49 protein-coding genes and 1 tRNA gene are annotated in these 54,126 nt (G+C 73.9%); 32 read left to right on the top strand and 18 right to left on the bottom strand.

Features of this window, described 5'->3' with window-relative positions; all coding sequences use genetic code 11:
* The 9 genes from AB5970_RS14770 to AB5970_RS14730 form a co-directional block, all read left to right on the top strand.
* The coding region (locus AB5970_RS14770; RefSeq protein WP_370504700.1) for a lanthionine synthetase LanC family protein at positions 1–775 on the top strand (775 nt) is incomplete at its 5' end.
* A gap of 135 nt (positions 776–910) precedes the next feature.
* Positions 911–1,660, top strand: a complete 750-nt coding sequence (locus tag AB5970_RS14765; protein WP_370504699.1) for a helix-turn-helix transcriptional regulator — start codon at positions 911–913, stop codon at positions 1,658–1,660.
* Entirely contained in the window at positions 1,657–3,102 is a 1,446-nt protein-coding gene (gene sufB / locus AB5970_RS14760; protein WP_370504698.1) for a Fe-S cluster assembly protein SufB, read from the top strand. The genes AB5970_RS14765 and sufB overlap by 4 nt, the downstream gene beginning before the upstream one ends.
* Complete coding sequence (gene sufD / locus AB5970_RS14755; RefSeq protein ID WP_370504697.1) at positions 3,102–4,412, top strand: Fe-S cluster assembly protein SufD; 1,311 nt, start codon at positions 3,102–3,104, stop codon at positions 4,410–4,412. The genes sufB and sufD overlap by 1 nt, the downstream gene beginning before the upstream one ends.
* Positions 4,409–4,741, top strand: coding sequence for a non-heme iron oxygenase ferredoxin subunit (locus AB5970_RS14750; RefSeq protein WP_370504696.1), 333 nt, complete (start codon positions 4,409–4,411; stop codon positions 4,739–4,741). The genes sufD and AB5970_RS14750 overlap by 4 nt, the downstream gene beginning before the upstream one ends.
* 17 nt (positions 4,742–4,758) lie before the next feature.
* Positions 4,759–5,523 carry a Fe-S cluster assembly ATPase SufC gene (gene sufC, locus AB5970_RS14745; protein ID WP_370504695.1) on the top strand — a complete coding sequence of 255 codons (765 nt, stop codon included), beginning with the start codon at positions 4,759–4,761 and terminating at the stop codon, positions 5,521–5,523.
* Positions 5,524–5,540: 17 nt separating this feature from the next.
* Complete coding sequence (locus AB5970_RS14740; RefSeq protein ID WP_370504694.1) at positions 5,541–6,851, top strand: cysteine desulfurase; 1,311 nt, start codon at positions 5,541–5,543, stop codon at positions 6,849–6,851.
* Positions 6,848–7,327, top strand: a complete 480-nt coding sequence (sufU, locus tag AB5970_RS14735) for a Fe-S cluster assembly sulfur transfer protein SufU (RefSeq protein WP_370504693.1) — start codon at positions 6,848–6,850, stop codon at positions 7,325–7,327. The genes AB5970_RS14740 and sufU overlap by 4 nt, the downstream gene beginning before the upstream one ends.
* Positions 7,324–7,659, top strand: a complete 336-nt coding sequence (locus AB5970_RS14730; protein WP_370504692.1) for a metal-sulfur cluster assembly factor — start codon at positions 7,324–7,326, stop codon at positions 7,657–7,659. Before sufU ends, AB5970_RS14730 begins: the two co-directional genes overlap by 4 nt.
* 51 nt (positions 7,660–7,710) lie before the next feature.
* Here AB5970_RS14730 and ypfJ read toward each other — a convergent pair whose 3' ends face one another.
* From ypfJ to AB5970_RS14710, 4 genes are read right to left on the bottom strand one after another with little or no spacing between them, the layout of a single operon-like run.
* Positions 7,711–8,583 (bottom strand): KPN_02809 family neutral zinc metallopeptidase, encoded by an 873-nt coding sequence (gene ypfJ, locus AB5970_RS14725; protein ID WP_370504691.1) that lies wholly within the window; start codon positions 8,581–8,583, stop codon positions 7,711–7,713.
* 37 nt (positions 8,584–8,620) lie between these two features.
* Positions 8,621–9,253, bottom strand: coding sequence for an energy-coupling factor transporter transmembrane component T family protein (locus AB5970_RS14720; protein WP_370504690.1), 633 nt, complete (start codon positions 9,251–9,253; stop codon positions 8,621–8,623).
* Positions 9,250–9,963, bottom strand: coding sequence for an energy-coupling factor ABC transporter ATP-binding protein (locus AB5970_RS14715; RefSeq protein WP_370504689.1), 714 nt, complete (start codon positions 9,961–9,963; stop codon positions 9,250–9,252). Before AB5970_RS14715 ends, AB5970_RS14720 begins: the two co-directional genes overlap by 4 nt.
* A 4-nt stretch (positions 9,964–9,967) precedes the next feature.
* The gene (locus tag AB5970_RS14710; RefSeq protein ID WP_370504688.1) at positions 9,968–10,594 is read right to left on the bottom strand and encodes a biotin transporter BioY; all 627 of its coding nucleotides are present in this window, start codon (positions 10,592–10,594) and stop codon (positions 9,968–9,970) included.
* A 171-nt stretch (positions 10,595–10,765) separates the two neighbouring features.
* On the opposite strand from AB5970_RS14710, the gene abc-f reads away from it, so the two are divergent.
* Positions 10,766–12,364 (top strand): ribosomal protection-like ABC-F family protein, encoded by a 1,599-nt coding sequence (gene abc-f, locus AB5970_RS14705; protein ID WP_370504687.1) that lies wholly within the window; start codon positions 10,766–10,768, stop codon positions 12,362–12,364.
* A 131-nt stretch (positions 12,365–12,495) separates the two neighbouring features.
* Here abc-f and AB5970_RS14700 read toward each other — a convergent pair whose 3' ends face one another.
* From AB5970_RS14700 to AB5970_RS14690, 3 genes are read right to left on the bottom strand one after another with little or no spacing between them, the layout of a single operon-like run.
* Positions 12,496–13,464: an SURF1 family cytochrome oxidase biogenesis protein gene (locus AB5970_RS14700; RefSeq protein ID WP_370504686.1), complete on the bottom strand. Its 969-nt coding sequence runs from the start codon at positions 13,462–13,464 to the stop codon at positions 12,496–12,498.
* Positions 13,461–13,703: a hypothetical protein gene (locus AB5970_RS14695; RefSeq protein ID WP_370504685.1), complete on the bottom strand. Its 243-nt coding sequence runs from the start codon at positions 13,701–13,703 to the stop codon at positions 13,461–13,463. Before AB5970_RS14695 ends, AB5970_RS14700 begins: the two co-directional genes overlap by 4 nt.
* Positions 13,700–14,062: a DUF3099 domain-containing protein gene (locus AB5970_RS14690; protein WP_370504684.1), complete on the bottom strand. Its 363-nt coding sequence runs from the start codon at positions 14,060–14,062 to the stop codon at positions 13,700–13,702. Before AB5970_RS14690 ends, AB5970_RS14695 begins: the two co-directional genes overlap by 4 nt.
* A 133-nt stretch (positions 14,063–14,195) precedes the next feature.
* Between AB5970_RS14690 and fabG the strand changes: the two genes are divergently transcribed.
* Genes fabG through AB5970_RS14675 form a run of 3 tightly spaced genes read left to right on the top strand, consistent with a single transcriptional unit; the run spans position 14,196 to position 16,304 of the window.
* A complete protein-coding gene (gene fabG / locus AB5970_RS14685; RefSeq protein ID WP_370504683.1) occupies positions 14,196–14,936 on the top strand; it encodes a 3-oxoacyl-ACP reductase FabG in 741 nt (246 codons plus the stop codon).
* Between the two features lie 40 nt (positions 14,937–14,976).
* Complete coding sequence (gene fabI / locus AB5970_RS14680) at positions 14,977–15,747, top strand: enoyl-ACP reductase FabI (RefSeq protein WP_370504682.1); 771 nt, start codon at positions 14,977–14,979, stop codon at positions 15,745–15,747.
* A gap of 38 nt (positions 15,748–15,785) precedes the next feature.
* Positions 15,786–16,304 carry a SixA phosphatase family protein gene (locus AB5970_RS14675; protein ID WP_370504681.1) on the top strand — a complete coding sequence of 173 codons (519 nt, stop codon included), beginning with the start codon at positions 15,786–15,788 and terminating at the stop codon, positions 16,302–16,304.
* A gap of 41 nt (positions 16,305–16,345) precedes the next feature.
* Here AB5970_RS14675 and AB5970_RS14670 read toward each other — a convergent pair whose 3' ends face one another.
* From AB5970_RS14670 to glgC, 3 genes are read right to left on the bottom strand one after another with little or no spacing between them, the layout of a single operon-like run.
* Entirely contained in the window at positions 16,346–17,431 is a 1,086-nt protein-coding gene (locus AB5970_RS14670) for a DUF4037 domain-containing protein (RefSeq protein ID WP_370504680.1), read from the bottom strand.
* Positions 17,428–18,072 carry a phosphoserine phosphatase SerB gene (serB, locus tag AB5970_RS14665; RefSeq protein ID WP_370504679.1) on the bottom strand — a complete coding sequence of 215 codons (645 nt, stop codon included), beginning with the start codon at positions 18,070–18,072 and terminating at the stop codon, positions 17,428–17,430. Before serB ends, AB5970_RS14670 begins: the two co-directional genes overlap by 4 nt.
* A gap of 45 nt (positions 18,073–18,117) precedes the next feature.
* Positions 18,118–19,359, bottom strand: coding sequence for a glucose-1-phosphate adenylyltransferase (gene glgC, locus AB5970_RS14660; RefSeq protein WP_370504678.1), 1,242 nt, complete (start codon positions 19,357–19,359; stop codon positions 18,118–18,120).
* 112 nt (positions 19,360–19,471) lie between these two features.
* Here glgC and glgA point away from each other — a divergent pair, with 112 nt between their 5' ends.
* Positions 19,472–20,698, top strand: a complete 1,227-nt coding sequence (glgA, locus tag AB5970_RS14655) for a glycogen synthase (RefSeq protein ID WP_370504677.1) — start codon at positions 19,472–19,474, stop codon at positions 20,696–20,698.
* Positions 20,699–20,723: 25 nt separating this feature from the next.
* Here the strand turns inward: glgA and AB5970_RS14650 are convergent, their stop codons facing one another.
* On the bottom strand, positions 20,724–21,512 hold the full coding sequence (locus AB5970_RS14650) for a hypothetical protein (protein ID WP_370504676.1): 789 nt from the start codon (positions 21,510–21,512) through the stop codon (positions 20,724–20,726).
* Between the two features lie 86 nt (positions 21,513–21,598).
* On the opposite strand from AB5970_RS14650, the gene AB5970_RS14645 reads away from it, so the two are divergent.
* The 10 genes from AB5970_RS14645 to AB5970_RS14600 all read left to right on the top strand — a co-directional run bounded on the left by AB5970_RS14645 (position 21,599) and on the right by AB5970_RS14600 (position 35,066).
* Positions 21,599–22,393, top strand: coding sequence for an ABC transporter ATP-binding protein (locus AB5970_RS14645; RefSeq protein ID WP_370504675.1), 795 nt, complete (start codon positions 21,599–21,601; stop codon positions 22,391–22,393).
* Between the two features lie 95 nt (positions 22,394–22,488).
* The gene (locus AB5970_RS14640; RefSeq protein ID WP_370504674.1) at positions 22,489–22,923 is read left to right on the top strand and encodes an NfeD family protein; all 435 of its coding nucleotides are present in this window, start codon (positions 22,489–22,491) and stop codon (positions 22,921–22,923) included.
* A 54-nt stretch (positions 22,924–22,977) separates the two neighbouring features.
* A complete protein-coding gene (locus AB5970_RS14635; protein ID WP_370504673.1) occupies positions 22,978–24,150 on the top strand; it encodes an SPFH domain-containing protein in 1,173 nt (390 codons plus the stop codon).
* 109 nt (positions 24,151–24,259) lie between these two features.
* The gene (locus tag AB5970_RS14630) at positions 24,260–24,934 is read left to right on the top strand and encodes a TetR/AcrR family transcriptional regulator (protein ID WP_370504672.1); all 675 of its coding nucleotides are present in this window, start codon (positions 24,260–24,262) and stop codon (positions 24,932–24,934) included.
* On the top strand, positions 24,934–26,670 hold the full coding sequence (locus AB5970_RS14625) for an ABC transporter ATP-binding protein (protein ID WP_370504671.1): 1,737 nt from the start codon (positions 24,934–24,936) through the stop codon (positions 26,668–26,670). Before AB5970_RS14630 ends, AB5970_RS14625 begins: the two co-directional genes overlap by 1 nt.
* Entirely contained in the window at positions 26,667–28,649 is a 1,983-nt protein-coding gene (locus tag AB5970_RS14620; protein ID WP_370504670.1) for an ABC transporter ATP-binding protein, read from the top strand. Before AB5970_RS14625 ends, AB5970_RS14620 begins: the two co-directional genes overlap by 4 nt.
* 67 nt (positions 28,650–28,716) lie before the next feature.
* Positions 28,717–31,704, top strand: a complete 2,988-nt coding sequence (locus AB5970_RS14615; RefSeq protein ID WP_370504669.1) for a hypothetical protein — start codon at positions 28,717–28,719, stop codon at positions 31,702–31,704.
* 21 nt (positions 31,705–31,725) lie between these two features.
* Positions 31,726–32,967: an MFS transporter gene (locus AB5970_RS14610; protein ID WP_370504668.1), complete on the top strand. Its 1,242-nt coding sequence runs from the start codon at positions 31,726–31,728 to the stop codon at positions 32,965–32,967.
* Positions 32,968–32,995: 28 nt separating this feature from the next.
* Positions 32,996–34,231 carry an endo-1,4-beta-xylanase gene (locus AB5970_RS14605; RefSeq protein ID WP_370504667.1) on the top strand — a complete coding sequence of 412 codons (1,236 nt, stop codon included), beginning with the start codon at positions 32,996–32,998 and terminating at the stop codon, positions 34,229–34,231.
* 4 nt (positions 34,232–34,235) lie between these two features.
* The gene (locus tag AB5970_RS14600; RefSeq protein ID WP_370504666.1) at positions 34,236–35,066 is read left to right on the top strand and encodes a TrmH family RNA methyltransferase; all 831 of its coding nucleotides are present in this window, start codon (positions 34,236–34,238) and stop codon (positions 35,064–35,066) included.
* Between the two features lie 16 nt (positions 35,067–35,082).
* Here the strand turns inward: AB5970_RS14600 and AB5970_RS14595 are convergent, their stop codons facing one another.
* The 3 genes from AB5970_RS14595 to AB5970_RS14585 are packed head-to-tail and all read right to left on the bottom strand — an operon-like array spanning position 35,083 to position 36,846.
* On the bottom strand, positions 35,083–35,649 hold the full coding sequence (locus tag AB5970_RS14595) for a YbaK/EbsC family protein (RefSeq protein ID WP_370504665.1): 567 nt from the start codon (positions 35,647–35,649) through the stop codon (positions 35,083–35,085).
* Positions 35,646–36,170, bottom strand: a complete 525-nt coding sequence (locus tag AB5970_RS14590; RefSeq protein ID WP_370504664.1) for a YbhB/YbcL family Raf kinase inhibitor-like protein — start codon at positions 36,168–36,170, stop codon at positions 35,646–35,648. The genes AB5970_RS14595 and AB5970_RS14590 overlap by 4 nt, the downstream gene beginning before the upstream one ends.
* Before the next feature lie 7 nt (positions 36,171–36,177).
* On the bottom strand, positions 36,178–36,846 hold the full coding sequence (locus AB5970_RS14585) for a Pr6Pr family membrane protein (RefSeq protein ID WP_370504663.1): 669 nt from the start codon (positions 36,844–36,846) through the stop codon (positions 36,178–36,180).
* Positions 36,847–37,046: 200 nt separating this feature from the next.
* Here AB5970_RS14585 and AB5970_RS14580 point away from each other — a divergent pair, with 200 nt between their 5' ends.
* Genes AB5970_RS14580 through AB5970_RS14570 form a run of 3 tightly spaced genes read left to right on the top strand, consistent with a single transcriptional unit; the run spans position 37,047 to position 43,136 of the window.
* The gene (locus AB5970_RS14580; RefSeq protein ID WP_370504662.1) at positions 37,047–37,856 is read left to right on the top strand and encodes a hypothetical protein; all 810 of its coding nucleotides are present in this window, start codon (positions 37,047–37,049) and stop codon (positions 37,854–37,856) included.
* On the top strand, positions 37,853–39,571 hold the full coding sequence (locus tag AB5970_RS14575; RefSeq protein ID WP_370504661.1) for a DNA polymerase Y family protein: 1,719 nt from the start codon (positions 37,853–37,855) through the stop codon (positions 39,569–39,571). The genes AB5970_RS14580 and AB5970_RS14575 overlap by 4 nt, the downstream gene beginning before the upstream one ends.
* Positions 39,564–43,136, top strand: coding sequence for an error-prone DNA polymerase (locus tag AB5970_RS14570; RefSeq protein WP_370504660.1), 3,573 nt, complete (start codon positions 39,564–39,566; stop codon positions 43,134–43,136). The genes AB5970_RS14575 and AB5970_RS14570 overlap by 8 nt, the downstream gene beginning before the upstream one ends.
* A 3-nt stretch (positions 43,137–43,139) precedes the next feature.
* Here the strand turns inward: AB5970_RS14570 and AB5970_RS14565 are convergent, their stop codons facing one another.
* Positions 43,140–44,366: an AI-2E family transporter gene (locus AB5970_RS14565; RefSeq protein ID WP_370504659.1), complete on the bottom strand. Its 1,227-nt coding sequence runs from the start codon at positions 44,364–44,366 to the stop codon at positions 43,140–43,142.
* A gap of 145 nt (positions 44,367–44,511) precedes the next feature.
* On the opposite strand from AB5970_RS14565, the gene AB5970_RS14560 reads away from it, so the two are divergent.
* Together AB5970_RS14560 and AB5970_RS14555 are read left to right on the top strand one after the other, a co-directional pair.
* A tRNA-Leu gene (locus AB5970_RS14560) sits at positions 44,512–44,594 on the top strand.
* Positions 44,595–44,953: 359 nt separating this feature from the next.
* On the top strand, positions 44,954–46,600 hold the full coding sequence (locus AB5970_RS14555) for a hypothetical protein (protein ID WP_370504658.1): 1,647 nt from the start codon (positions 44,954–44,956) through the stop codon (positions 46,598–46,600).
* Between the two features lie 46 nt (positions 46,601–46,646).
* On the opposite strand, the gene AB5970_RS14550 is transcribed toward AB5970_RS14555, so the two are convergent.
* The 3 genes from AB5970_RS14550 to AB5970_RS14540 form a co-directional block, all read right to left on the bottom strand.
* Positions 46,647–46,847 (bottom strand): hypothetical protein, encoded by a 201-nt coding sequence (locus AB5970_RS14550; protein ID WP_370504657.1) that lies wholly within the window; start codon positions 46,845–46,847, stop codon positions 46,647–46,649.
* A 74-nt stretch (positions 46,848–46,921) separates the two neighbouring features.
* Positions 46,922–48,016 carry a winged helix DNA-binding domain-containing protein gene (locus AB5970_RS14545; protein WP_370504656.1) on the bottom strand — a complete coding sequence of 365 codons (1,095 nt, stop codon included), beginning with the start codon at positions 48,014–48,016 and terminating at the stop codon, positions 46,922–46,924.
* Positions 48,013–48,630 carry a dihydrofolate reductase family protein gene (locus AB5970_RS14540; RefSeq protein WP_370504655.1) on the bottom strand — a complete coding sequence of 206 codons (618 nt, stop codon included), beginning with the start codon at positions 48,628–48,630 and terminating at the stop codon, positions 48,013–48,015. Before AB5970_RS14540 ends, AB5970_RS14545 begins: the two co-directional genes overlap by 4 nt.
* 245 nt (positions 48,631–48,875) lie before the next feature.
* Here AB5970_RS14540 and AB5970_RS14535 point away from each other — a divergent pair, with 245 nt between their 5' ends.
* The 3 genes from AB5970_RS14535 (at position 48,876) to AB5970_RS14525 (ending at position 54,043) form a co-directional block, all read left to right on the top strand.
* Positions 48,876–51,605, top strand: a complete 2,730-nt coding sequence (locus tag AB5970_RS14535) for an MMPL family transporter (protein ID WP_370504654.1) — start codon at positions 48,876–48,878, stop codon at positions 51,603–51,605.
* Between the two features lies 1 nt (position 51,606).
* Positions 51,607–53,424 carry a YhgE/Pip domain-containing protein gene (locus tag AB5970_RS14530; protein WP_370504653.1) on the top strand — a complete coding sequence of 606 codons (1,818 nt, stop codon included), beginning with the start codon at positions 51,607–51,609 and terminating at the stop codon, positions 53,422–53,424.
* Between the two features lie 67 nt (positions 53,425–53,491).
* Entirely contained in the window at positions 53,492–54,043 is a 552-nt protein-coding gene (locus AB5970_RS14525) for a DUF1269 domain-containing protein (RefSeq protein ID WP_370504652.1), read from the top strand.
* Positions 54,044–54,126: the final 83 nt, after the last annotated feature.

Genomic DNA, 54,126 nt, shown 5'->3' with positions numbered 1-54,126 from the left:
CGAGCGGAGCTGGTTCTCGGCGCGCGAGGGGTCGTGGGCGGACCTGCGGGGTGTCGACGAGGCGTCCGTGCGCGCCGGCACGGCACCCGGGTACCCGCACCTGTGGTGCCACGGCTCGCTCGGGATCGGCGTCGCGCGCCTGCGGATGTACGAGGTCACCGGCGACGAGGTGTACGCGGCCGAGGCCGGCGTCGCCGTCGACGCCGCCGTCGGGGTGCTCGAGGAGCTCGGGACGGGCGGAGCAACGGACCTGTCGGTCTGCCACGGCATGGCGGGTGCGGTCGAGCTGCTCCTCGACGCGTCGCGGACCTTCGGCCAGCCCGTGCTGGCCGAGCTGGCGCGGGAGGGTGCGGGCGCCGCGGTCGAGCTGGTGGGCGACGGGCCCTGGCCCTGCGGGATCCCGGACGGCGGCGAGAACGCGGGCCTCTTCGTCGGCCTGGCGGGCATCGGGACGATGCTGCAGCGGGTCGACGACGCCGCGGTGCCGTCCACGGTGCGTGCCTATGCTGGCTGGACGATGTCGGACCGGGTGGTGGTCAAGCTGGCCGGCCCGCTGGACCCCGCGGAGGTGGCCCGGCGGGTCGCGGACGTGAGCGCCGCGGTGCCGGGCGCCCGCGTCGACAGGGTCTCGCCCAGCGGGCGCGTGCTGCTGCGCCTCCCGGTCGAGGCCGACCCCGCCGCCGCCGTCGCGACGCTGGGTGCGCTGGCCGGCGTGGAGTACGCGGAGCAGGACGTGGTCGACTCGACCCAGGGCGGCGAGACCTCCGCCGTGTGACGCATCCCATGCCGCCGCGGGGCGGGGCGAAGGGTCGCCTTGCTTGCAGGGATGGATATTGACAACAAGGATGTTGCCAATATCGCGGGGTGTGTCGTCGTCCCCCGGAGCCCGACCGGACCGCTGGAGGTGTGCATGAGCGCGACGCTGCCCGTCGTCGACCACACCCTCGCCGACACGACCAGCCCCGAGTCCGACGCCGGCACCCGCCAGCGCGTGCTCCAGCTCGTCGCCGGCTCCGGACCCGTGTCCGCGGCCGAGCTCGCGGCCCAGCTCGACCTCGCGCCCGCCGGCATCCGTCGGCACCTCGGGGTGCTCGAGGCCACCGACCAGATCGCGGTGCACGACGGCGCCCGGAGCCACCAGGGTCGCGGCCGCCCGGCGCGCCGCTACGTGGTGACCAGCCGCGGTCAGGCCGCGCTGTCCCACCGGTATTCCGAGCTCGCCGCGCAGGCCCTGCGGTTCCTGGCCGAGACGGCCGGTCCCGAGGCCGTCGAGGGCTTCGCCGAGCAGCGCGTGCGCGACCTCGAGCAGCGGCACACCGCCGCGGTCGAGGCGGCCGGTGACGACCTCGCGGCGCGCGCCCGCATCCTGGCCGACGGGCTCACCGCCGACGGCTACGCCGCGTCCGTCCGGCCCGTGCCGGGTGCCTCGGCCATCCAGCTCTGCCAGGGCCACTGCCCCGTGCAGGACGTCGCGCACGAGTTCCCCCAGCTGTGCGAGGCCGAGGCGCGGGCGTTCTCCCGGCTCCTCGGCGTGCACGTGCAGCGCCTCGCGACGCTGGCCGGCGGCGGCCACGTCTGCACGACCAACATCCCGATGACCGTCTCGATCGACCACGCCCCTGCCCACCCCGTGCTCTCCGTGGAAGGACATTCAGCATGAGTGCACAGACCGACAGCGCTGCGGCTTCGCCGCAGATGACCCAGGACGAGGCCATCGCCTCCATCGGGAACTACAACTACGGCTGGCACGATGCCGACACCGCCGGGTCCGTGGCGACCCGCGGGCTGTCCGAGGCCAAGGTCCGCGAGATCTCGGCGCTCAAGAACGAGCCCGAGTGGATGCTCAAGACGCGCCTGAAGTCGCTGCGCCTGTTCGACAAGAAGCCCATGCCGTGGTGGGGCTCGGACCTGTCGGGCATCGACTTCGACAACATCAAGTACTTCGTGCGCTCGACCGAGAAGCAGGCCACCAGCTGGGAGGACCTGCCCGAGGACATCAAGAGCACGTACGACCGGCTCGGCATCCCGGAGGCGGAGAAGCAGCGCCTCGTGGCCGGTGTCGCCGCGCAGTACGAGTCCGAGGTGGTCTACCACCAGATCCAGGAGTCGCTCGAGGAGCAGGGGGTCATCTTCCTCGACACCGACACCGCGCTCAAGGAGCACCCGGAGATCTTCGAGCAGTACTTCGGCTCGGTCATCCCGCCCGGGGACAACAAGTTCGCCTCGCTCAACACCGCGGTCTGGTCGGGCGGCTCGTTCGTCTACGTCCCGCCGGGCGTGCACGTCGAGATCCCGCTGCAGGCCTACTTCCGGATCAACACCGAGAACATGGGCCAGTTCGAGCGGACGCTGATCATCGCCGACGAGGGCTCGTACGTGCACTACGTCGAGGGCTGCACCGCGCCGGTGTACTCGAGCGACTCGCTGCACTCCGCGGTCGTCGAGATCATCGTCAAGAAGAACGCCCGCGTGCGGTACACGACCATCCAGAACTGGTCGAACAACGTGTACAACCTGGTGACCAAGCGGGCGACCGCGGCCGAGGGCGCCACCATGGAGTGGGTCGACGGCAACATCGGCTCCAAGGTGACCATGAAGTACCCGGCCATCTACCTCATGGGCGAGCACGCGCGCGGCGAGACGCTGTCGATCGCGTTCGCCGGTGCCGGCCAGCACCAGGACGCGGGCGCCAAGATGGTGCACGCCGCGCCGCACACCTCCAGCTCGATCGTCTCCAAGTCGGTCGCGCGCGGCGGTGGCCGCACGTCCTACCGCGGCCTGGTGCAGGTGCTCGAGGGCGCCCACCACTCCGCGTCGAACGTGCTGTGCGACGCGCTGCTGGTCGACCAGATCTCCCGCTCCGACACGTACCCGTACGTCGACGTCCGCGAGGACGACGTGTCGATGGGCCACGAGGCGACCGTGTCGCGCGTGAGCGAGGACCAGCTGTTCTACCTGATGTCCCGAGGCATGCCCGAGACCGAGGCCATGGCCATGATCGTGCGCGGGTTCGTCGAGCCCATCGCGCGCGAGCTGCCCATGGAGTACGCCCTCGAGCTGAACCGCCTCATCGAGCTGCAGATGGAAGGGGCCGTCGGCTGATGACGACCACCACGGAGCCCACCGGCTCTCTGTCCACCGACCACTCGCGGGCCACCGCCGACGGGAGCCACAGCCACGGCGTCGGGCCGCTGCCCGAGGCGTCCCGTGCGTCGCGCCCGACGTCGTTCGACGTGGGCGACTTCCCGGTGCCCCACGGGCGCGAGGAGGAGTGGCGCTTCGCCCCGGTGGACCGGCTCGCGCCGCTGTTCGCGGCCGGGTCCGAGGGTGTCCTGTCCGGCCACGGCGTGCTGACCACCGTGGTCGAGGCGCCCGAGGTCGAGGTCGAGATCGTCGAGCGCGACGACGCACGGCTCGGGAAGGCCGGCAAGCCCGGCGACCGGACCGCCGCGGTGGCCTGGGCCTCGTTCCCGCGCGCCACGATCGTCACCATCCCGCAGGAGGCCGTGGCCTCCGACGTGACGTCCATCCGCATCGAGGGCGTCGAGGGTGCGGGCACGCACGAGGCCGCCCTCGAGCCCAGCGCGACGCACGTGCTGGTGCACGCCAAGCCGCTGTCGCAGGCCGTCGTCGTCATCGACCACATCGGCCACGCGGCCCTGACGGAGACGGTCGAGATCGTCGCCGAGGAGGGGGCGCACCTCACCGTCGTCACCGTGCACGACTGGGCCGAGGGCTCCGTGCACGCGTCGTCGCACCGGCTGCGCATCGGCCGCGACGCGACCGTCAAGCACATCGCGGTGACGCTCGGCGGCGACGTCGTGCGGATCACCCCCGACGCCGAGTTCGTCGGCGAGGGCGCGAACGTGAAGATGATCGGCCTGTACTTCGCGGACGCAGGCCAGCACCAGGAGCAGCGCCTCTTCGTCGACCACGCGGTGCCCAACTGCATCTCGCGCGTCACGTACAAGGGCGCGCTGCAGGGTGAGGGTGCCCACACGGTCTGGGTGGGCGACGTGCTCATCCGCGCCGCGGCCGAGGGCACCGACACGTACGAGCTCAACCGCAACCTCGTGCTCTCCGACGGCGCGCGCGCCGACTCCGTGCCGAACCTCGAGATCGAGACCGGCCTCATCGAGGGCGCCGGCCACGCGAGCGCGACCGGCCGGTTCGACGACGAGCAGCTCTTCTACCTGCGGGCCCGCGGCATCCCCGAGACGGACGCGCGTCGCCTCGTGGTGCGCGGCTTCTTCGCGGAGCTCATCCACGAGATCGGCGTGCCGTCGGTCGAGCAGCGCCTCATCGACGCGATCGAGCGCGAGCTCGAGAAGTCGATGAGCGTGCTCGACGCCCTCTCGGAGGGTGGACATGTCGAGGGTTCCGAGGTGTCCCTCACGACGGAGCGTGCATGAGCGCACAGCTGGCCTGCTTCGACGAGGACGTCCCGGTCGAGGGCACGTTCCGCGTCGAGCTCGAGGCCGAGCACGGCACGGTCGAGGTCGCGCTGGTGCGCGACTCCGACGGTGAGCTGCACGCCATCAGCGACATCTGCTCGCACGGCGCGGTCTCGCTGTCCGACGGCGAGGTGGAGGGCTGCACGATCGAGTGCTGGCTCCACGGCTCCCGCTTCGACCTGCGCACCGGCAAGCCCACCGGCCCGCCCGCCGTCCAGCCCGTCCCCGTTTACCCCGTGACTGTCGACGGCCAGCGCGTGCTGGTCGACGTCGACTCCCCGATCTGAAGTCTGGAAGGAACAGCATGTCCACCCTGGAGATCCGCGACCTGCACGTCAGCGTCGAGACGAAGGAGGGCGCCAAGCCCATCCTGCGCGGCGTCGACCTGACCGTCGCCAGCGGCGAGACCCACGCCATCATGGGGCCCAACGGCTCCGGCAAGTCGACCCTGGCGTACTCGCTGGCCGGCCACCCGAAGTACCAGGTCACCTCCGGCACCGTGACGCTCGACGGCGTCGACGTCCTCGCGATGTCGGTCGACGAGCGCGCCCGCGCCGGCCTGTTCCTCGCCATGCAGTACCCGGTCGAGGTCCCCGGCGTGAGCGTGTCGAACTTCCTGCGCACCGCCAAGACCGCGATCGACGGCTCCGCGCCGCCGCTGCGCACCTGGGTCAAGGACGTCCGCACGGCGATGGACAACCTGCGCATGGACCCCGCGTTCGCCGAGCGCTCGGTCAACGAGGGGTTCTCCGGCGGCGAGAAGAAGCGCCACGAGATCCTCCAGATGGAGCTGCTCAAGCCGGCGTTCGCGATCCTCGACGAGACCGACTCCGGCCTGGACGTCGACGCCCTGCGCGTCGTGTCCGAGGGCGTGAACCGCGTCAAGGCCGGCGGCGACGTGGGCGTCCTGCTCATCACGCACTACACGCGCATCCTGCGCTACATCACGCCCGACTTCGTGCACGTCTTCGTCGACGGCAAGATCGCCGAGGAGGGCGGGCCCGAGCTGGCCGAGCGCCTCGAGAACGAGGGCTACGACCGGTTCCTGACGAGCGCTCCGGCTCTCTGAGGACCTCGGAGGCCACGGTGACCAGCATCCTCGAGGGCGCAGCCCGGACGCTCGACGCGTCCGAGCTCGCCGCCGTGCGCGCGGACTTCCCGCTGCTCGCGCGGACCCTGCGCGGCGGGCGCCCGCTGGTGTACCTCGACTCGGGGGCCACCTCGCAGAAGCCCGAGGTCGTCCTCGACGCGGAGCAGGACTTCTACGTCCAGCGCAACGCGGCGGTGCACCGGGGCGCCCACCAGCTCGCCGAGGAGGCCACCGAGGCGTTCGAGGACGCGCGCGACCGGGTCGCGTCGTTCGTCGGGGTGTCGCCGGGGTCGCTGGTCTGGACGTCGAACGCCACGGCGGGGATCAACCTGGTCGCGTACGCGATGTCGAACGCGTCGCTCGGGCGCGGGGGAGCGGCGGCCCAGCGGTTCGCACTCCGGCCCGGCGACGAGATCGTGGTCACCGAGGCCGAGCACCACGCCAACCTCGTGCCGTGGCAGGAGCTCGCGCTGCGCACGGGCGCGACGCTGCGGTGGCTCGGGGTCGACGACGACGGGCGCATCCGCGTGGACGAGCTCGACACGGTCGTCACCGACCGGACCAAGGTGCTGGCGTTCACGCACGCGTCGAACGTCACCGGAGCGATCACGCCGGTCGCCCCGTTCGTCGAGCGCGCCCGCGCGGTGGGTGCCCTGACGGTGCTGGACGCCTGCCAGTCGGTCCCGCACCTGCCGGTGGACCTCACGGCCCTGGGGGTCGATTTCGCGGCGTTCTCGGGCCACAAGATGCTCGGCCCCACGGGCGTCGGGGCGCTGTACGGCCGCCGCGAGCTGCTCGAGGCCATGCCGCCCGTGACCACCGGAGGGTCGATGGTCGAGGTGGTCACCATGGAGTCGACCACCTACGCGCCGCCGCCGCAGCGGTTCGAGGCCGGCACGCAGATGGTGTCGCAGGCCGTCGGGATGGGCGCCGCCGCGTCCTACCTCGCCGAGCTGGGCATGGACGCCGTCGCCGCGCACGAGGCGCACCTGGCCGGGCTGCTGCTCGACGCGGTCGCCTCGGTGCCCGGCGTGCGGGTGATCGGCCCGACCGACACGCGCGACCGCCTGGCCACCGTCTCGTTCGTCGTCGACGGCGTGCACGCGCACGACGTGGGCCAGGTGCTCGACGACGCCGGCGTGGCCGTGCGGGTGGGCCACCACTGCGCGCAGCCGCTGCACCGGCGGTTCGGCGTCGCGTCGACCTCGCGCGCGAGCGCCGCGGTCTACACGACCGACGAGGAGATCGAGGTCTTCCGGGAAGCACTGACGGGGGTCCGGGCGTTCTTCGGTCTGGAGGTGTCATGAGCACGGGATCGATGGAGCAGCTGTACCAGCAGGTCATCCTCGACCACGCGAAGTTCCCGCACGGCAAGGGACTGGGCGCGGCGGGGGACCTGCACCTGCACACGGGCGAGTCGCACCAGGTGAACCCGACCTGCGGCGACGAGGTCACCCTGCAGGTGGACCTCGACGAGGCCGGGGTCGTCCGGGACGTGCGCTGGGACGGGCAGGGCTGCAGCATCTCGCAGGCCTCGGTCTCGGTGCTGCACGACCTGGTGGTCGGCAACGACCTCGCCACCGTCGACCAGATCGGCGGCACGTTCCGCGCGCTCATGCAGACGCGCGGCGCCGGGCTCGACGACGACGCCGAGGACACCCTCGGTGACGCGACCGCCTTCACGGGCGTCGCCAAGTACCCCGCACGGATCAAGTGCGCCCTGCTCGGCTGGGCGGCGCTGACCGACGCACTCATCAAGACCGGCGCACGGGAGAGCTCATGAGCACGGACACGCCCTCGTCCACCCCCACCACGGTGGCCGACGTCGAGGAGGCCATGCGCGACGTCATCGACCCCGAGCTGGGCATCAACGTCGTCGACCTGGGCCTGGTCTACGGGCTGACGATCGACCAGACGAACACGGCCGTCATCGACATGACGCTCACGTCGGCGGCCTGCCCGCTGACCGACGTCATCGAGGACCAGTCGGCGCAGGCCCTCGAGGGGCTGGTCGACGGCTTCCGCATCAACTGGGTGTGGATGCCGCCGTGGGGCCCCGAGAAGATCACGCCCGACGGCCGCGAGCAGATGCGGGCCCTCGGCTTCAACATCTGACCAGCAGCGCGACGACGGCCCCGGCGACCACCGCCGGGGCCGTCGTGCGTCTCAGAGCTGGTCGGTGGCGAACGTGTCGCAGGCGGCGAACGTGCGCTGCTCGTAGCCGGTGGTGAACCAGCGCTCGCGCTGCTCGCTCGAGCCGTGCGTCCACGAGTCGGGGTTCACGCCGCCGCCGGACTGCTTCTGGATGTTGTCGTCGCCGACCGCCTTGGCCGCGCCGAGCGCGTTCTGCAGCTGCTCCGGGGTGATCGGGTCGAGGTAGGCGACGCCGGTGTCCGGGTCGACCGTGCTGGCCGCCGTGCCGGCCCACATGCCCGCGTAGCAGTCGGCCTGCAGCTCGACGCGGACCGAGTCGGAGTCGGCGCCCGTGCCCTGCCGGTTCGCCTGGTCCATCACGCCGGTGATCTGCTGGATGTGGTGGCCGTACTCGTGCGCGGTGACGTACTCCTCGGCCAGCGGGCCGTCCGCGCCGCCGAGCTGGGTGAGCTGGTCGTAGAAGGTGACGTCGAGGTAGATCGTGGCGTCGGGCGGGCAGTAGAACGGCCCCGTGGCGCTGGTCGCGTCGCCGCAGCCGGTGCTCACGGAGTCCGTGAACGCGAGGGCGTCGGGCTGGCTGAACTGGCCGCCGGCGGCGGCGACGGTGGCCGCCCAGTAGGTGTCGAGCGAGTCGAGCGTCGCGCTCAGCCGGCACGTGCGGTCGGTGTTCGCCTGCTCGGCGGTGCAGGTGCCGACGGTGCCCTCGGCCTGCGGCGTGCCGCCGCCGCCCGCGACGCCGGACAGGTCCACCTGGCCGCCGGAGAAGAGGTACACGGCGAGCACGACGAGCCCGACCAGCCCGCCGCCGCCCGCGGCGATCTTGCCGCCGTTCCCGCCCGTGCGGACGCGACCGCCGCCGAAGCTGCCACCCTCCTGGAAAGTCATGGTCGGAAGATAACCGCGCGCGAGGCTCGGCGCGCGCTCAGTCGTCGCCCAGCCCCCGGGCGGCGAGCGCGTCGCCGGTGGTGCGTGCGTGGGCGACCATGCGCACGGCCGCGGGCACGAGGATCGCGCGCGGCTCGCGGTCGAGGCCGCGAGCCCGCGCCGCGTCCCGGGTCTCCAGGGACATGCGGGCGAGCACGGGGACGGTGCGCAGGAAGAGACCGACGGCGAGCGCGACCATCTCGGGGTGCAGCCCGACGTGCCGAAGCGGCCGGGCCAGCCGCGCGAGCACGTCGAGGAGGGTGTCGGCGCGGGTGGTGGCCGTGACGACCGCGCCCAGGAGCACGAGCGCGACGAGGTCGGCGGCGACCTCCACGGCCGTCGCCCAGCCCCGGGCCCACCACTGGTAGGCACCGACCAGCGCCGCCGTGACCAGGGCGGGCAGCAGGCCGCGGGTGGTCCGGTGCCACGGGAGGCGGGCGACCAGCTGGGCGAGCAGGGCGATGCCGAGGAAGGCGACGGACGACGCCGGCCCGCGGACGACGACGACGGCGACCGCGAACACCGCGAGGAGCGCCAGCTTGAGCCCGGCCGGCGCCCGGTGGATGACGCTGGTGCCGGGGTGGTAGAGGCCGAGCGGGCCGGCCCACGGCGGGCGGATGGGGCCGCTCACGCGCGCACCTGCATGAGCGCCCGGTAGTGCGCGACGGCCGCGGACGGCTCGCCGTCGAACACCACGGTGCCGTCCTCGACCACGAGCACCCGGTCCGCCTGCAGCGCCGCGTCGAGGTCGTGCGTCACCAGGACCACCTGCTGGTCCAGGCCCGCCAGGAGCGCGTCGACCACGCCGCGCCAGCGCAGGTCGAGCAGCGTGGTCGGCTCGTCGGCCACCAGGACCGCCGGCTCGGTGGCCAGCACCGACGCGAGGGCGAGCAGCTGGCGCTGACCGCCCGAGAGGGCGTGCACGGGGAGCTCGGCCCGGTCGGCGAGCCCGAAGCGCGCGAGCGCGGCGCGCGCGGCGACGTCCCGCTCGGCGGCCGTCATCGGCGACCGGCGCAGCGAGAGCGCGACGTCCTCGACCGGCGTCGGCATGACCAGCTGCGCGTCGGGGTCGGTGAACACGAACCCGACCCGGCGGCGCACGGCGGCGCCGTCCGTCGCGGTGTCGAGGCCGTCCACCCGGACGGTCCCGGACGACGGCAGCACCAGCCCGTTGAGCAGGCGCGCGAGCGTCGACTTGCCGGAGCCGTTGGCGCCGACGATCGCGATCCGGCGCTCGGCGAGCTCCAGCGTCACCGGTCCGAGCAGGCGGACGACGCGGTCGGCGCCGCCCGCCGGGTCGGGGCTGTAGGCGGTGACGAGGACGTCGTCGAGGACGATCACGAGGTCAGCGGCGCGTGCGCAGCATGTCGGGGAACGCCTTGAACACCGCGAGGGCGACCGCGGCCGCGGCGAGGTTCTTGAGCACGTCGCCGGGCCAGTAGACGAGGTCGATGGCGAACGCCTCGCGGAAGCTGAGGCCGAGGCGGGCCATCAGCCCGACGATGCCGGCGGGGTGGATGGTCAGGAAGCTGGCGGCCAGGCCGGCCAGCGCGAGGACCGGGTACCGCCAGCCGCTGGTGACGCGGAGCGCCAGGCCGCCGAAGACCCCGGCGAGGGCCGCGGCGAACGGGAACGCGAGGAGGTAGCCGACGGACGGCTTGCTCAGGACGACCAGGCCGCCGGTGCCCTCGGCGAAGATGGGCAGCCCCGCCAGCCCGAGCGCGAGGTAGAGCAGCACCGCGAGGGCGCCGCGGCGCCACCCGAGCACCAGGCCGGCCAGGATCACGCCGAAGGTCTGCAGGGTGATCGGCACACCCGACGGCGTCGGGATGCCGGGCAGGATGGCGCACACGGCGATGAACGCGGCGAACGTGGCGACCAGGGCGACGTCGGTGGCCACCGACGTGCGGGCGACGGGGGCGGGCAGGAGCACGGAGGATGCTGCGGCGGTCTCGTCCTGCGGAGCGGACATGGGCTACCCCTCGATCGTCGTGGCGGGTGCGGGCGTCGCCGCCGGTCCAGGGGCGCACGTGCGCCGTGCGGTCGGACCCTGCGGCCGGTCGCCACGCTAGCCGGTCGTAGACTTGCTGGCGTTTGTGCCCGCGGCCAACGCCAGCGCGGCGAACTCGGAGGAAACCGTCAAGTGATCACTGCCCAGGCTGTCGAGCTGCGCATCGGCGCACGAACGCTGCTCGAGGAGTCGTCGTTCCGCATCGCGGCCGGCGACCGGATCGGTCTGGTCGGTCGCAACGGCGCCGGCAAGACCACGCTCACCAAGACCTTGGCGGGGGAGACGCAGCCCACCGGCGGCCAGATCGTCCGCGGCGGCGACGTGGGCTACCTCCCGCAGGACCCCCGCACCGGCGACCTCGCGCAGCTCGCGATGGACCGGGTGCTCTCCGCCCGCGGCCTCGACGAGGTCGTCCGCGCGATGCGCGCCACCGAGGTCGCGATGGCCAGCGAGGACGACGCGGTCCGCGAGAAGGCGATGGACCGGTACTCCCGGCTCGACGCGCGCTTCAACGCCGCCGGCGGGTACGCCGCCGAGAGCGAGGCCCACCGGATCGCGTCGAACCTCGGCCTGGACGAGCGGGTGCTCGGCCAGACGATCGGGACGCTCTCGGGTGGTCAGCGGCGCCGCGTCGAGCTGGCCCGCATCCTGTTCTCGGGCGTCGAGACGCTCCTGCTCGACGAGCCCACCAACCACCTCGACGCCGACTCGATCCTGTGGCTGCGCGACTACCTGAAGTCGTACTCGGGCGGGCTGATCGTGATCTCCCACGACGCCGACCTGCTGCGCGCCGTGGTCAACAAGGTCTTCCACCTCGACGCCAACCGCTCGCAGCTCGACCAGTACGCGCTCGGCTGGGACGCCTACCTGCAGCAGCGCGAGACGGACGAGAAGCGCCGCCGCCGCGAGCGGGCCAACGCCGAGAAGAAGGCGTCCGCGCTCATGGCGCAGGCCGACAAGATGCGCGCCAAGGCCACCAAGACGGTCGCCGCGCAGAACATGGCGCGCCGCGCCGAGCGCCTGCTGTCCGGGCTCGAGGAGGTCCGGGCCTCGGACAAGGTCGCGCGCCTGCGGTTCCCGGAGCCCGCAGCGTGCGGGAAGACCCCGCTCACCGCTGCGGGCCTGTCCAAGACCTACGGGTCGCAGGAGGTCTTCACCGACGTCGACCTGGCGATCGACCGGGGGAGCAAGGTCGTCGTGCTGGGCCTCAACGGCGCCGGCAAGACCACGCTGCTGCGCATCCTCGGGGGCATCGAGAAGTCGGACACCGGCGAGGTCCGCCCGGGCCACGGGCTCAAGCTCGGCTACTACGCGCAGGAGCACGAGACGCTCGACATGGACCGGACGGTCGTCGAGAACCTCAAGTCCTCCGCGCCGGACCTCACCGAGACCCAGGTCCGCTCCGTGCTCGGCTCGTTCCTCTTCTCGGGCGACGACGCCGACAAGCCGGCCCGGGTGCTGTCCGGCGGCGAGAAGACCCGCCTGGCGCTCGCGTCGCTCGTCGTGTCCAGCGCGAACGTGCTGCTGCTCGACGAGCCGACGAACAACCTCGACCCGGCGTCGCGCGAGGAGATCCTGGCGGCCCTGCGGGGCTACTCCGGGGCGGTCGTCCTGGTGTCGCACGACGAGGGCGCGGTCGCCGCGCTGGACCCCGAGCGGGTGCTCCTGCTGCCCGACGGCGACGAGGACCTGTGGAACCCGTCGTACCTCGACCTCATCGCGCTGGCCTGACGCGCCGGGTCGACGAGCCCTCGGCCCGTCGGTGCAGGGATGGATGCGCCCCCGGTGGTGCCGAGGACCGCGGTCCGCGCATTCTTCGCTGCAGCGACGCTGAGGCGGGCGGCCGGCGACGCGCGGGACGGTCAGCGCTCGTCGCGTCCGGCCGCGTCGGCGAGCTGGGAGTCGATGAGCGCGTCCTCGGCGTCCTCGTCCCGGCCGCCGCGGCGGCGGGGCGCGTCCGGCGCGGCCGGTGCCCGGCGGGGGCGCGGGGTGTCACGCGTGGGCCACAGCTCGACGCCGGACGGGGAGACCTGGACCGGGGCGGGGGCCACGGGCTCGGTGGTGCGCAGGGCGCGCTCGTCCTGCAGCTCGCGGCGGGCGCCCAGGCTGAACGCGACCAGGCCGCCCAGCGCGAACGTCCACCACTGGAACGCGTACGACAGGTGCGACCCGGGGTCGGTGCTCGGCGGCGGGAGCGCGCCGGGCACGGGGGAGACCGCCGGGTCCTCCGCGGTCATCGCGACGTAGGCGTCGTAGGTGTCGCCCGGCGTCCCGCCGGCGGCGAGCACCTGCGGGGCGGAGATCGCCTGGACCTGTCCCGGCGGCGCGGTCCGGCTCGACGCGGGCTCGTCCTGCCGCAGCCGGGCCGTGAGGGTCACGGTCCCCTCGGGCGGCGCGGGCGCGGCCACGTCGGCGCTCGCGTCCTCGCCGGGGTCCACCCAGCCGCGGTCCACCACGAGCACGGTGCCGGCCTGCGTCGGCGCGGGCGCGGTGCCCGCGGACGCGTCGTCGACGACGAACGGGACGAGCACGTGGTAGGCGGGCGCGCCGTCGACGGGACGGTTGCGCAGCAGGACCGTGCCGTCGGGCTCGTAGTGGCCCGCGACGGTGACGCGGCGCCACACGTCGGCGTCGGTGAGCGCCGTGCCGGTGGTGGGCAGGACCGACTGCAGGGGAACGGGGTCGGCGGACCAGTTCGTCTCGACGACGGCGATCGCGGAGTCGCGCCACACGTGCCGGTTCCACTGCCACCGACCGAGGAAGGTGCAGGCGACGGCGACCACGACCCCGAGCAGGACCAGGCCGACGGCGCGGCGGGCCGCGGGGCTCATGACCGAGGCGCGGACTCGAGCTCCGCGGCGGGGACGGTGTCCCGCAGGAACCCGCGGGTGTCCAGGAACTGGCCGAGGTGGTCGCGGTGGTCGTCGCACGCGAGCCACACCTTGCGGCGGTCGGGGGTGTGCAGCTTGGGGTTGTTCCAGAGCAGGCCCCACGTGGCGGTCGCCCGGCAGCCGCGGCTGCTGCAGATGAGCTCGTCGACGGCGTCGGGGACGGGACCGAGCAGGCTCACGCGCCGCCCTCCGGGTGGTCGTCGGACGGGCCGAGCCCGCGGGGCGCACCGCTGCCCGGGCCGATCTCGCGCGGGGTCATGAACGTGCCGTCGCTGTCGCGGCGCTCGCGGCCGGCGTTGGCGAACAGCACGGCCGAGTACGGCAGCACGACGGCGGCGACGATGAGCAGGAGCGAGGCCCACATGGGGATGCGGCCCCAGGTCAGCACGGCGGCGGCGAAGCAGACGACACGGATGCCCATCTGCACGAGGTACCGCTTCTGCCGCCGGGCCAGGTCGTCGGAGAGCGGTTCGGGCGCGGACGTGATGCTGTGGACCTCACCCGGGGGGACAGCCGGGTGACGGCGGTTGCTGCTCACCACCTGATCGTAGTCCGGCTCGGCTGTGGCGACGCTGAGGAGCGGTGTTGTGCAGGTCCCACAACGCGGCGCGACGAACATGGGCGCGGACCCTGCCGTGACGTGCGGCGGGCGTCGGATAGCGTCGTGTCCCGTGCCAGAGACATCCGACAACACCAGCACCCCGCCCGCCCCGCGCAGCGTCCTCGTCACCGGGGCCAACCGCGGCATCGGCCGGGCGATCGCCGAGCGGTTCGTGGCGAACGGCGACAAGGTCGCGACGATCTACCGCGCGGGCGACCTGCCCGCCGGCGTCCTCGGCGTCGTGGGGGACGTGCGCGACACCGCCAGCGTCGACGCGGCGTTCGCCGAGATCGAGGCGGCCCACGGCCCGGTCGAGGTGCTCGTCGCCAACGCCGGCGTGACGCGCGACCAGCTCCTCATGCGGATGACGGACGAGGAGTTCTCCGAGGTCCTCGACGTCAACCTCACCGGCGCCTTCCGGTGCGCCCGCCGCGCGAGCAAGGGCATGATCCGGCTGCGGCGCGGGCGCATCATCTTCATCTCGTCGGTGGTGGGCCTGTACGGCTCGGCCGGCCAGGTGAACTACGCGGCCTCGAAGTCGGCGCTCGTCGGCATGGCCCGCTCGATCACCCGCGAGCTGGGCGGCCGCGCGATCACCGCGAACGTGGTCGCGCCCGGGTTCATCGACACCGACATGACGCGCGCGCTGCCCGAGGACAAGCAGAAGGCGTACCGCGAGTCCATCCCGCTGGGCCGGTTCGCCGAGCCCGACGAGGTGGCCGGCGTCGTCGAGTTCGTGGCCTCGCCGGCCGCGGGCTACATCTCCGGCGCGGTCATCCCCGTCGACGGCGGCCTCGGCATGGGCCACTGATCCCTCCCTCCTGACGCACGGCAACGAGAACGGAACGCACATGGGTCTGCTCGACGGCAAGAAGCTCCTGGTCACCGGCGTCCTCACGGACGGCTCGATCGCCTTCCACGTGGCGCGCCTGGCGCAGCAGGAGGGCGCGGAGGTGCTGCTCACCTCGTTCGGCCGCCAGTTCCGCCTGACGCAGGCGATCGCCCGCCGCCTCCCGAAGCCCGCGGAGGTCCTGCAGCTCGACGTCACCGACGCGGACGACCTCGCGGCCCTCGCCGACCGCGTGCGCGAGGCGGGCTTCGACTCGCTCGACGGCGTCGTGCACTCGATCGGCTTCGCGCCGCAGTCGGTCATGGGCGGCAACTTCCTGGCCGGCGAGTGGGCCGACGTCGCCACCGCGCTCGAGGTCAGCGCGTACTCGCTCAAGTCGCTCGCGGTCGCCTCGCAGCCGCTGCTCAGCTCGGGCGGCGCGATCGTCGGCCTCACCTTCGACGCCCGCTACGCCTGGCCGGTCTACGACTGGATGGGCGTGGCCAAGGCCGCGTTCGAGTCGACCGCGCGCTACCTGGCCCGCGACCTCGGCCCGCACGGCATCCGGGTGAACCTCGTCTCGGCCGGCCCGATCCGGACCACGGCCGCCAAGTCGATCCCCGGCTTCGAGGCCATGGAGGGCGGCTGGCCCGAGCGCGCGCCGCTCGGCTGGGACGCGTTCGACCCCGAGCCCACGGCCCGCGCGGTCGCCGCGCTGCTCTCCGACTGGTTCCCCGCGACCACCGGCGAGATCGTGCACGTCGACGGCGGGTACCACGCGATGGGTCTGTGACCGAGGCGCGACGCGTCCCCAGGTGGGACGCTGGCCTCGTGACGCCCGATCCCGGCACCCGGCGACTGCTGCTGCTGCGCCATGCCAAGGCCGAGCACCCCGACCTGATCGCGGACGTCCAGCGGCCGCTCTCGCTGGTCGGCCGGCGGCAGTCCGCCCGGGTCGGAGCGAGGCTCGCGGCGGACGGCCTGGTGCCGGACCTCGTGCTCTGCTCGACCAGCGTGCGCACCCGGCAGACCTGGGAGCTCGCCCGGAGCACGCTCGGGGCGGACCCGACAGTGCGGTACCTCGAGGACCTGTACTACGCGGGGTCGCACGCGCTCGCCGAGCTGGTCCGGGCGGTGCCGGCGGACGTGCGCACGCTGCTCGTGGTGGGTCACGAGCCGACCATGTCGCAGGCGGCCGTCCTGCTCTCCGGGCCGGAGTCGGACCCCACCACGCTCGCCCGCGTCCGGGTCGGTGTGCCCACCGCGGGCTGGTCGCTGCTGGAGGTCGCCGACTGGGCCGGCCTGACGGACGCGTCGGCCACCCTGCGGCGGCTGGCGATCCCGGAGTAGGCGCGATCCCGGAGTAGGCGCGATCCCGGAGTCTGCGCCGGTCAGTAGAGCCCGCGCAGCGCGGCCGTGCGACCGGAGTCCGTGGCGAGGTCGGTGCTCGCGGTGACCAGGTCGATGCCGCCGACGAGCGGGCGGGCGGCCAGCGCCCGGACCTCGGGGTCGGTGAGGGCCGCCACGAGCAGCCCGGCCACCGCGGCCCCGCCGACCACGTCGAACGGTCGGCCGTGGAACGGCGTCGTCCGCTCCGCCACCGGCGGCGTGAGACCGAGGCGGTTGTGCCGCCGGACCAGCTCCACCAGGACGTCGCCCAGCCGCTCCTGCCGCGCGGCCCAGGCGTCCGCGGACAACGTGGCGGCCATCGCGGCGCGCAGCGGCCCGGTCGACCCGAGCCGCTCCAGCGCCGTACCGAGCCACTTGTCGTACGGCGCGTACCGGCCCTCCTGCAGGAACGCCAGCTGCGCCGCGGTCCGGCACACGCGGGCCGTGATCAGCCGTGAGCCGAGGTCGTCCCCGGCCAGCCCGGCGCGCGGGGCGAGGTGCTCGTCCTGCCCGATCGCCGACCAGGCGGCGGCCTGCTGGTAGAGCCCGACGTCGTGCGGGTACGCGCGCAGCGTGCTCCGGACGCGCTCGAGGCCGAGGTCGTCGTGGAAGACCGCGCCGGCGGTCACCGCGAGCAGCCGCTGCTGCGGCACGACCAGCCAGTCGGCCACGGTCATCGTCCGACGCGGGTCCACCGGCCCGAGCAGCCGCTGGAGCAGCGCGTCGAGCGTGAGGATCTCGATCCGGTGGTCGACGGGACCGTCGTCCTCGCCGTCGCCGGGACCGCGCGTCCCGTCGGCCGCGGCCGCCGCCGCGCGCGTGGTCCACCCGGCCACCCGGGCGGGCGCGGTCGTGCGCAGCTGCTCGTGCAGGTCGGCGGCGTGCGCGGCGTGGTCCGACGCCGACAGCAGCAGCTGGAACCGCGGCCCCCAGTCGTGGTCGGTCGACGTCGCGTCGTCGAGCCCGAGCACGTCCGAGCCGGGCCCGACCAGCGCCGCGGTGTGGGCCAGCCCGCGGGCGACCAGGAGAGGGCGGACGGCGTCGTAGAGCGCGCGCGCCAGCTCGAGGCCGGGCACGAAGGCGGTCACCGGGCGAAGACGGGCAGGTCGAGCACGGCGTCGAGCCGGTCGCGCACGACGGCGTCCGCGGCCGCGCACACCAGCGGCTTGGCGTTGTACGCGATGCCGAACCCCGCGGCGGCGAGCATGTCGAGGTCGTTGGCGCCGTCGCCGATCGCGATCGTGCGGTCCATCGGGATGCCGACCGTCGTCGCGTAGTCGCGCAGCGTGGCCGCCTTGGCGGCGCGGTCCACCACCGCGCCGGTCACGCGGCCGGTGAGGCGCCCGTCCACCACCTCGAGCGCGTTCGCCCTGGTCAGGGTGATGCCGAGGGTCGCCGCGAGGGGACCGACGATCTCGATGAACCCGCCGGAGACCAGCCCGACCGGCCAGCCGCGGGCGTCGAGCTCGGCCACGAGCTCGCGCGCGCCGGGGGAGAGCTCCACCTCGGCGAGCACGTCGGCGAGCACCGACTCGGGCAGGCCGGCGAGCGTCGCCACGCGCTCGTGCAGGGACTCGGCGAAGTCGATCTCGCCGCGCATGGCGCGCTCGGTGATCTCGGTGACCAGCACCTCGGAGCCCGCGCGCGCCGCGAGCATCTCCACGACCTCGCCGGTGATGAAGGTCGAGTCGACGTCCATCACGACGAGGCGCGGCTGCTGAGGGGTCACGGAACCGCACGATAGTGGCGGACGACCCGGCTCCGTGCGGGCGGCTCAGTCCGTGACGATCGAGCCCTTCGGGATGACGGTGATGCCCGACTCCGTGACGGTGAAGCCGCGCGCGCGGTCGTGGTCGTGGTCCAGGCCGATGCGCGCGCGCTCCGGGATGACGACGTTCTTGTCGATGATCGCCCGGTGCACCTGGGCGTACCGGCCGATATGGACGTCGTCGAAGAGCACCGAGTCCGTGACCTGCGCCCACGAGTGCAGCCGGACGCCCGGGGACAGCACCGACCCGGACACCGTCGCACCCGAGACCAGGACGCCGGGCGAGACCACGGAGTCCACGGCGTGCCCGAGCCGGCCGGCGCCCGCGTGGATGAACTTGGCCGGCGCGAGGCTGGTGTACCCGCTGTAGAGCGGCCACTCGTCGTTGTAGAGGTTGAACACCGGCTCGATCGAGATCAGGTCGATGTTGGCCTCGTAGAACGCGTCGATCGTCCCCACGTCGCGCCAGTAGTCGCGGTCGCGCGGCGTGGAGCCGGGCACGTCGTTGCGCAGGAAGTCGTAGACGCCCGCGGTGCCCCGCTCGACGAAGTACGGGGCGATGTCGCCGCCCATGTCGTGCCGGGAGCTCACGCTCTCGGCGTCGGCGGTGACCGCGGCGACGAGCGCGTCCGCGTTGGCGACGTAGTTGCCCATCGACGCCAGGATCTCGCCGGGGGAGTCGGCCAGGCCCACCGGGTCGGTCGGCTTCTCGAGGAACGCCTTGATGCGCGTGGGGTCCGTGGGGTCGACCTCGATGACGCCGAACTGGTCGGCCTCCTCGATCGGCTGGCGGATCGCCGCGACGGTGAACTCGGCGCCCGAGGAGATGTGGGCGTCGACCATCTGGGAGAAGTCCATGCGGTACACGTGGTCGGCGCCGACCACGACGACGATGTCGGGCCGCTCGTCCTCGATGATGTTGAGGCACTGGTAGATGGCGTCGGCGCTGCCCAGGTACCAGTGCTTGCCGACGCGCTGCTGCGCGGGGACGGCGGCGACGTAGTTGCCGAGCAGGGGCGACATCCGCCACGTCTTCGACACGTGCCGGTCGAGGCTGTGCGACTTGTACTGGGTCAGCACGATGACGTGCAGGTACCGGGAGTTGATGACGTTCGACAGGGCGAAGTCGATGAGCCGGTACAGCCCCCCGAAGGGCACCGCCGGCTTGGCGCGGTCTGCGGTGAGGGGCATCAGACGTTTGCCCTCCCCACCTGCGAGGACGATAGCGAGGACGCGCGGCGCTGCCATGGAGACGACCCTAGGCCCCCAGCGCGGTCCCAGCGAGGCGTGACGTCGCTCACGCGCTAGCGTGTCGGCGGGAGAACCGGTCGTCCGTGCCGGTGGCGAGGGGATGGTTCGCGTGCGTGTCGACCTGCTGACCCGGGAGTATCCGCCGTTCATCTACGGCGGCGCGGGAGTTCACGTCGCGGGACTGTCCCGCGTGCTCGAGCGCACGATCGACGTGCGGGTGCACTGCTTCGACGGCCCGCGCGACGCCCCGGGGGTCACCGGCTACTCCGTGCCGACCGAGCTCGCGTCGGCCAACGCCGCGCTGCAGACCTTCGGCATCGACCTCGAGATGGCCGACGCGGTGGGCTTCGTCGGCCCCGACGGCGTCGCGTCCGACCTGGTGCACTCCCACACCTGGTACGCCAACCTGGGCGGGCACCTCGCCGGCCTGCTGCACGGGCTGCCGCACGTGGTCAGCGCGCACAGCCTGGAGCCCCTGCGCCCGTGGAAGGCCGAGCAGCTGGGTGGCGGCTACGCCCTGTCCGGCTGGGCTGAGAAGACCGCGTACGAGGGTGCCGCCGCGGTCATCGCGGTGAGCGGCGGCATGCGGGAGGACATCCTGCGCGCCTACCCGAAGGTCGACCCGGCGCTGGTGAAGGTCGTGCACAACGGGATCGACCTCGACCAGTGGCAGCGGCCCACCGACGACGAGGCCGTCGCCCGGGCCGACGCCACCGTGCGAGCCCTCGGCATCGACCCGTCGCGGCCGTCCGTGGTGTTCGTCGGGCGGATCACCCGGCAGAAGGGCCTGCCGTACTTCCTGCGCGCGGCCGAGCAGCTGCCGCCGGACGTCCAGGTGGTGCTGTGCGCCGGCGCGCCGGACACGCCGGCGATCATGGCGGAGGTCACGGGTCTGGTCGAGCAGCTGCGCACCAAGCGCTCGGGCGTGGTGTGGATCGAGCAGATGCTGCCGCGCGACGAGCTCATCGCGGTCCTCATGCACGGCACCGTGTTCGCGTGCCCGTCGATCTACGAGCCGCTCGGGATCGTCAACCTCGAGGCCATGGCGGTCGGCCTGCCTGTCGTGGGGACCGCCACGGGCGGCATCCCGGAGGTGATCGACGACGGCGTCACGGGGCGGCTGGTGCCCATCGACCAGCTGCAGGACGGGACGGGGACGCCGGTGGACCCGGACCGCTTCGTCGCCGACCTGGCCGCGGCGTTCACGGACGTGCTGGGCGACACCGCCCGGACCGCCGAGTGGGGGGTCGCGTCCCGCAAGCGGGTGGAGGACCACTTCACGTGGGAGGCCATCGCCGAGCGCACGCTCGAGGTGTACAGGGGGGCGTTGGCCTGACGAGCCCAGCCGCGTCGGCCTGACGTCAGCCGGTCAGCTGTGACGACGCGGCCGCCATCGCGCGGCGGGCCATCCGGTCGACCTCGCGCAGGGCGGTGGACCGCTGGTCGGCCTGCCACAGGCTCACCGCGGCGCCGTCGTCCTGCCCCGCCAGCGCAACGATCGCGCGCAGCCGCGCGGCGCTGGCCAGCACCCGGAGCCGGCGGCCGTCCAGCCCGTCGGGCAGGCGCCACGCCGGCAGCTCGAGGTCCCGCAGCGCGGCGACGGTCTGCGCGGCGTCGGGACGCCACCGGGCCACCTCCAGCCGCGTGAGCGCCTCCGTCGCCTCGATGAGCCCCTGCCGCAGCTCACGCTCGGCCTCCTGCAGCGACCCGGTCCGCGCGTGCACGGCGTGCCGCCAGTCCGGGACGTCCGAGACCTCCCAGGTCACCAGGTGACCGGGCTCGAGAGCGGACCCGAAGCGCTCGACCACGGGGACCGCGACGAAGCACGCGTCGGGCGTGCGGACCAGGACCGCCTCGCCCGCCTCGGTCGCGGCCGAGCTCACCACCGCGGGGGTGGCTCCGGGATCGCCCGGCACGGGCAGCACGATCGCGACGTCCCGGGGCGTCCCGCCGCACGCGTCCAGCAGCGCGCCCAGCGGCTCCTCGTCCACGTCGTCGCGGACCGGGTCGTCCGCGGCCGGCCGGCGCTGCACGGTGTGGGGCTCGTCGTCGGACTGCAGCGCGTCCACGAGCACGGCGCGGTCGGGCGTGTCGGCGGCCAGCCACAGGGCGAGCAGCACGGATCGGGGGAGCTCCAGGACCAGGTCCACCGGACAACCGTAGACGTGACCGACCGCACCGGCACGCGGCTCGTCGCAGGCCCCCGACGTGCGGCTCGACGGTTAGGGTCATGCCCATGACCGACGTGCTCGACCTGCAGGCCGTGACGATCCGCCGGGGAACGACGACGATCCTCGACGAGGTGACGTGGACGGTCCGCGAGGGCGAGCGGTGGGTGGTGCTCGGCCGCAACGGTGCGGGCAAGACCACGCTGCTCCAGGTGGCCGCGGGGCGGATGCACCCGACCGGCGGGACGGCCGACCTGCTGGGTTCCCGGCTGGGCCGCGTCGACGTGTTCGAGCTGCGTCCCCGGATCGGCCTGTCGAGCGCGTCGCTGGCGGACCGGATCCCGGGGGGCGAACGGGTGCGGGACGTCGTCCTCACGGCCGCGTACGGCGTCACGGGCCGGTGGCGCGAGGAGTACGAGTCGCTGGACGAGTCGCGGGCCACGGACCTGCTGGCCGCGTTCGGGGTCGCGCACCTGTCCGACCGGACGTTCGGCACCCTGAGCGAGGGCGAGCGCAAGCGGGTCCAGATCGCCCGGTCCCTCATGACCGACCCCGAGCTGCTGCTGCTCGACGAGCCCGCCGCGGGCCTGGACCTCGGGGGCCGTGAGGAGCTCGTGGCGGCGCTGGCCGAGCTGGCCGGCGACCGCCGTTCGCCGGTGCTCGTGCTGGTCACGCACCACGTCGAGGAGATCCCGCCGGGGTTCACGCACCTCCTGCTGCTGCGGCAGGGGAGGGCCTTCGCGGCCGGCCCGATCCACGAGGTGCTCACCGCCGAGACGCTGTCGGGGGCGTTCGACCTGCCCCTCGTCGTCGAGCAGGCGGGCGGCCGGTGGGCCGCCCGGGCGGCTTCCTCTCAGGGCTGAGTTTTCCACCACAGATTCGCAAAGAGAGCGCCTAGTATCGGTTGGACAGCGGGTCCCGACGTCGGAGCCTGCCGCACCGAAGGAGTGGACCCCCGATGGGTTGGCTGTGGTGGATCGGCGCAGCGCTTGCCCTGGGCATCCTCGAGATGCTCTCGCTCGACCTCGTGCTCGCGATGTTCGCCGGCGGGGCGATCGCCGGGGCCGTCGCCTACTTGCTCGGTGCCCCGGTCGGGGTGCAGTGCATCGTCGCCGCGGTCACCTCGGTGATCCTCCTGGCGACGCTGCGGCCGTGGCTGCTGCGGCACCTCAAGGCCCGCATGCCCCTCGTCGAGACCAACGCCGCCGCCCTGGTCGGGCGTGACGCGGTGGTCGTGTCGACGGTCACCGTCGAGGGCGGCCGCGTGAAGCTCAACGGCGAGGTGTGGAGCGCGCGGGCCGACGCGGCGCAGGCGATCCCGCCCGGCACCGAGGTGCGGGTGTCGCGGATCGACGGGGCGACCGCGGTCGTCGTCCCGGTCGTCGGCCCCTGAGCACGTCGCACGGGCAGCTCGCCCCTGCGTGATCGATCTCTCACAGGAGGATCCATGGAACTGGGCTCTGGGCAGATCGCCCTGTACATCGTGCTGGGCCTGGTGCTGCTGTTCGTCGTCATCGCGCTGGTGCGGGCGGTCAAGATCGTCCCGCAGGCCGTCGCGATCATCGTCGAGCGGCTCGGGCGCTACTCCCGCACGCTGGACGCCGGCCTGCACCTGCTCATCCCGTTCGTCGACCGCCCGCGCGCCAGCGTCGACCTGCGCGAGCAGGTGGTGTCGTTCCCGCCGCAGCCCGTGATCACCTCCGACAACCTCGTGGTGAGCATCGACACCGTCATCTACTTCCAGGTCACGGAGCCCAAGTCGGCGGTCTACGAGATCGCCAACTACATCCAGGGCATCGAGCAGCTCACCGTCACGACCCTCCGTAACGTCGTCGGGTCGATGGACCTCGAGCAGACGCTGACCAGCCGCGACCAGATCAACGGGCAGCTGCGCGGCGTGCTGGACGAGGCGACCGGGCGCTGGGGCGTGCGCGTGAACCGCGTCGAGCTCAAGTCGATCGACCCGCCGGACAGCATCAAGGGCTCGATGGAGCAGCAGATGCGCGCCGAGCGCGACCGTCGCGCGGCGATCCTCACGGCCGAGGGGTTCAAGCAGTCGCAGATCCTCACGGCCGAGGGCGAGAAGCAGGCCGCGATCCTGCGGGCCGAGGGTGGCGCCCAGGCGGCGATCCTCACGGCCGAGGGCGAGGCGCGGGCCATCCTGCAGGTGTTCGACGCCGTGCACCGTGGCGACGCCGACCCGAAGCTGCTGGCCTACCAGTACCTGCAGGTCCTGCCGAAGATCGCGGCGACCCCGTCCAACAAGATGTGGTTCCTGCCGTCCGAGCTGACCAGCGCGCTCGGCGTGTTCGCCAAGGGGTTCGGGGGGCCGTTCAGCCCCGACGACGGCGGTCGGCCCGCGGGGACCTCGCCGCTGGGCGACGACCTGCCGCCGACGACGCTCACCGACCCGGCCGAGGCGCTCGCCGAGGCGCGGCGCGAGTCGGCCGCCGCGACCGCGGACGCGACCAGCTCGGGCACGCTGAGCGGCCTGCCGTTCGACCCGTCGGTCGAGCTGGGCCAGCGTCCCGGTGGGGGAGCGGTCCCCCCGCGCGCGCCGCAGCCGCCGGCCCCGCAGCCGCCGCAGGACGAGCCGCCGCAGGACGCGCCGGCGCAGTGACCGGACGAGGCCCGGACCGGTGGCGGCCCGGGCCTCGCTCGTCCGGGCGATCTGTTCGCTCAGAGTGAACATGCTTCGGAGTGAGTGCTCACTCAGTTAGATTGCCCGCATGGATCTCTCCACCGGTGCACGCGCGGGCCGGGCGGCACCCCTTCCGCCCGACGAGCGGCGCGCCGCCATCCTCCTCGCCGTCCGGCCCGTGCTGCTCGCGCGGGGCGCGGCGGTCACCACCCGCGAGCTGGCCGAGGCCGCCGGGGTGGCCGAGGGCACGCTGTTCCGGGTGTTCACCGACAAGGTCACGCTGATCCGGGAGGCCGTGCTCGCCGCGATCGACCCCGCGGACGCGGTCCCGGAGATCGCCCTGATCGACCGGTCGCTGCCGCTGCGCGACAAGCTGGTCGTGCTCATGACCCAGGCGCAGGCCCACGTCGGCGACTCGATGCGCTGGATGGGCCTGCTGCACGAGGTCGGGCGGCTGGAGCCCGCCGGGCCGACCCCCGAGAACCGCGAGGCCGCCATCCGGCAGTGGGGTCGTCGCCAGCAGGCGGGCACCGCCGCCGTCACCGCGGCCGTCGCCGAGCTCTTGGCGCCCGACGCCGACCTGCTGCGCCTGCCCCTCGGCGACGTGATCGAGCTCTTTAACACGGTGCTCCTCGGCGCGACCATGCGTACCGTCGAGGCCGCCCGCCGCGGTCTCGACACCGGCCCCCCGGACCCCGACCAGCTCGTGGACCTGCTGCTCCACGGCGTCCTCGCCCCCACCCCGACCGACAGGAGCTCGTGATGCTGGTCAAGCTGCTCAAGGAGCACCTCAAGCCGTACCAGGGTGCGGTGATCGCGGTCGTCGTGCTCCAGCTGATCCAGACGATGGCGACGCTCTACCTGCCCAGCCTGAACGCCCGGATCATCGACGACGGCGTGGTCACGGGCGACACCGCCGAGATCATGCGCCTCGGCGGCGTGATGCTCGCGGTCAGCTTCGTCCAGATCGTCGCGGCGATCATCGCCGTCTACTACGGCTCGCGGACGGCGATGGCGTTCGGCCGCGACGTGCGCAAGCGGCTGTTCGGCCAGGTGCAGACGTTCTCGGCGCAGGAGGTGGCCAAGTTCGGGGCACCGACGCTGATCACCCGCACGACGAACGACGTCCAGCAGGTGCAGATGGTCACGATGATGACCTTCACCATGATGATCATGGCGCCGATCATGCTGGTCGGCGGCGTGATCATGGCCATGCAGGAGGACGTCGCGCTCTCCGGGATCCTGCTCGTCTCGGTGCCGGTCCTCGGCCTGATCATCGGCCTGATCATCTCGCGGATGGTGCCGTACTTCCGGTCGATGCAGAAGCGGATCGACGGGATCAACCGGGTGCTGCGCGAGCAGATCGCCGGCGTCCGCGTGGTCCGGGCGTTCGTCCGCGAGCGCCGCGAGTCCCAGCGGTTCGACGCCGCGAACACCGACCTCTACGACACGTCCCTGCGCGTCGGCAAGCTCATGGCGCTCATGTTCCCGTCGGTGATGGTCGTGCTCAACGCGACGAGCGTGGCGGTGCTCTGGTTCGGTGCGTACCGCGTCGACGCGGGCGAGATGCAGATCGGCCAGCTGACGGCGTTCCTGTCGTACATCGCCTACATCCTCATCGCGGTCATGATGTCCACGATGATGTTCGTGATGGTCCCGCGGGCCGTCGTCTCGTCTGAGCGGATCGGCGAGGTGCTCACCACCGACACGTCCGTCGTCCCGTCGAGCACCCCCGTCGCGCTGCCGGGCCGCCGGCCCGGCCTGCTCGAGCTGCGCGGCGTCGAGTTCCGCTACCCGGGCGCCGAGCGCTCGGTGCTGCACGGCATCGACCTGGTGGCCGAGCCGGGCAGGACGACGGCGATCATCGGCTCCACGGGTTCCGGCAAGACGACCCTCGTCAACCTCATCCCGCGGCTGTTCGACGTGACCGGCGGGTCGGTGCGGCTCGACGGCGTCGACGTGCGGGACCTCGACCCGGACCAGCTGTGGACGCAGATCGGGCTCGTCCCCCAGAAGCCGTACCTGTTCGCCGGCACCGTCCGGTCGAACCTGGAGTACGGCAAGCCGGGGGCGTCGGACGACGAGCTGTGGCACGCGCTCGACGTGGCGCAGGCCCGGTCGTTCGTCGAGGCGCTGCCCGAGGGGCTGGACGCCCCGATCTCGCAGGGCGGCACCAACGTGTCGGGTGGCCAGAGACAACGGCTCGCCATCGCCCGGGCGCTCGTCCGCAAGCCCTCGGTCTTCCTCTTCGACGACTCGTTCTCCGCGCTCGACTACGCCACGGACGCCGCGTTGCGCTCGGCCCTCGTCCCCGAGACGCAGGACGCGACCGTGCTGGTCGTCGCGCAGCGCGTGGCCACCATCCGGCACGCCGACTCCATCGTGGTGATGGAGGACGGCCTCGTGGTCGGCGTCGGCACGCACAGCGAGCTGCTGGAGTCGTCGGAGACGTACCGGGAGATCGTGTACTCGCAGGTCAGCGTGGAGGAGGCGGCATGAGCACCGACGAGCGTCCGGCACCCGCCCAGCGGATGCCCCCGCAGCGCCGCGGCCCCGGCGGCGGCGGACCCATGATGAACATGGGCATGCCCGGCGAGAAGTCGATGAACTTCCGCGGCTCGGCCCGGCGCTTCCTCGGGGAGATGCGCGGCGAGCGCTGGCCCATGGTCGCGATCGTCGCGATGGGCACCGCGTCGGTCGTCCTGGCGGTCATCGGTCCGAAGCTCCTGGGCAACGCGACCAACGTGATCTTCGCCGGGGTGATCGGCAAGCAGCTGCCGGCCGGCACCACGAACGCCCAGGCGGTCGAGTTCCTGCGGTCCCGCGGCCAGACGTCGCAGGCCAACATCGTCGAGTCGTCGGGCGCGATCCCCGGCGTCGGCATCGACTTCACCCACCTGCGGAACATCCTGCTCGTGGTGCTGGCCATCTACCTCGGGTCGTTCCTGTTCGGGTGGCTGCAGGGCCGCATGACGGCCGTCGTCGTGCAGCGCGTGGTCTACCAGATGCGCCAGCGCGTCGAGGCGAAGCTGTCCCGGCTGCCGCTGAAGTACCACGACGGACAGCCGCGCGGGGAGCTGCTCAGCCGCGTGACCAACGACATCGACAACGTCGCCCAGACGCTCCAGCAGACGCTCTCGCAGCTGATCACGTCGGTGCTGACGGTGGTCGGCGTGCTGGCCATGATGTTCTTCATCTCGCCGCTGCTCGCCGTCATCGCCCTGATCACGGTCCCGCTGTCGATCTGGATCGCGGGGATGATCGCCAAGCGGTCGCGTCCGCAGTTCATGCAGCAGTGGGCGGTGACCGGGCAGCTCAACGCCCACATCGAGGAGATGTACACCGGGCACTCGCTGGTCACCGTGTTCGGCCGGCAGCGGGAGGCCGCCGAGGTGTTCGCGGAGCGCAACGAGCGGCTGTACGAGTCGAGCTTCAAGGCGCAGTTCATCTCCGGGATCATCCAGCCGGCGCTCGGCTTCGTCTCCAACCTCAACTACGTGATCGTCGCGGTCGTGGGTGGCCTGCAGGTGGCGTCGGGAGCCCTCACGCTGGGCAGCGTCCAGGCGTTCATCCAGTACAGCCGGCAGTTCACGCAGCCGATCACCACGATCGCGTCCATGGCGAACCTGCTGCAGTCGGGCGTGGCGTCCGTCGAGCGGGTGTTCGAGCTTCTCGACGCCGACGAGCAGGAGCCCGACCCGGTCGACGCGGTGCGACCGGACGAGCCCATCCAGGGCCGGGTCGCCTTCGAGAACGTCGCGTTCAGCTACTCGCCGGACAAGCCGCTCATCCGGGACCTGTCCCTCGTGGCCGAGCCGGGCCAGACGATCGCGATCGTCGGCCCGACCGGCGCGGGCAAGACGACGCTGGTCAACCTCCTGATGCGGTTCTACGAGGTCGACGGCGGCCGGATCACCCTCGACGGCGTCGACGTGCGGGACATGACCCGCGACGCGCTGCGCTCGCAGATGGGCATGGTCCTCCAGGACACCTGGCTCTTCGGCGGCACGCTCGCCGAGAACATCGCGTACGGCGTGGAGCACGCGACGCAGGACGAGATCGTCGAGGCCGCCGTGGCGACCCACGTCGACCGCTTCGTGCGCACGCTGCCCGACGGGTACGAGACGACGGTCGACGACGAGGGCTCGAACGTGTCGGCGGGGGAGAAGCAGCTGCTCACCATCGCCCGCGCGTTCCTGGCCGACCCGGCGATCCTCATCCTCGACGAGGCGACGTCGTCCGTGGACACCCGGACCGAGGTGCTGGTGCAGCAGGCGATGAACGCGCTGCGCCACGGGCGGACCTCGTTCGTCATCGCGCACCGGCTGTCCACCATCCGCGACGCCGACACGATCCTGGTGATGGAGGACGGCGCGATCGTGGAGCAGGGCTCGCACGACGACCTGCTCGCGGCCGACGGCGCGTACGCCCGGCTGTACGCGAGCCAGTTCGCCGCCGCGGTGGCGCCTGTCGACTGACGCACCGGCACCCCGACGGGCGTAATGTCCGCAATGTCGCGCACCAGCGAGCTTGCGGGGGGACGCCATGGCTGCGGAACGGTCGCCTCGCCCGGTCGCGCCCGCGGATCCCGCGGTGCTCGAGCTGCGGATCCACGGGATCGGCAACACGCCGCCGCAGGGGATGCTGGGCGTCGACGCCGACCAGATCGTGCGCGCGAGCGGCGACCGGGCGGCCAGCTTCTGGACCACGAAGGACCCGACGGCCGCCGGGGGTTCGGACCGGCGCCGGGTCGAGGCGTACTCGTGGGGCGCGCTCGCCCGCGCCAGCTCGCTGCCCGGGCTGGGGTTCGTCGCCGGCGTCGGGCAGGCCGTGATCCGGGCCGGGTGGGCGTTCCTCATCCCCTTCGGCGTGGCCAACGCGGCGTACTGGGCGAGACGGCTGCCCGAGGACGCGCGTCGGCGACGCGGCGCGGGCCGCCCGGCCGTCGACGTGTCGGCCCCGCCCTTCGGCGCGGCGGCGGTGCGGCTGTTCTGCCTGCTGCTCAGCCTGCTGCTGGTGGCCACCTTCGCGGTCGCGTCGATCGACGTGGTCGGCACGCAGTGCTTCGGCCCGTCGAGCACCGTGACCACGACCCTCGTCGACAGCGCGGGGCACACCGCGCAGCGCGAGACGACGTCCCGGCTCGTCTGCTCCCACCTGCCGGCCGCGGTCCGCTCGATGGCCGGGATGACCGACGGGCAGCGGATCGCTCTCGCCGCCGTGGTCCCCGCGCTGCTGCTCGTCCTCCTCGTGCTCCTCGCGTGGAGCGGCAGCGTCCGGTTCGACCAGCGCATGTCCGTGACCCGGGCGACCACCCCGACGAGCACCGAGGCGCACACCTGGGACGTCCCGGTGCTCGCGCGCACGGGCTTCTGGCGCACGTCGTCGCACGCCCGCGCGGACGCCTCCCTGCACGTCGCGGGCGGGCTCGCGCTGGTCGCCGCGCTGCTCGCGCACCAGCGCATGACGGCGCCGGCCGGCGGGGCGGCCCTGTGGCCGTGGCGGGTGCTGCTCGCGCTGGCCGTGCTGCTGCTCCTCGCCGTCGCCGTCCGTGTGGTCGGGGTGACGTCGGGCTACCCCGACGTCGACGGCGACGGCCCGCCGTCCCAGCGCCTGTCGACGCCGCCACCGACCCCGCCCGCGCTGCTCCGGCTCCCGTGGGTGCCCATCCTGCTGGGGGCGTCGATCGTGCTGCTCGTCGCGATCCAGGCCGGTCTCGCGGGGGCCGGGGACTACCTGCCGGGCGCGGACCCGGGGCGGCTCTCGCCGACGTCGATCGCGTCCGACACCGTGGTCACCGGCCTGGTCGGCCTTCTGGTGCTCCTGTGCGTGGTCGGCATCGGCCTGCGGCGGGGCGTGCCGGGGCGGACCTGGTCGTGGCTCGGCGCCGGTGCGGCCCTGGCCGCGCTGTGCTCGGCGCTGCTGGCGCACGGCGGGTCGACGCCCGCGGCGGTGGTCGCGGCGTGCGTCAGCGGCGCCCTCGTGGTCGCGCTCTGCACGGTCGTGCTCACCGCCCGCGGGGATGCGGTCGAGCGCCCGTTCACCGGCTGGGCGGGCACCGGGCCGGCGGTCTTCCTCGCCCTGTCCGCGGGTCTGGCCGTGCTCATGAGCAGCGTGATCGTGGTCGGCCTGGCCGCCGTGCTGGATGCTCCCGCCGCACCGACGTGCGTCACGGCCTGCGTCGCCGGCGCGGCGCCGGGGGACACGCTCACCACCCCCCGCGGCGCGCAGACCACGGTCACCGGGCTGCACCACGTGCTCGCGGTCCCGACCGTCTTCACCGCCTCGGGCTACGCGACGCTGGCGGTGCTCCTGGGGCTGGCGATCGCGGCCGGCGTGGCGATCGTGCGCGGTCTGACCGCCGGTCGGCTCCCGGTGCGGCCGGGCGGGCAGTTCGAGGCCGTCGGCGGGCTCAGCGCAGTCGGCCAGGACGTGGTGCTCGGGGCGCGCCGCGCTGGCGCACTGGTGCAGCGCGCAGAGATCGTCGTCGGCGCGCTCGCGGCGCTGCTCGGGGCCGCGCTGGTCGCCGTCCTGCTCACCGCGGTGGCCGTCGCCGCGGACGTGCGCGCGCAGGACTTCCCGCCCACCTGCCGCATCGCGTGCGACAGCACCTCGTTGCGGACCGTGGTGGCGGCGCTGCTCGCCGGCCTCGTCGCCGTGATGGCGGGGAACGTGGTCGCCGGTAGTCAGGCGGGCGCGGCGCGGCCGTGGGGGTTCCTGTGGGACCTGCAGTGCTTCCTGCCCCGGGCCGCGCACCCGTTCGGGCCGCCGTGCTACTCGGAGCGGGTGGTGCCCGAGCTGCGGCGGCGCATCGACGACTGGCTCGAGGCCAAGGACGACGGCGCCCCCGTGGGCGCGCGCCTGCAGGACCCGACCAAGCGCGTCGTCCTCTCGGCGCACAGCATGGGCGCGGTCCTCGCGGTGTCGACGCTGTTCGCCCGCTGGGACGCCGGCGCGCAGCGGATGGGCTCCGCCACGATCACGGCGTCGACGGACGCCCGCATCGCGCTGCTGACGTACGGCACCCAGCTCCGCCCGTTCTTCGGACGGTTCTTCCCCGAGCTGTTCGGGCCCGGCGTGCTCGGCACGCGCCCCTGCCTCGCGCCGCGCCTGATCGCGCGGGACCCCTGGGTGGAGGACGGCCGGGTGCCCCTGCCGACGGAGCCGGAGGCCGTGAAGCGCGCCCGGCCGACGGACCCGCCGCCGCTGAGCCTGCTGGACTCGCTCGGCGGGCGCGCGGCCCCGCGCTGGCTGAGCCTGTGGCGCCGCACCGACTTCGCCGGCTTCCCCGTCGACGCCTACACGATCGGCCCGCCGCGCAACGCCGAGGAGCCGCAGCCGCCCGAGTGGCCGGAGCCGCCGCTGGTGCCCCGTCGCCCGCCCGCGGGGCCGCCACGGCCGGCGCGGCCGATCGACCGGATGGCCGGCGAGTTCGACGAGGACGCGTACATGTTCGTCGCCGCGCGGCACTCGGACTACCCCCGGTCGGCGGCCTACCGGCGGGCCATGGACGACCTGGTCGAATCGATCTGATCGAACCCCTACGCTCGGGCCATGACCCTCCCCGACGCCGAGCGCACCGGCCTCGAGCGCGACCGGATGACCATCGCGTTCTACGGCGGTTTCGCCGTGTGGGGATGGCTCCTCTACAGCTTCAACCCCAGCGTCCCGCTGCTGGCCGACGAGCTGGGCATCTCCGACGCGCAGGCCGGGCTGCACGGCACGGCGATGGCCGCCGGGGGGATCCTCGCCGCCTTCGCCACCCCGCGGCTGGTGCGGGGCCGCGGCCGACGGCCCACGATCCTGCTCGCGTGCGCGCTCGTCGCCGTGGGTGCGACGGGGCTGGTGACGGCGCCCGCGCTCGGCTGGAGCCTGCTGGCGATGGTGGTGCTGGCGGTGGGTGGCAACGTCATGGTCAGCGCGGCGCAGGCCGGTCTCGCGCTGCGGCACGGCCGCAAGGCGTCGGCCGCCGTCACGGAGGGCAACGGCGTCGGGTCGTCGATCGGGCTGGTCGGCCCCCTGGCCGTCGGGGTCTGCGTCGCCGTCGGGTGGGGGTGGCGCCCGGCGGTGCTCGTCACGGCGGTGCTCGCGATCGCGACCGCGGTTGCCGTGTCCCGCATCCCGGTAGGCGGCGCCATGACACCCGCCCGCGCCGCGGGTGAGCGGGCGTCCGCGGCCCCGCGCGTCCGCACGGGGAGCCGCCTGCCGGCCTGGTGCTTCTTCGTCACGCTGGTGGCCGGGATCTCGCTCGAGTTCGCCACGACGTACTGGTCCACCGGCCTCGTGCTCGAGCAGACCGGTGCCGGTGCCGGTCTCGCCGCCGCCGCGACCGCCGGGCTGGTGGCGGGCATGTCCGCGGTCCGGTTCGTGGTCGGCCCGCTCTCCCTGCGGGTGGCGCCGGCCCTGCTGCTCGCGGCCGCGTTCGTCGTGGCGATCGGCGGGTGGGCGATCCTGTGGACCGCGACCGCGCCGGCGGCGGCGATGGTCGGGCTGGTGGTCGCCGGCTTCGGCTACGGCGCCCAGTACCCGCTGTCGGTCGCGCTCCTGCTGGCCACGGCGCCGGGTCGGGCCGATGCCACGCAGGGTCGCGTCACCTTCGTCGGCAGCCTGGCGGTCGGTGTGGCGCCGTTCGCCCTGGGCGCGCTCGCGGACGAGTTCGGCACGCACCGGGCCTTCCTCGTGGTGCCCCTGGTCGCGCTGGTCGGCGCGGTGGCGGCGGTGGCCGGGGGGCGCGCGCTGCGCCGGCCCGACCTCCTGGCCGCGCGGCTCGACCTCGGCGTGGCGGCGGATCGATAACGTTTTCCACCGTGGCAGGCTGGGCGTCATGCCCACGCTGAGCCACCGGCGCGCCGACGCCGTCGTCACCGTCCTCGGCCCCGACGGCCGCCCGCTCGCCGACACCGAGGTGGTCGTCGCGCAGGAGCGGCACGCGTTCCTGTTCGGCAACATCGGGTTCGACTTCGTCGCGCTCGCGGGCGGGGAGCAGGCCGAGCCCTCCGCGTTCGGCGGCGCCTCCGTCGGCTCCGCGGCCGCGCTGGCCGACCTGTGGTTCGACGTGTTCAACGCTGCGACGCTGCCGTTCTACTGGGGCGGGTTCGAGCCGGTCCGCGGGCACCCCGACACCGCGCGCCTGCTCGCGGCCGCGCGGTGGTTCGTGGACCGCGGCGTCGTCGTCAAGGGCCACCCGCTCGCCTGGCACACCGTCGGCGCACCGTGGCTGCTCGACCTCACGACCGACCAGGTCGCCGAGGCGCAGGACGCCCGGATCCGCCGCGAGGTCGCCGACTTCGCCGGCTTGATCGACACCTGGGACGTGATCAACGAGGTCGTGATCATGCCGGTGTTCGACAAGGAGCCGAACGGGCTGACGCGGCTGGCCTGGGAGCGCGGTCGGATCCCGACCATCCGCCTGGCGTTCGACGCCGCCCGCCAGACCAACCCGTCGGCCACGCTCCTGCTCAACGACTTCGACATGTCCACCGCGTACGAGTGTCTGATCGAGGGCGTGCTCGAGGCCGGCATCCCGGTCGACGCGATCGGCCTGCAGAGCCACATGCACCAGGGCTACTGGGGCGAGGAGAAGACGCAGCGGATCCTCGACCGCTTCGCGCGCTTCGGGCTGCCGCTGCACCTCACCGAGACCACGCTGCTGTCCGGCGACCTCATGCCGGCGCACGTCGTGGACCTCAACGACTACCAGGTGCCCGCGTGGCCCTCGACCCCCGAGGGCGAGGCGCGGCAGGCCGACGAGCTCGAGCGGCACTACCGCACGCTGCTCGCGCACCCCGCGGTGCAGGCGGCGACGTACTGGGGGATCACCGACGAGGGCGCGTGGCTCGGTGCGCCGGCGGGCCTGGTGCGGACCGACGGCACCCCCAAGCCCGCGTACGACGCCCTGCGGCGGCTGGTCAAGGACGAGTGGTGGCTGGCGCCGACGAGGCTGCGGACGTCGTCGTCGGGCCGCGTGCCGGTGAGCGGGTTCCTCGGGACCTACTCGGTCGACGGGACCCCGTTCCCGCTCGAGCGCGACGGGGAGGTCGTCGTCCGGCTGGAAGGATGAGCGCGTGCCCGTCGCCTCCCTGCAGCCCGTCACCGACCCCGCCGACGAGCGCCTCGCCGACTACGTCTCGCTGACCGACGTCGCGCTGCGCTCGCGGCAGGAGCCAGCCAAGGGCCTCTACATCGCCGAGAGCTCGACCGTGCTCGGCCGCGCGCTCGCCGCCGGCCACCGTCCGCGCTCGATCCTGCTGTCGCCGCGCTGGCTGCCCGACCTCGAGCGGCTGCTGGCCGGCCTGCCCGCCGACGACGTCGAGGTCCCGGTCTACGTCGCCGAGGAGCCCGTGCTCGAGGCCATCACGGGCTTCCACGTGCACCGCGGGGCGCTGGCCGCCATGCACCGGCCGGCCCTGGAGCCGGTGGCGTCGCTGCTCGCCGGCGCGCGGCGGGTCGCGGTGCTCGAGGACATCGTCGACCACACCAACGTCGGCGCGGCCTTCCGGTCCGCCGCGGCGCTCGGCGTCGACGCGGTGCTCGTCACGCCCCGCTGCGCCGACCCGCTGTACCGGCGCTCGGTGCGCGTCTCGATGGGGACCGTGTTCCAGGTACCGTGGACCCGCATCGACCCGTGGCCCGAGGGCGTCGCCGCGCTCCGCGAGGCCGGGTTCGTCACCTCGGCGCTCGCGCTGTCGGACGACGCGATCACGCTCGACGAGCTGGTGGCGGACCCGCCCGCCCGGCTGGCTCTCGTGCTGGGCGCCGAGGGGCACGGGCTCAAGGCCCAGACGATCGCCGCCTGCGACCGTGTGGTGCGGATCCCGATGGCCGGCGGGGTGGACTCGCTCAACGTCGCGGCCGCCGCGGCGGTGGCGTTCTGGGCGACGCGGGTGACGTCCTGACGCGTCCGGTCCGGGGTCAGCCGAGCGCGAGGCCGTCGACGACCTCGACGCCCGGTGCGCGCGCGAGGAGGGCGCCGGGCAGGGCGAGCTTCGACCGGCGCACCCCGCTGCCGATGATCACCGTGGGTCCGGTGTCGGGGTCGTCCGTCGCGATGCGGGCGTCGACGAGCACGCGGTAGCGCCCCGGCAGGCCGAGCGGCGTGATGCCGCCGTACTCCATGCCGGACTCCTCGACGGCGCGGTCCATCGGCAGGAACGAGGCCTTGCGCACGTCGAGCAGCCGCTTGACGGCGTTGTTGACGTCGGCGCGCGTGGTGGCGCGGACCACTGCCGCGGCGACGCGTTCCTCGCCCTCGCGGCGGCCGGCGACCAGCACGCAGTTGGCCGACGCTGCCGGCGGGAGCGCGTAGGCCTCGGTGAGGGCCGCGGTGTCGGCGAGGCCGGGGTCGATCTCGGTGACCAGGACAGCGTCGGCGACCGCCGGGTCGACCGCGACCCACGCCTCGATCGCCGTCCTGGTGGACGGCGCGAGCAGCTCCGGGAAGTCGAGCGCGCGCACCCAGGTCAGCGTGCCGAGCGTCACCGCTGGTAGGTCCCGACCAGGACCGCGCGCGCGAGCGCGTGGAAGACCACGGCGGTGTTCGCGGCGCCCGGCATCGTGTCCGGCCCGACCCCGAGGGACGGCACGTCGAGGGCGTGCACGACGAAGAAGTAGCGGTGCACCTGGTCGCCGGGCGGGGGAGCGGCGCCGCGGTAGCGGGCCTCGCCGTCGTCGCCGCGCAGGGCGAACGCCCCGGCGGGCAGGTCGGCCCCCCTGGCCAAAGAGGTGGTCGTCGTCGGGACGTCGACCACCGTCCAGTGCCACCAGCCGGCGGGGCCGGGGGCGTCCGGGTCGAAGCAGCTGACCAGGAAGGACCGCGTGCCCGCGGGGAACCCCTCCCAGGAGAGCTGCGGCGAGACGTTGCGGCCGGCGTCGGTGTTGGTGTGGACGTCGGGCAGCCGCTCGCCGTGCCGGAAGTCCTCGCTGGTCAGCGTGAAGGCGGGCACCGACGGGAGCAGGGCGTAGGGGTCGGGGGCGACGGGACGGGTGAGGTTCACGGCCATGGCGTCATCATTCCGCGGGGACCAGCGGCGCGCGCGGGGTCGGCTCGGGGACGCGGCGGCCGATGATCGGCTGCGCGGGCAGGAGGCGGTCGATGCCGACGAGCGCGAGGCCGAGGACGAAGAAGCCGATGCCGTAGATGACCACGTTGAGCAGCAGGCCGCCGTAGCCCAGCTCCGAGACGTCGATGAAGCCGTACGGGTAGGCGCTGCCGGGGCTCAGCACCCCGCGGACGGTGGTGAACGCGCAGTACGCCACCGGGTAGAGCAGCCAGTACGCCGCGTTGCGGATGCGCAGGCGGCGGTGCGGGACCATCAGCAGGTAGTGCACGAACGCCGCGATCGGCGTCAGGCGGTGCACCAGCTGGTCGTGCGTGAGGCCGAGCGCGACGACCTCCTCGCCAGGCGGCGCGGGGTCGAGGATGAAGTACGAGACGAGCCCGGTGATGAGGATGAAGAGGGTCACCGCGCCGAACAGCCACGGCGGCGGCTCCACGCGCCGGGCGAGCACCGTGAGGCCGCCCCAGAGCATGACCACGGCCAGCAGCAGGTTCGACTGGTTGGTGAAGTAGACGTAGTCCTCGATGTCGAACGTCACCCCGGTGCTGGGCGCCCAGAAGAGGGCGAGGAACGTGATCGCCGCCAGCGCGAGGCGGTAGATCCCGACGACGACTCCCATGACGTGCCTCCTGGTGACGTGCCCACGCCGGCCACGCTGCCGGGCGACCAGAAACCTAGCCGAGACCTGCGACGTCGCGCCGTGGGCACGCCGCGGATTGACACCGTCGGGGATGTCAGCGTGTACTGAGATACTTCGAACAGATGTTCGATGAAGGTCTCGAGAGCACCCTCTCATCGGCCGATCGAGAGGAGGTCCGCATGTCCGTCGACGCCATGTCGCGCGAGGACCGGGTCATGCTCGCGCGGGCCGCCCTCGCCCGTGCCGAGCAGCGCACCGGGGCGCGCAGCGTTCTGCCGCTCGAGGCGGTCGCCGTCCCGGTGCCCGTCGCGCCGCCTCTCGTCGCGCTGGTCCCGGACCTTCCACCCAGCCCGCCCGAGCAGCCCTCCACGGGGATCATCACCAGCGAGCGGCCGGCCATGGCGGTGCCGCCCCCGCTGGTGCCGATCCTGCCCGAGGGGCTGCGCCGCGGCGGGACCACCGTGGTCACGGGGTCGACGTCGCTGGTGCTCGCCATGCTCGCGCACGCCTGCGCCGGCGGGGCGTGGGCGGCGGTCGTCGGCCAGCCGACCGTCGGCCTGCTCGCGGCCGCCCAGGCCGGGGTGGCGCTCGACCGGCTGGCCGTGGTGCCGCGGCCCGGCCTCGAGGCGCCGACCGTGGTCGCGGCGCTGCTCGACGGGGTCGACGTGGTGGTCGTCGGGCCGGAGGTGGCGCTGACCGACGCGGAGCGCCGCAAGCTGTCCGCGCGCGCCCGGGACCGCGGGTCCGTGCTGCTGTCGACGCGCGACTGGCCCGGCGCCGGCGTGGTGCTCACGGTCGAGTCGGGCCGGTGGACGGGGATCGACGCGGGCGAGGGACGCCTGCGCACGCACGAGATCCGGCTGGTGCGCACCGGGCGGGGGAGCGCCGCCGTGCCGCGCGCGCTCGACCTGACCCTGCCGATCGGCTCGACCGCTCCCGTGGTCGTGCAGGCGGCCGCCCCGACCGCCGGGCTGAGGCTCGTCGGATGAGCACGCGCACGACCGTCCTGTGGGTCCCGGACTGGCCGGTGGTGGCCGCGGCGACGTCCGAGGAGGTGCCGCCGCACCAGCCGACCGCCGTGCACGACGGTCGCCAGCTCACCGCCGTCTCCGCCCTCGCGCGGGCGGAGGGCGTGCGCCGGGGGATGCGCCGCCGGCAGGCGCAGGGGGTCTGTCCCGAGCTGGTGCTGCTGGCGGCGGACGACGCGCGCGACGTGCGGATGTTCGAGCCCGTCGCCGCCGCGGCGGAGACGGTGGTGGCGGGCATCGAGGTGGTCCGCGCCGGGATGCTGCTGCTGCCCGCGGGCGGGGCCAGCCGGTACCACGGCTCCGAGGACGCCCTCGCGGAGAAGCTCATCGACGCGGTCGCCGCCGGGTCGGGGCACGAGTGCGCGGTGGGCACGGCGGACGGGCTGCTGGCCGCCGTGCTGGCGACGCGGACCGGTGCGGTGGTGCCGCCCGGGGCGTCGGCGGCGTACCTGGCCCCGCGCGGGGTGAGCGAGCTGGTGCACGCGGCGGTCACGGACGAGGCGGCCTCCGCGGTGGCCCAGCTGGTCGACCTGCTGCACCGCCTGGGGCTGCGCACGCTCGGGCAGCTCGCCGCGCTGCCGCCCACCGACGTGCACGCGCGCTTCGGGCGGCTGGGCGCGTGGGCGCAGATGCTCGCGCGCGGCGACGACGAGCGGCCGCCCGCGCGTCGCCGGCCGGAGGCCGACCTGGAGGTGGCCACCGACCTCGACCCGCCGCTCGACCGGGTCGACTCCGCGACGTTCGCCGGGCGGCGGCTGGCCGAGGAGCTGCACGCGCTGCTCGTGCAGCACTCCGTGACCTGCGGGCGGCTGCAGATCGCCGCGCGCACCGACGAGGGCGCCGACCTGGTGCGCACCTGGCGCACCGACCTGGGCGGCTGGGGCGGCCTGACGCCGGCGCGGATCACCGACCGGATCCGCTGGCAGCTGGAGGGCTGGCTGGCGACGAGCGCGGTCGAGACGGCCCGGGCACGGGCGGCCGACGACCCCGCGGCCCGCGCCCGCACGCGGACCGCCCGTGACGCGGTCGCGTCGGGCCGGGACCCGTGGGCGCACGACGACCTGCCCGCCGACCAGTGGCACGACGAGGACTCGCGGGTGGTCACGCTGGTCCACCTGTCGGTGACCGCCCTCGACGTCGCGCCGGCCGGCGCCGAGCAGGGCCGGCTGTGGGGCGGGCCGTCCGGCGGCGACCTGCGGGCGCACCGGGCGCTGGACCGGGTGCAGGGGATCGTCGGCGGGGCGGGGATCCTCGTGGCCACCCTGCAGGGCGGGCGTGACGTGCGGGACCAGGTGCACCTGCGGCCGTGGGGCGAGCAGACCGAGCCGGCGCGCCCGGTCGACCGGCCGTGGCCGGGGCGGCTGCCCGACCCTGCGCCGGCGACGGTGCTGGACCCGCCCGAGCCGGTGGACGTGCGGGACGCGGCGGGCGTGCCGGTGGTGCTCGACGTGCGCAGCGGGATGCGCGGCGAGCCGGCGTGGGTGCGGTCCGCGGCCGACGGGTCGCGCGCGGTCGTCGGCTGGGCCGGGCCGTGGCTGCTCAGCGAGCGCTGGTGGGCCGCCGCCGACGACCGCCCGGGTCTCCGGGCGCACCTGCAGGTGACGTTCGACGACGGCCGCGCGGTGCTCCTGGCGTGCACGGCGGGCGGGTGGACGTGCGAGGCGACCTATGACTGAGAGCTTCCCGCCGCGCTACGCCGAGCTGCACGCCCACTCAGCCTTCAGCTTCCTCGACGGCGCCAGCCAGCCGGAGGAGCTCGCGGCGGAGGCGTCGCGGCTCGGGCTGCGCGCGCTCGGGCTCACCGACCACGACGGGCTCTACGGCGTGGTGCGGTTCGCGCAGGCGGCCAAGGCGGTCGGGCTGCCGACGGTGTTCGGGGCGGAGCTGCACCTGCCCGCGCCGGACGGTCGTCGGCACCCTCGCGAGAAGGCGCGCACCACCCCGGGACCGCCGGTGCTCGACCTGCCGACGGGCATCCCCGACCCCCGGGCGTCGCACCTGCTCGTGCTCGCGCGCGGCCCGGACGGCTACCGCGCCCTGTCCCGCGCGATCGCGGAGGCGCACCTGCGGACCGGCCAGAAGGGCGCCGCCGACTACCGGCTCGACGAGCTCGCCGCGACCGCCGCCGGGCAGTGGCTCGTGCTCACGGGGTGCCGCAAGGGGTCCGTGCGGCGCGCGCTCGCGGGTGGGGACCCGTCGGGCGTGGCGGGCGTGAGCGCGACGGGGATCGCGGCCGCGCGGACCGAGCTCGACCGGCTCGTCGCGCTGTTCGGGCGCGACAACGTGGCGGTCGAGGTCACCGCGGCGGGGGACCCGTACGACTCGGACCGCGCCGACGCGCTCGCGCACCTGGCCGCCGACGCCGGCCTCCCGCTCGTCGCCACCGGCAACGTGCACTACGCCACCCCGCGCGACGCCGACCTGGCCGCCGCGCTCGCCGCGGTCCGCGCCCGGTCCTCGCTGGAGGACCTGGACGGCTGGCTGCCGGGCGGGCCGATGGCGCACCTGCGGTCGGCCACCGAGATGCTCGCGCTGCACCGCCGACACCCGTCCGCCGTGGTGACGGCGGCGGACCTGGCGGCCGAGTGCGCGTTCGACCTGTCGCTCGTCGCGCCGCAGCTGCCGCCCTACCCGGTGCCGGCGGGCCACACGGAGGCGACGTGGCTGCGCGAGCTGGTCCGCCGCGGCGCGCTCGAGCTGTACGGGCCGCCGGAGCAGGAGAAGGTCCCCGGCGCGTACGCGCAGCTGGAGCACGAGCTGCGGGTCATCGAGGACCTCGGGTTCCCGGGGTACTTCCTCGTGGTCTACGACCTGGTCGACTTCTGCCGGCGCAACGGGATCATGGCGCAGGGCCGCGGCTCGGCCGCCAACTCCGCGGTCTGCTACGCGCTGCGGGTCACCGCGGTCGACGCCGTGCGGCACGGGCTGCTGTTCGAGCGCTTCCTGGCCCCCGAGCGCGACGGGCCGCCGGACATCGACGTCGACATCGAGTCCGCGCGGCGCGAGGAGGTCATCCAGTACGTCTACGAGAAGCACGGACGTACACATGCCGCGCAGGTGGCCAACGTGATCTCCTACCGGCCGCGGTCGGCGGTCCGGGACGCGGCGCGGGCGCTCGGCTACGACGCGGGACAGCAGGACGCGTGGGCGCAGTCGATCGAGCGGTGGGGGAGCCTGCGCTCGACCGCGCCGGCGCCGCCGCCCGAGAAGCCGTCCGCCGGGCCGGGTCGGAAGGCTCGCCCGCACACCGGCCACATCGGTCCACTGCTCACCACGGCGCGCGAGGACCGGCGGCGCACGCAGGCCTCGATGTGGGGCAACACGTGGGAGCCGCCGTCGGTCCTGCGCGCGCCGAAGGGGGTGGACACGCCGGGCCTCGCCACGGCCGACGGGCACGACGTGGTCCCCGCGGTCCGGCCACCGTCGGCCAGCGACCTCGACGAGATCCCCGAGCAGGTCATCGACCTGGCGGACCGGTTCCTGCGGCTGCCGCGGCACCTCGGCATCCACTCGGGCGGCATGGTCATGTGCGACCGGCCGGTCATCGAGGTGTGCCCGGTGGAGTGGGCGCGGATGCCGGGGCGCACGGTGCTGCAGTGGGACAAGGAGGACTGCGCGGACGCGGGACTGGTGAAGTTCGACCTGCTCGGCCTGGGCATGCTCACCGCGCTGCGCATCGGGTTCGGGTTCGTGCGCGACCACGAGGGGCAGGAGCTGGACCTGCACGGGCTGCCCGCCGAGGACCCGCGGGTGTACGACCTGCTCAGCGCCGCGGACACGGTCGGGGTGTTCCAGGTGGAGTCGCGCGCGCAGATGGGCACCCTGCCGCGCCTGCAGCCGAGGACGTTCTACGACATCGTCATCGAGGTCGCGCTCATCCGGCCCGGTCCCATCCAAGGAGGCTCGGTGCACCCGTACATCGAGCGCGCGCACGGTCGTCAGCCGGTGACGTACCTGCACCCGCTGCTGGAGAAGTCGCTGGCCAAGACCAAGGGCGTGCCGCTGTTCCAGGAGCAGCTCATGCAGATGGCCATCGACGTCGCCGACTTCACGCCGGCGGAGGCCGACCAGCTGCGCCGGGCGATGGGCTCCAAGCGGTCGACCGAGCGCATGGAGGCGATGCGGGGCCGGCTGATGTCGGGCATGGCCGGCCACGGGATCGACGAGAAGACCGGGGCGGAGATCTTCGACAAGCTCAAGGCGTTCGCCGACTTCGGCTTCCCCGAGTCGCACGCGTACTCGTTCGCGTTCCTGGTCTACGCCAGCGCGTGGCTGAAGGTGTACCACCCGGCGGCGTTCTACGCGGGCCTGCTCGCGGCGCAGCCGATGGGGTTCTACTCGCCGCAGAGCCTGGCCGCTGACGCCCGTCGGCACGGCCTGGAGGTCCTGCGCCCGGACGTCCAGGCGTCCGACGTGCTGGCGGTGGTCGAGCGGCTCGGCCCGACGCCGCCCGGCGGCGAGCCGCGGCTGGTGCCGACGCCCAGCGGGACCGGACCCGTCACCGCGCCGGGAGTGCGCACGGGCGACGGCGCGCGGTCGCTCGCGGTGCGGCTGGGGCTGTCGTCCGTGCGGTCGGTGGGGGAGGACGTCGCGCAGCGGGTCGTCGACGAGCGGCGCGCGCACGGCCCGTTCGCGGACCTGCGGCAGCTGGTCCGGCGCGTGCAGCTGTCGACCGCCCAGCTCGAGGCGCTCTCCACCGCGGGGGCGCTGGACAGCCTCGGCGTCACGCGCCGCGAGGCGCTCTGGGCGGCCGGCGCGCTGGCGCAGGAGGGGCCGGACACGCTGCCGGGGGTCTCCGTGGGGGTCAGCGCGCCGATGCTGCCGGGGCTCAGCGACGTCGAGATCGCCACCGCGGACGTGTGGGCCACGGGCGTGTCCGTCGACTCCTACCCGACGCAGTTCGTCCGCGACGGGCTCGACGCGGCCGGCGTCCTGCGGGTGGAGCAGGCGTATACGCACGAGATCGGTCGGCGCGTGGCGGTCGCCGGCGTCGTCACCCACCGCCAGCGGCCGGGGACGGCGGGCGGGATCACGTTCCTGTCGCTCGAGGACGAGACCGGGCTGCTCAACGTCATCTGCTCGGCGGGGCTGTGGCAGAAGTTCCGCAAGGTCGCCCGCACGTCACGCGCCCTCGTCGTCCGCGGCAGGCTGGAGAGGTCGGACGGGGCGACCAACCTGGTGGCCGAGCACCTGAGCGCGATGTCGCTGAAGGTCCGGACGGCGTCGCGGGACTTCCGCTGAGCCTCAGGGCTGCTTGACGGTCTCGTCGTCGTCGATCTCCTCGACCTCCTCGACCGGGCCGACCGCCTCCTGCGGCTCCTCCTCGTCCATCGGCGGGTCGAGCGTCCGCAGCCGGGAGAAGATCGCCCAGCACACCGCGACCAGCGGCACGGCGATGACCGCACCGAGGATGCCCGCGGTCAGCGTCCCCGCGGTCACCGCCAACGCGATGATCACCGGGTGGAGCGACACCTGCTTGCCCATGACCAGCGGCTGCAGGATGTGCCCCTCGAACTGCCCGATCAGGGCGATGCCGATGCCGACGATCGCCGCCGAGAGCAGGCCGTTCGCGGCCAGGGCGACGATCATCGCGACGACCATGGCCGCCGGAGCACCGATCAGCGGGATGAACGCGCCGATGAACACCAGCACGGCGAGCGGCGCCGACAGCGGGACGCGCAGGATGCTCAGCAGGATGAACGCGAGGGCGCCGTCCGTCACCGCGATGATCACGGTGCCGCGCGTGTAGCCGGAGAACGTGTACCAGCCGGCGCCGCCCGCGGTCTTCCAGCTGTCCCGCACCCTGGCGGGGAGCTGGTTGAGGAACCACGTCCACATCTCGCGGCCGCGGGCCAGGAAGAAGACGGTGCAGAAGATCGCCAGGGCGAGGGCGGTGAACACCTCGACCACCGAGCCCGCACCGGCCGCCGCCTGCCCGGCCAGGTCGCCGGCGTGCTCCTGCACCCACTTCTGCCCGTTGCTGATCCACTGGGCGATCTGGTCGTTGGTGATGGTGAACGGCAGGTTCCCGTTCTCCAGGAAGTCGGTGATCTGGCCGATGCCGTTGCTGAACTGCTTGGTCAGGTCCGTCCACTGGTTGGCGATCGAGTACCCGACGTAGGTCAGGAGCCCGAGGAAGAACACGATGCCGCCGAGGAGCGCCAGGGCGGTCGCGAGCCCCCGGGGCAGCCAGCGGGCCAGGAAGTCGACCACCGGCCGCAGGACCGCGGTGAACACGAACGCCAGGAACACCGCCACGAACAGCAGCTGCACGCGCCCGGTGACGTAGAAGATCAACGCCACCATCGCGATGACCACCAGCAGCCGCCAGGAGGTGCCGGCCGCGGTCCGCAACCACCGCGGGGCGGTGTATTCGACGCCGTAGACGCTCGGGTTGCGCCGCGCACCCGCGACCTTGCGTGCGGCGGGGCCGGACGGACCCCGTCCGGTCGAGCTGCTGGCGTCGGACATGTGGCTCCCTGAGTCACGTCGATGGCGCCTGGTCACGGCGTCTGCGGCCAGTCTGCCTCGGGGGGCCGATGCATGCCCGCCCGCAACGCCGTGCTATCTTTTCTGCCGCACCTGAGGGCGCCTACGGGTGCCCTGCGGTCCACCTGTCCGGGTGGCGGAATGGCAGACGCGCTAGCTTGAGGTGCTAGTGCCCTAACGGGCGTGGGGGTTCAAGTCCCCCTCCGGACACTCGTTGAGACAGCGACGAAAGTGCCCCTGAACTGCGGAGACGCGGCCGGGGGCATTTTTCGTCGGGGAGGACGGCTCAGGGAGTCGCCGCGCACCGCGCCGTCTGCGCCGCACCAGATCCCGGCGCGAGGCGCCGCGTCCGTGCTGACCCGCCCAACGGGAGGGACGCCGACGCTGACGATCCGGGGCGAGGTTGCCAGGCTGGCCGGAGACATCGACCTCGAGCGCGCCGCTCTCGACGTGCAGGGCCGCCGCAGGTGTGACGAATCGGACGTCACGACGTGCCTCTGGCGCATTCCCTCGCTCGCGGACCGGGCTTCATCCTGAGATCTCGCGCGCGCGACCCGAGGGGGCTCTCCATGGTGCCGATCGAGATCCGTACCGCCGCAGTGCACGTCGGCCCGTTCGTGGACGACCTCGGGTCGCCATGGACCGGGCGCGTCACGGTCGAGTCCTCACGGAGCCGCGTCTGGGACGCGACCGGGACCGTGGTCCGTCCGCGGCCGGCGGCCGTCGCCCTGGACGCCGAGGGTGCCGCCACGATCCGTCTCGCGACGACGGACCAGCCCGGGTTCACCGACGGCGCCGGCCGAGCGGTCCGGCACTGGTCCTACACGCTGACGCTCGAGCTCGACGGCGCGCCGGGCGTGCGCCACTCGTTCAGGCTGCCGGGGGACGCCGGCGACGTGCATCTCGATCTGCCGTTCGCCGACCCGGTCGCTCCGGAGCCGGACGCCGTGCCCGCGGAGCCGGACCGGCCGGTGTCGCCACCACGCGGACTGACGCGGCGGGCGGCGTTCCGTGCCGGAGCTGTCGCGCTCACGGCCACTGCTGCCGCCGTGAGCGCGGAGTCCGGGGCCGCGGCTGCACCGGCGCCTGGGCGGCTGCCCACGGCGCAGCTCATCGACGACGACGTCACGATCGGGAGCCTGGCCAACCCGAGCACGCTGCTCGTGCGGTCGTCGCCCGCGGGCGGCACGAACGGTGGCCCGGGGATCTTCGACTCCACGGGACGGCTGGTGCTGGAGGCGTTCCAGCCGCACTTCAACCACTACGGCGAGTCGATCCGCGTCGAGCTCCTGGACGCGCGCGCCAAGGGCATGCTGACGTACCGGGGCGCCTGGCCGACGCCGCACTACCCGGACGGCGACTACACGTGGGTCGACGGGCATCCCACGACACCGCAGTCGGTCGCCTGGATCGGTGCGCACTTCCTCAACAACGACGACCCGTCGAGCCTCGCGAAGAACCTGCAGCACGGGCACATCGGCTTCGAGGTCCCGGACGCGCGCGGGTCGCTGCAGACGCGCTTCGAGATCAAGTTCGTGGACCCGCTGACCGGCAAGATCGGCACGGACAAGACCGCGATCCGCACCAACCAGGCCGACTTCGAGGTCCAGGTGAGCGAACGCGGCGAGCAGCTCCGGGTCGTCGGCTCGGACAACCACAACCGGGACATCGTCTGGGCGACTCGCGTGGGCAGCGCACGCGAGCCGCGGTGGGCGCTGCGCGCGTCCGAGGGGCTCGTGAACTTCGAGCTGTGCCGCTACAACGCGGGCGCCTATGTGGACTCGCCCTTCGGCGTCGACCGGGGGACCGGCCTGGTGACCGTCGGGGGAGGGCGAGGCACGGGAGCCGGGCTGAAGGTGGTGCAGAACGGGGGCGTGGGCGTCACCGTCGCGCCGCTCGCCACCGGCGGGCAGGGCGTGCTCGTGTCGGGCCCGGACGCGACCACCCGTGCCTACCAGGCCGAGGTCGTCGGGGACCCGCAGCGACGGTTCGTGACCCTCGTCGACGGGACGATGCAGTGGGGCACCGGCGCCGCCGCACGTGACACGCAGCTCTACCGGCGGGCGCCCAACCAGGTCGGCACCGACGGTGGCCTCTTCTTGCGCAGCAGCACGCCGCCCGCGACCGCCTCCACGGGCGGTGTGCTGTTCGTCGAGGACGGTGCGCTGAAGTTCCGCGGCGGGCGCGGCAAGGTCACGACGATCGCTGCCGCGTGACCGACGTCCCGGGCACTCGTCGTCGCGGCGGGCGACGACCCGACGGTCAGTACCGGGTGGTGCCCCGGTCGGTGTCGAAGATGTCCCGGCAGATCGGGCACTCACCGCGGTCGGGCCCGTCGTCCTCGGGGAACCGGGTGGTCGGTGTGACGAACCGCCCGCACAGGCTCATCCCGTCGGAGAAGAAGTGCTGCCGCCGGTCGTTCTTGGTCAGGCGGAGCCAGCCCTCGGGGTACGTGGTGCGCATGTCGGTCTCCTCTGTGGTGCTCCCCTCCATGGTCCCGCCCCCGTCCGGCCCTCGGGCGTGACGAAAGGCCCGGCTCAGCGGGTCCGGCGCAGGTCGCGGCCCAGCGTCGTCGAGAGCGCCTGGAGCTCGTGCTCGAGGGCCCCGGGCTCGGCGACCGGTGCGCCGGGGAACCAGTCGACGGTCAGGTCGTCGCCCGTCGACGACCAGGTCCCGGCCACGACGCCGCCGACGACCAGGGGGTTCGCGCCGCGGCTGATGGCGGCGCGGCCGGCGGCGGGCACCACGTGCTGGTCGGCGGTGCCCGGTCCGAGCACCCACTGGTCGTAGCGGGGGAGCAGCCGGACGGTGGTGGTCGGCGGTGTCGCCTGCAGGTCGTCGAGGTCCTCGCGCAGCACGTGCGCGGGCTCGCCGTCGACGTCGACCGGGGCCAGCCGGTCACCGAGCCCCGCGATCCACGAGCGGATGCGCTTGCGACCGGCGCCGAGGCCCTCGCCGAGCCAGTACTGGACGTGGCTGGGGGTCGCGGGTCCGTAGGTCCGGAAGTACGCCACGACCGCACGGGTGCCGGCCTCGTCCAGGTCGGGCAGCCCGGGCCAGCGCGGGTTGCCCGCCAGGCGCTGGAACGTCGTCCCGCCGTCCGGGGACGGGCCGAGGGTCAGGTCGCCCTGCCACGCGAGCGGCTTGAGCAGCGTCCACGCGCCGTCGGCGAACCTCGGCGCGAGGTGCCGGAACGCTGCGTGGGCGGTCACCGCCTCGGCCAGCTCGGAGTACGTGAGCGGACCGTCGGCGAGGGCGTCCCGGACGGCCTCGCGGAGGTCCGGCCAGTCGGCCGGCGTGAGGCCGTAGTAGCTCTGCCAGCTGGGCAGCTCCCACATCCGGCTCGCGGCACGCAGCGCGAGGTAGTCGCCGCCCTCCTCAGGCGTCAGCAGGTGGGTGGCACCGCGGAACGCGAACGTCCGGATGAGCTCGCCGTCGGCGAGGGCGCGCGCCACGTCCCCCGGCCGCGACCGCCGGCGACGGGCGCCGACCGCGAGCTCGGCGGCGCCGTCGGGCTGGGCGGCGACCGCGCCGAGGGTGCGCACCACGTCGGCGGCCGACACGTCCCCGGCGGGGTCCAGCAGCTGGCGCCGCAGCCGCCACGCGAGGGCCTGCGGCCAGCTGACGGTCACGAGTCGGCGCCGGGCACCTTGTCGGTGACGTCGTCATAGGTGGCGGCGCTGGGCAGCTCGCTCGGCGCGTAGATCAGGCGCACGACGCCGGTCGGGAAGATGTCGGAGCGGAGCAGCCGCAGCGGGTAGATGGGCTCGCCCTCGTCGAAGAGCCGCTCCCCGCGGCGGGCCGCGACGGGGTGCACCAGCAGGCGCAGCTCGTCGAGCAGGCCCGCGGCGAGCAGCTGGCGCACCACGGAGATCGATCCCGGCACGAGGATCTTGCCGATGCCCGGCTCCGCCTTGAGCGCCGTCACCGCCTCGACCAGGTCCCCACGGAGGGCCTCGGCGTTGCGCCAGCCGAGGTCCTGCGTCCCGCGGGTGGCGACGAGCTTGCGGGTGTCGCCGAGCTGGGTCGCGAACGTCGCGTCCACGCCGCCGGCGGTCTCGCGGTCCGGCCACGCGCCCGCGAAGCTGTCGTACGTCACGCGCCCGATGAGCAGCACGTCCATGTCCTCGTAGTCCTCGCCGACGGCAGCACCCATGTGGTCGTCGAAGTAGGGGAAGTGCCACGCGGGGTCGATCTCGACGACGCCGTCGAGCGAGCTGAACAGGGTGGAGACGATCGTCGCCATCGGGTCCTCCTGGGTCGGCATCGCGGCCGCACCGCGCGACCGCTCGACACGATCAGACCGCATCCGCGGCGCGGGCGCACCGGGTTCGCGGGGGCGGGATCGACCGACGAGGGGACCGCCCGCTCGAGCGGGCGCGCTCCGGCAGCCGGACGGGACCGCGCCTTGTGTCCGTTATGTCCACGGGCCTACGTTGGCAGGCACCGCCGCCGGCAGCCCGACCGGTGCTGGAGCGAAGTGGTTCTCCGATGTCCTCCGCGCTCTCCATGCTCGGCCGGTGGGCCTTCCGCGCCCGCAGGCTCGTCCTGGCGCTGTGGATCGCCGCGCTCGTGCTGCTCGTCGCTGTCGCGGGGCTGCTGGGGACCGGCACCGACAACACCTACCGCATCCCGGGCACCGAGTCGCAGGACGCCCTCGACGCCCTGGCCCGCACGTTCCCGCAGTTCAGCGGGACGTCCGCGCAGCTGATCGCGGTCGCCCCCGAGGGCGGCGACGTGACGACGGCGGGCTTCCAGTCGGCGGTGGAGGCGGCCGTCACCGCGATCGCCGCGATCCCGCAGGTGTCGGGAGCGACGTCGCCCTACGCCTCGCCCTCGAGCCCGAACATCGCCACCGACCACTCGGCCGTCCTCGTGCCCGTCCAGCTGTCGGTGGGCACGACCTCCGTCCTGCCGGAGACGTCGCAGGCGCTCCAGGACGCGGGCGCGTCGCTCCAGGACTCCCTGCCGGACGGGTCGCAGGTCGCGGTCGGGGGCCAGCTCTTCGCGCAGAGCGCCGCGGGCATCAGCGCGACGGAGCTCGTCGGGATCGCCGTCGCGTTCGGGGTGCTGCTGCTCACCTTCGCGTCGTTCGCGGCCGCGGGCATGCCGCTGGTCACGGCGTTGATCGGCGCGGGTGCGTCGCTCGCGATCGTGTTCCTCGGCACCCGGTCGCACACGGTCACGTCGACCACACCGCTGCTGGCGCTGATGCTCGGCCTCGCGGTCGGGATCGACTACGCGCTGTTCATCCTGTCGCGGCACCAGGACCAGCTGAAGCACGGCCTCGACCCCGAGGAGTCGGCCTCGCGCGCGGTCGCCACGGCCGGTTCTGCGGTCGTGTTCGCCGCGACGACCGTGGTCATCGCGCTGCTCGGGCTCAGCGTCGCGGGCATCCCGTTCCTCACCACGATGGGCGTGGCGGCGGCGCTGGCGGTCGGCATCGCGGTGATCGTCTCCACCACGCTCACCCCGGCGCTGCTCGGGTTCGCGGGCTGGCGCGTGGCGCCGAGACGGTACCGGCCCGGGGCGGCGTCGGACCACGAGGAGGAGGACGCGGCCGACGACGAGCAGGAGCGCGAGGGAGGTGAGCCGGTGCCGGCCGGGACCGCGCTCCGGTGGGTCCGCACGGTGACGCGCCGGCCGGTCGTCACGGTCGCCGTCGTCGTCGCCGCGCTCGGTGCCGCCGCGATCCCCGTCGCCGGGCTGCGGCTCGCCCTGCCCGACGCGGGCTCGCTCGAGGAGGACGCGCCGGCCCGGATCACGTACGACCTGGTCGCCGAGCACTTCGGCCCCGGGTACAACGGTCCGCTCGTCATGACGGGGTCGGTGATCCAGAGCACGGACCCCGTCGGTCTGGTGGACGCCATCGCCGCGGAGGTGGCCGGGGTGGCGGGTGTCGCCTCGGTGCCGCTGGCCACGCCCAACGAGGACGGCGACACCGCCGTCATCCAGGTGGTCCCCGAGGGCGGCCCGGACTCCGAGGCCACGACGACCCTGGTGGGCCACCTGCGGTCCCTGCACGACCACTTCCTGCAGGAGTACGGGGTGGACCTCGCGGTGACCGGCTACACGGCGGCAGGCATCGACATCTCGGCGCAGCTCGCCGAGGCGCTCCTGCCGTTCGGGCTGCTCATCGTCGGGTTGTCCCTGGTGCTGCTCGCGATGGTCTTCCGCTCGATCGTGGTCCCGGTGACCGCCGCGCTCGGCTACGTGCTCTCGCTGCTCGCCGCGCTCGGGCTGACCGCCCTCGTCTTCGTCGACGGGTTCCTGGCGGGCCCGCTGAACGTCGCGTCCGTGGGTGCAGTGGTCAGCTTCATGCCGATCATCCTCATGGGGGTGCTGTTCGGGCTGGCGATGGACTACGAGGTGTTCCTGGTCAGCCGCATGCGCGAGGACTACGTGCACCACGGCGATCCCGCGCAAGCCGTCGAGCGCGGGTTCGTCGGGTCGGCCCGCGTGGTCACGGCCGCCGCCGTGATCATGGTCGCGGTCTTCGCGGCCTTCCTCCCCGAGGGTGATGCGTCGATCCAGCCGATCGCGTTCGGCCTGGCGGTCGGCGTCGCCATCGACGCGTTCGTGGTGCGCATGACGTTCATCCCCGCGGTGCTCGCGCTGTTCGGCCCCCGTGCGTGGTGGATGCCCGCATGGCTCGATCGACTCCTGCCGCACGTCGACGTCGAGGGGGAGGGCCTCGCGCGCGAGCTCGAGCTGGCCGGGTGGCCCGAGGGCGGCGAGCGCGCGATCGCCGCCGAGGCCGCGCGGGCCGGCGCGACCACGGTCGACGCGATGGTGGCGAGCGGCGACGTGCTGCTCGTCCGCGGGGGCACGCCGGTGGCACGCCGGACGGTGCTGCTCGCCCTGGGCGGCCGCCTCCCGGTCACGGGGGGCCGGGTCAAGGTGGCGGGCCTGGTGCTGCCGCCGCGCGCGGGGTCCGTGCGGCGGTGCACGTCGTACGTGGACCTCGGGCGCTCGACCGCCCCCCTGCCTGACCTGCGTGCGGCCCTCCGCCGACCGGCGGTGGTCGTCATGGTCGAGGGCATCGACACGGTCACCGACCCCGACGCCCGCGCCACCGTGGCCGGCGCGCTCGCCGAGGCCGTCACCGAGCGCGGCCTCACCCTCGTGCTCGCCTGCCGCCCCGACGCCGTGGTGGACGACGTCCTGCCGCCGGGGTCGGTGGTCCGCTCCGTCGGGCTCGACCCCGTGGCGGTGCCCTGAGATGGGCGGCCGCCCGTTCTCCGGCGTCGATCGGCTCGGCGTGCTCACGGTCGTCGGCCTCGTCCTGCTGCCGCTCGCGATCGCCGGTCTGCTCACGTGGTCGCTGTCGGCGCCCACCGAGCACCTCGACCGGGTCACCGCCGCGATCGTCAACGACGACGTCCCGGTCACGCTGAACGGGACGACCGTGCCGGTCGGGCGTCAGCTCGCCGCGGGGCTCATCGCCGATGCCGGGTACGACTGGGTGCTCACCAACGACGACGAGGCGGCGGACGGGCTCGCGACCGGGCGGTACGTCGCCGTGGTCACCATCCCGATGTCGTTCTCGGCCTCCGCGACGTCGTTCGCCGGACCGGCCGACGACGCCCAGCAGGCCGACATCCGGGTCGAGACGTCCTCGTCGTCCGCGCTGCTGGACCCGGCTCTCACCGCCGCGATCACCGACGCCGCCGTCGCGGCGCTCAACAAGCAGCTCGTCGCGCGGTACCTCGACCAGCTGCTCACGGGCTACACCACCATCGACCAGCAGATCGGTCAGGCCGCGTCGGGGGCCGACGACCTCGCGAGCGGGGCGGCGTCGCTCGCGGACGGCGCCCAGCAGCTGGCCACCGGTGCCGACCAGCTGTCCGCCGGGCTGGGCGGCCTCGACTCGGGGGCGGCGTCGCTGTCCGACGGGCTGGCCGAGCTCGATGCCGGTGCCCAGGGGCTGCCGGGGCAGACCGCCCAGCTGGCGAAGGGCTCCGCCGCGGTCGCGGGTGCCGTGGACCAGGCGGCGGCCGGGGTGGATGCGGCGGTCGCCCAGCTGGCCGCCGCCGTCGCCACCGTCTGCCAGACGCCGGGCCGGGCCTGCGACGCGGTCTCCGCCGCGCTGGCGACGCTGCAGGGCGCGGGGCAGAAGGTCGATGCGCTGGCGACGGGAGCGGACAAGGTCGCGGCCGGGAACAAGAGCCTGGCGGCCGGGATGCCGGAGCTGGTCGACGGCATCGGGGCCGCCGCCGCCGGTGCCGCGCAGGTCGCGGCCGGTGCGGACCAGGCGACCTCCGGCGCGGCGGGGCTCGACACGGGCAGCGCGAGCGTCGCGTCGGGCGCCGCGCAGGTGGAGACCGGCGCGGCGCAGCTCGCGGACGGGCTGGCCCAGGCCGTCGAGCAGATCCCGACCTACTCCGCCGACGACGTCGGGATCCTCTCCACGATCGCGTCGCAGCCCGTGCGGGCCGACCAGCTCGCTCCGGCCCCGGGCATGCAGGCCGTCCCGTTCTTCGCCGTGGTCGCTCTGTGGCTCGGTGCCGTCGTCGTGGCGGCGGCGCGGGAGGCCGTGCCGCGCCGGCCGTTGTTCACGGCCGAGTCGTCGGCGTCGATCACCCGCCGTGCGGTCCTGCCGGGTGCCGCGATCGGGGCGCTGCAGGGCCTCGTCACCGCCCTGGCCGTCCTGCTCGCGGTGCAGGTCGACGCGGCCGCGCGGGTGGGGTTCGTCGCGGCGGGAGCGCTCGTCGGGCTGGTCTTCGTCGTCGTGAACCAGGGGCTCGCGGCCGTGTTCGGTGGGGTCGGTCGGTTCCTCGCCGTGCTCGTCGCGGTGGTGGCGCTCGCGGTCGGCCTGACGTCGACCGTCCCGCCGGTCGTGGCCGGCCTGGCGGCCCTGCTGCCGACCACGCCCGGCCTGTCTGTCGCGCTCGCGGCGCTCACCGGCGAGGTCGCGAACGGTCGGTCGGCCGTGACCGGGCTGCTGGTCTTCGGGCTGCTTGGGGCCGTGCTCGTGCTGCTCGGCGTCGTCGCCCGGCGTCGTGCCCGCCCGGTCGACCTGACCGGCTCTGTGACCTGACTGTGGGCCCGTCGCGGGTCTACGGTCGAGATGGCACCATCCCGACATCGCACCGAAGGAGCTCCCCATGTCAGACGACCAGCCCACCGACGTCGTCACCGCCCTGAGCGACGGCGCCTACACCCTCTTCGTGGCCGACTTCACGGACACCGACACCGCGTGGGAGGCCTACGAGGCCCTCAAGTCGGTCGAGGACGGCAAGAGGCTCGACATCGAGGGTGTCATCGTGGTCAAGCGCGAGGCGGACGGGCACCTGGAGGTCCAGAAGGCGACCGACCACGGCACGCGGCGCGGGCTCACCTGGGGGGTCGTCGGCGGCGTCGCGCTGGGCCTGATCTTCCCGCCGTCCGTCATCGGCAGCGCGGCCGTGCTGGGTGCCGTGGGCGCCGCGACGGGCAAGGCGCGCGAGCTGCACCGCCGCAAGGAGCTGGCCGAGGAGCTGCAGGACGCGATCGCCCCCGGACACTCCGGCCTGGTCGCGCTCGTCTCCGACCCCGGTGCCGTCAGGATCCGCGAGGCGCTCAACCAGGCGGACGCGATCGTCGAGCGGGCGATCAACAAGGCCGAGGCGGACGAGATCAAGGCGGCGGCGAACGAGGCGCAGGCCGAGGCGAAGTAGCCGCGTCGGCGGCGGCCGGGCGGGCGGTCGCGCGGGACCTGCGGGCCGGCTCGAGGCGCTGAGGTCAGTCCGCAGGCCCCCCG

This window comes from Cellulomonas sp. ICMP 17802 (assembly GCF_041295535.1).
Taxonomy (GTDB): Bacteria; Actinomycetota; Actinomycetes; order Actinomycetales; family Cellulomonadaceae; genus Cellulomonas.
Note: the sequence above shows the minus strand (reverse complement) of the source record. Positions and strands in the feature narration are given on the sequence as shown.

Coding starts and splice junctions, on each gene's coding strand:
- AB5970_RS14765 (WP_370504699.1), top strand. CDS start 911: ATGAGCGCGACGCTGCCCGTCGTCGACCACACCCTCGCCGACACGACC.
- sufB (WP_370504698.1), top strand. CDS start 1,657: ATGAGTGCACAGACCGACAGCGCTGCGGCTTCGCCGCAGATGACCCAG.
- sufD (WP_370504697.1), top strand. CDS start 3,102: ATGACGACCACCACGGAGCCCACCGGCTCTCTGTCCACCGACCACTCG.
- AB5970_RS14750 (WP_370504696.1), top strand. CDS start 4,409: ATGAGCGCACAGCTGGCCTGCTTCGACGAGGACGTCCCGGTCGAGGGC.
- sufC (WP_370504695.1), top strand. CDS start 4,759: ATGTCCACCCTGGAGATCCGCGACCTGCACGTCAGCGTCGAGACGAAG.
- sufU (WP_370504693.1), top strand. CDS start 6,848: ATGAGCACGGGATCGATGGAGCAGCTGTACCAGCAGGTCATCCTCGAC.
- AB5970_RS14730 (WP_370504692.1), top strand. CDS start 7,324: ATGAGCACGGACACGCCCTCGTCCACCCCCACCACGGTGGCCGACGTC.
- ypfJ (WP_370504691.1), bottom strand. CDS start 8,583: ATGACTTTCCAGGAGGGTGGCAGCTTCGGCGGCGGTCGCGTCCGCACG.
- AB5970_RS14710 (WP_370504688.1), bottom strand. CDS start 10,594: ATGTCCGCTCCGCAGGACGAGACCGCCGCAGCATCCTCCGTGCTCCTG.
- AB5970_RS14700 (WP_370504686.1), bottom strand. CDS start 13,464: ATGAGCCCCGCGGCCCGCCGCGCCGTCGGCCTGGTCCTGCTCGGGGTC.
- fabI (WP_370504682.1), top strand. CDS start 14,977: ATGGGTCTGCTCGACGGCAAGAAGCTCCTGGTCACCGGCGTCCTCACG.
- glgC (WP_370504678.1), bottom strand. CDS start 19,359: ATGGCAGCGCCGCGCGTCCTCGCTATCGTCCTCGCAGGTGGGGAGGGC.
- AB5970_RS14645 (WP_370504675.1), top strand. CDS start 21,599: ATGACCGACGTGCTCGACCTGCAGGCCGTGACGATCCGCCGGGGAACG.
- AB5970_RS14640 (WP_370504674.1), top strand. CDS start 22,489: ATGGGTTGGCTGTGGTGGATCGGCGCAGCGCTTGCCCTGGGCATCCTC.
- AB5970_RS14635 (WP_370504673.1), top strand. CDS start 22,978: ATGGAACTGGGCTCTGGGCAGATCGCCCTGTACATCGTGCTGGGCCTG.
- AB5970_RS14630 (WP_370504672.1), top strand. CDS start 24,260: ATGGATCTCTCCACCGGTGCACGCGCGGGCCGGGCGGCACCCCTTCCG.
- AB5970_RS14625 (WP_370504671.1), top strand. CDS start 24,934: ATGCTGGTCAAGCTGCTCAAGGAGCACCTCAAGCCGTACCAGGGTGCG.
- AB5970_RS14620 (WP_370504670.1), top strand. CDS start 26,667: ATGAGCACCGACGAGCGTCCGGCACCCGCCCAGCGGATGCCCCCGCAG.
- AB5970_RS14615 (WP_370504669.1), top strand. CDS start 28,717: ATGGCTGCGGAACGGTCGCCTCGCCCGGTCGCGCCCGCGGATCCCGCG.
- AB5970_RS14610 (WP_370504668.1), top strand. CDS start 31,726: ATGACCCTCCCCGACGCCGAGCGCACCGGCCTCGAGCGCGACCGGATG.
- AB5970_RS14605 (WP_370504667.1), top strand. CDS start 32,996: ATGCCCACGCTGAGCCACCGGCGCGCCGACGCCGTCGTCACCGTCCTC.
- AB5970_RS14590 (WP_370504664.1), bottom strand. CDS start 36,170: ATGGCCGTGAACCTCACCCGTCCCGTCGCCCCCGACCCCTACGCCCTG.
- AB5970_RS14585 (WP_370504663.1), bottom strand. CDS start 36,846: ATGGGAGTCGTCGTCGGGATCTACCGCCTCGCGCTGGCGGCGATCACG.
- AB5970_RS14580 (WP_370504662.1), top strand. CDS start 37,047: ATGTCCGTCGACGCCATGTCGCGCGAGGACCGGGTCATGCTCGCGCGG.
- AB5970_RS14575 (WP_370504661.1), top strand. CDS start 37,853: ATGAGCACGCGCACGACCGTCCTGTGGGTCCCGGACTGGCCGGTGGTG.
- AB5970_RS14570 (WP_370504660.1), top strand. CDS start 39,564: ATGACTGAGAGCTTCCCGCCGCGCTACGCCGAGCTGCACGCCCACTCA.
- AB5970_RS14565 (WP_370504659.1), bottom strand. CDS start 44,366: ATGTCCGACGCCAGCAGCTCGACCGGACGGGGTCCGTCCGGCCCCGCC.
- AB5970_RS14555 (WP_370504658.1), top strand. CDS start 44,954: ATGGTGCCGATCGAGATCCGTACCGCCGCAGTGCACGTCGGCCCGTTC.
- AB5970_RS14550 (WP_370504657.1), bottom strand. CDS start 46,847: ATGCGCACCACGTACCCCGAGGGCTGGCTCCGCCTGACCAAGAACGAC.
- AB5970_RS14540 (WP_370504655.1), bottom strand. CDS start 48,630: ATGGCGACGATCGTCTCCACCCTGTTCAGCTCGCTCGACGGCGTCGTC.
- AB5970_RS14535 (WP_370504654.1), top strand. CDS start 48,876: ATGTCCTCCGCGCTCTCCATGCTCGGCCGGTGGGCCTTCCGCGCCCGC.
- AB5970_RS14530 (WP_370504653.1), top strand. CDS start 51,607: ATGGGCGGCCGCCCGTTCTCCGGCGTCGATCGGCTCGGCGTGCTCACG.
- AB5970_RS14525 (WP_370504652.1), top strand. CDS start 53,492: ATGTCAGACGACCAGCCCACCGACGTCGTCACCGCCCTGAGCGACGGC.